This is a genomic window from Flavonifractor hominis (assembly GCF_040095835.1).
Lineage (GTDB): Bacteria > Bacillota > Clostridia > Oscillospirales > Oscillospiraceae > Flavonifractor > Flavonifractor hominis.
Map to the genome: position 1 here is coordinate 283572 of NZ_JBBMFT010000003.1, position 54801 is coordinate 338372.

At 61.6% G+C, this 54801-nt stretch carries 58 protein-coding genes and 1 tRNA gene (1 of these 59 cut by a window edge); 33 read left to right on the forward strand and 26 right to left on the reverse strand.

Going from position 1 to position 54801, the window contains the following annotated elements; all coding sequences use genetic code 11:
- A protein-coding gene (dsdA, locus tag WMO45_RS07290) for a D-serine ammonia-lyase (protein WP_349139919.1) crosses the window boundary here: on the forward strand, positions 1 to 543 show its 3' end. The gene continues 786 nt to the left of window position 1, outside the view; 543 of the gene's 1329 nt are visible here — the last part of the coding sequence; its start codon lies beyond the left edge, outside the window; the stop codon is at positions 541 to 543.
- Positions 544 to 613: 70 nt separating this feature from the next.
- Here dsdA and WMO45_RS07295 read toward each other — a convergent pair whose 3' ends face one another.
- Genes WMO45_RS07295 through WMO45_RS07305 form a run of 3 tightly spaced genes read right to left on the reverse strand, consistent with a single transcriptional unit; the run spans position 614 to position 3104 of the window.
- Positions 614 to 2467 carry a heavy metal translocating P-type ATPase gene (locus tag WMO45_RS07295; RefSeq protein ID WP_349139920.1) on the reverse strand — a complete coding sequence of 618 codons (1854 nt, stop codon included), beginning with the start codon at positions 2465 to 2467 and terminating at the stop codon, positions 614 to 616.
- Between the two features lie 31 nt (positions 2468 to 2498).
- On the reverse strand, positions 2499 to 2717 hold the full coding sequence (locus WMO45_RS07300) for a heavy-metal-associated domain-containing protein (protein ID WP_349139921.1): 219 nt from the start codon (positions 2715 to 2717) through the stop codon (positions 2499 to 2501).
- Positions 2718 to 2741: 24 nt separating this feature from the next.
- A complete protein-coding gene (locus tag WMO45_RS07305) occupies positions 2742 to 3104 on the reverse strand; it encodes an ArsR/SmtB family transcription factor (protein ID WP_349139922.1) in 363 nt (120 codons plus the stop codon).
- A gap of 165 nt (positions 3105 to 3269) precedes the next feature.
- Here WMO45_RS07305 and WMO45_RS07310 point away from each other — a divergent pair, with 165 nt between their 5' ends.
- The 4 genes from WMO45_RS07310 to WMO45_RS07325 all read left to right on the forward strand — a co-directional run bounded on the left by WMO45_RS07310 (position 3270) and on the right by WMO45_RS07325 (position 5830).
- Positions 3270 to 3578, forward strand: coding sequence for an ArsR/SmtB family transcription factor (locus tag WMO45_RS07310; protein ID WP_349139923.1), 309 nt, complete (start codon positions 3270 to 3272; stop codon positions 3576 to 3578).
- Positions 3566 to 4447, forward strand: a complete 882-nt coding sequence (locus WMO45_RS07315) for an NAD(P)/FAD-dependent oxidoreductase (RefSeq protein WP_349139924.1) — start codon at positions 3566 to 3568, stop codon at positions 4445 to 4447. Before WMO45_RS07310 ends, WMO45_RS07315 begins: the two co-directional genes overlap by 13 nt.
- 5 nt (positions 4448 to 4452) lie before the next feature.
- Positions 4453 to 4767, forward strand: coding sequence for a thioredoxin (trxA, locus tag WMO45_RS07320; RefSeq protein ID WP_349139925.1), 315 nt, complete (start codon positions 4453 to 4455; stop codon positions 4765 to 4767).
- 163 nt (positions 4768 to 4930) lie between these two features.
- Positions 4931 to 5830, forward strand: a complete 900-nt coding sequence (locus WMO45_RS07325; RefSeq protein WP_349139926.1) for an NAD(P)/FAD-dependent oxidoreductase — start codon at positions 4931 to 4933, stop codon at positions 5828 to 5830.
- A 58-nt stretch (positions 5831 to 5888) separates the two neighbouring features.
- Here WMO45_RS07325 and WMO45_RS07330 read toward each other — a convergent pair whose 3' ends face one another.
- The 5 genes from WMO45_RS07330 to WMO45_RS07350 all read right to left on the reverse strand — a co-directional run bounded on the left by WMO45_RS07330 (position 5889) and on the right by WMO45_RS07350 (position 10236).
- Positions 5889 to 6959: an ABC transporter substrate-binding protein gene (locus WMO45_RS07330; protein WP_349139927.1), complete on the reverse strand. Its 1071-nt coding sequence runs from the start codon at positions 6957 to 6959 to the stop codon at positions 5889 to 5891.
- 70 nt (positions 6960 to 7029) lie between these two features.
- Positions 7030 to 7890 (reverse strand): ABC transporter permease, encoded by an 861-nt coding sequence (locus WMO45_RS07335; protein WP_349139928.1) that lies wholly within the window; start codon positions 7888 to 7890, stop codon positions 7030 to 7032.
- Positions 7887 to 8735, reverse strand: a complete 849-nt coding sequence (locus WMO45_RS07340) for an ABC transporter permease (protein WP_349139929.1) — start codon at positions 8733 to 8735, stop codon at positions 7887 to 7889. The genes WMO45_RS07335 and WMO45_RS07340 overlap by 4 nt, the downstream gene beginning before the upstream one ends.
- Positions 8725 to 9894 carry an ABC transporter ATP-binding protein gene (locus WMO45_RS07345; RefSeq protein WP_349139930.1) on the reverse strand — a complete coding sequence of 390 codons (1170 nt, stop codon included), beginning with the start codon at positions 9892 to 9894 and terminating at the stop codon, positions 8725 to 8727. Before WMO45_RS07345 ends, WMO45_RS07340 begins: the two co-directional genes overlap by 11 nt.
- 135 nt (positions 9895 to 10029) lie before the next feature.
- The gene (locus tag WMO45_RS07350) at positions 10030 to 10236 is read right to left on the reverse strand and encodes a hypothetical protein (protein WP_349139931.1); all 207 of its coding nucleotides are present in this window, start codon (positions 10234 to 10236) and stop codon (positions 10030 to 10032) included.
- Positions 10237 to 10367: 131 nt separating this feature from the next.
- Between WMO45_RS07350 and WMO45_RS07355 the strand changes: the two genes are divergently transcribed.
- Positions 10368 to 10592 (forward strand): helix-turn-helix transcriptional regulator, encoded by a 225-nt coding sequence (locus WMO45_RS07355; protein WP_349139932.1) that lies wholly within the window; start codon positions 10368 to 10370, stop codon positions 10590 to 10592.
- Position 10593: 1 nt separating this feature from the next.
- Here WMO45_RS07355 and WMO45_RS07360 read toward each other — a convergent pair whose 3' ends face one another.
- Positions 10594 to 11553 carry an RluA family pseudouridine synthase gene (locus tag WMO45_RS07360; protein ID WP_349139934.1) on the reverse strand — a complete coding sequence of 320 codons (960 nt, stop codon included), beginning with the start codon at positions 11551 to 11553 and terminating at the stop codon, positions 10594 to 10596.
- Between the two features lie 243 nt (positions 11554 to 11796).
- Between WMO45_RS07360 and WMO45_RS07365 the strand changes: the two genes are divergently transcribed.
- The 10 genes from WMO45_RS07365 (at position 11797) to WMO45_RS07410 (ending at position 20869) form a co-directional block, all read left to right on the forward strand.
- The gene (locus WMO45_RS07365; protein ID WP_349139935.1) at positions 11797 to 12300 is read left to right on the forward strand and encodes a YceD family protein; all 504 of its coding nucleotides are present in this window, start codon (positions 11797 to 11799) and stop codon (positions 12298 to 12300) included.
- Positions 12301 to 12341: 41 nt separating this feature from the next.
- Positions 12342 to 12542, forward strand: a complete 201-nt coding sequence (gene rpmF, locus WMO45_RS07370; RefSeq protein ID WP_349139936.1) for a 50S ribosomal protein L32 — start codon at positions 12342 to 12344, stop codon at positions 12540 to 12542.
- A gap of 104 nt (positions 12543 to 12646) precedes the next feature.
- Entirely contained in the window at positions 12647 to 14017 is a 1371-nt protein-coding gene (locus WMO45_RS07375) for a DUF512 domain-containing protein (protein WP_349139937.1), read from the forward strand.
- Positions 14018 to 14044: 27 nt separating this feature from the next.
- Entirely contained in the window at positions 14045 to 15370 is a 1326-nt protein-coding gene (der, locus tag WMO45_RS07380) for a ribosome biogenesis GTPase Der (RefSeq protein ID WP_349139939.1), read from the forward strand.
- 2 nt (positions 15371 to 15372) lie between these two features.
- Positions 15373 to 16038 (forward strand): glycerol-3-phosphate acyltransferase, encoded by a 666-nt coding sequence (locus WMO45_RS07385; RefSeq protein ID WP_349139940.1) that lies wholly within the window; start codon positions 15373 to 15375, stop codon positions 16036 to 16038.
- Entirely contained in the window at positions 16035 to 17036 is a 1002-nt protein-coding gene (locus WMO45_RS07390; RefSeq protein ID WP_349139941.1) for an NAD(P)H-dependent glycerol-3-phosphate dehydrogenase, read from the forward strand. Before WMO45_RS07385 ends, WMO45_RS07390 begins: the two co-directional genes overlap by 4 nt.
- A 92-nt stretch (positions 17037 to 17128) precedes the next feature.
- Positions 17129 to 17205, forward strand: a tRNA-Pro gene (locus WMO45_RS07395).
- A 111-nt stretch (positions 17206 to 17316) separates the two neighbouring features.
- A complete protein-coding gene (locus WMO45_RS07400; protein ID WP_349139942.1) occupies positions 17317 to 18117 on the forward strand; it encodes an FAD binding domain-containing protein in 801 nt (266 codons plus the stop codon).
- Entirely contained in the window at positions 18114 to 18584 is a 471-nt protein-coding gene (locus WMO45_RS07405; RefSeq protein ID WP_349139943.1) for a (2Fe-2S)-binding protein, read from the forward strand. Before WMO45_RS07400 ends, WMO45_RS07405 begins: the two co-directional genes overlap by 4 nt.
- Complete coding sequence (locus WMO45_RS07410) at positions 18581 to 20869, forward strand: xanthine dehydrogenase family protein molybdopterin-binding subunit (protein ID WP_349139944.1); 2289 nt, start codon at positions 18581 to 18583, stop codon at positions 20867 to 20869. The genes WMO45_RS07405 and WMO45_RS07410 overlap by 4 nt, the downstream gene beginning before the upstream one ends.
- 54 nt (positions 20870 to 20923) lie before the next feature.
- Here the strand turns inward: WMO45_RS07410 and WMO45_RS07415 are convergent, their stop codons facing one another.
- The 9 genes from WMO45_RS07415 to WMO45_RS07455 form a co-directional block, all read right to left on the reverse strand.
- On the reverse strand, positions 20924 to 22219 hold the full coding sequence (locus WMO45_RS07415; protein WP_349139945.1) for an acetyl-CoA hydrolase/transferase family protein: 1296 nt from the start codon (positions 22217 to 22219) through the stop codon (positions 20924 to 20926).
- Between the two features lie 6 nt (positions 22220 to 22225).
- Positions 22226 to 22489, reverse strand: a complete 264-nt coding sequence (locus WMO45_RS07420; RefSeq protein ID WP_349139946.1) for a ferredoxin reductase domain-containing protein — start codon at positions 22487 to 22489, stop codon at positions 22226 to 22228.
- A gap of 2 nt (positions 22490 to 22491) precedes the next feature.
- Positions 22492 to 22773, reverse strand: coding sequence for a NifU family protein (locus WMO45_RS07425; RefSeq protein WP_349139947.1), 282 nt, complete (start codon positions 22771 to 22773; stop codon positions 22492 to 22494).
- A 63-nt stretch (positions 22774 to 22836) separates the two neighbouring features.
- Complete coding sequence (locus WMO45_RS07430; protein WP_349139948.1) at positions 22837 to 24288, reverse strand: 4-hydroxyphenylacetate 3-hydroxylase family protein; 1452 nt, start codon at positions 24286 to 24288, stop codon at positions 22837 to 22839.
- A gap of 75 nt (positions 24289 to 24363) precedes the next feature.
- Positions 24364 to 26463, reverse strand: coding sequence for an alpha/beta hydrolase (locus WMO45_RS07435; RefSeq protein ID WP_349139949.1), 2100 nt, complete (start codon positions 26461 to 26463; stop codon positions 24364 to 24366).
- A 42-nt stretch (positions 26464 to 26505) separates the two neighbouring features.
- Positions 26506 to 27630 carry an alpha/beta hydrolase family protein gene (locus WMO45_RS07440; protein ID WP_435387681.1) on the reverse strand — a complete coding sequence of 375 codons (1125 nt, stop codon included), beginning with the start codon at positions 27628 to 27630 and terminating at the stop codon, positions 26506 to 26508.
- A gap of 31 nt (positions 27631 to 27661) precedes the next feature.
- Entirely contained in the window at positions 27662 to 29011 is a 1350-nt protein-coding gene (locus WMO45_RS07445; RefSeq protein ID WP_349139950.1) for a GntP family permease, read from the reverse strand.
- A 307-nt stretch (positions 29012 to 29318) separates the two neighbouring features.
- Positions 29319 to 30752, reverse strand: coding sequence for a sigma-54 interaction domain-containing protein (locus WMO45_RS07450; protein WP_349139951.1), 1434 nt, complete (start codon positions 30750 to 30752; stop codon positions 29319 to 29321).
- A gap of 29 nt (positions 30753 to 30781) precedes the next feature.
- On the reverse strand, positions 30782 to 31486 hold the full coding sequence (locus WMO45_RS07455) for a GNAT family N-acetyltransferase (protein WP_349139952.1): 705 nt from the start codon (positions 31484 to 31486) through the stop codon (positions 30782 to 30784).
- A 179-nt stretch (positions 31487 to 31665) separates the two neighbouring features.
- On the opposite strand from WMO45_RS07455, the gene hisC reads away from it, so the two are divergent.
- From hisC to hisE, 10 genes are read left to right on the forward strand one after another with little or no spacing between them, the layout of a single operon-like run.
- Entirely contained in the window at positions 31666 to 32721 is a 1056-nt protein-coding gene (hisC, locus tag WMO45_RS07460; protein ID WP_349139953.1) for a histidinol-phosphate transaminase, read from the forward strand.
- Positions 32718 to 33305: an imidazoleglycerol-phosphate dehydratase HisB gene (gene hisB / locus WMO45_RS07465; RefSeq protein ID WP_349139954.1), complete on the forward strand. Its 588-nt coding sequence runs from the start codon at positions 32718 to 32720 to the stop codon at positions 33303 to 33305. The genes hisC and hisB overlap by 4 nt, the downstream gene beginning before the upstream one ends.
- A 1-nt stretch (position 33306) precedes the next feature.
- A complete protein-coding gene (locus WMO45_RS07470) occupies positions 33307 to 34383 on the forward strand; it encodes an ATP phosphoribosyltransferase regulatory subunit (protein WP_349139955.1) in 1077 nt (358 codons plus the stop codon).
- Complete coding sequence (hisG, locus tag WMO45_RS07475; RefSeq protein ID WP_349139956.1) at positions 34380 to 34997, forward strand: ATP phosphoribosyltransferase; 618 nt, start codon at positions 34380 to 34382, stop codon at positions 34995 to 34997. Before WMO45_RS07470 ends, hisG begins: the two co-directional genes overlap by 4 nt.
- A gap of 8 nt (positions 34998 to 35005) precedes the next feature.
- Positions 35006 to 36289: a histidinol dehydrogenase gene (gene hisD / locus WMO45_RS07480; RefSeq protein WP_349139957.1), complete on the forward strand. Its 1284-nt coding sequence runs from the start codon at positions 35006 to 35008 to the stop codon at positions 36287 to 36289.
- A complete protein-coding gene (gene hisH, locus WMO45_RS07485; RefSeq protein WP_349139958.1) occupies positions 36286 to 36906 on the forward strand; it encodes an imidazole glycerol phosphate synthase subunit HisH in 621 nt (206 codons plus the stop codon). Before hisD ends, hisH begins: the two co-directional genes overlap by 4 nt.
- A 6-nt stretch (positions 36907 to 36912) precedes the next feature.
- Positions 36913 to 37626 carry a 1-(5-phosphoribosyl)-5-[(5-phosphoribosylamino)methylideneamino]imidazole-4-carboxamide isomerase gene (hisA, locus tag WMO45_RS07490; RefSeq protein WP_349139959.1) on the forward strand — a complete coding sequence of 238 codons (714 nt, stop codon included), beginning with the start codon at positions 36913 to 36915 and terminating at the stop codon, positions 37624 to 37626.
- Between the two features lies 1 nt (position 37627).
- Positions 37628 to 38386 (forward strand): imidazole glycerol phosphate synthase subunit HisF, encoded by a 759-nt coding sequence (gene hisF / locus WMO45_RS07495; RefSeq protein WP_349139961.1) that lies wholly within the window; start codon positions 37628 to 37630, stop codon positions 38384 to 38386.
- Positions 38383 to 38745 (forward strand): phosphoribosyl-AMP cyclohydrolase, encoded by a 363-nt coding sequence (gene hisI / locus WMO45_RS07500; protein ID WP_349139962.1) that lies wholly within the window; start codon positions 38383 to 38385, stop codon positions 38743 to 38745. Before hisF ends, hisI begins: the two co-directional genes overlap by 4 nt.
- On the forward strand, positions 38723 to 39058 hold the full coding sequence (gene hisE, locus WMO45_RS07505; protein WP_349139963.1) for a phosphoribosyl-ATP diphosphatase: 336 nt from the start codon (positions 38723 to 38725) through the stop codon (positions 39056 to 39058). Before hisI ends, hisE begins: the two co-directional genes overlap by 23 nt.
- A gap of 45 nt (positions 39059 to 39103) precedes the next feature.
- On the opposite strand, the gene WMO45_RS07510 is transcribed toward hisE, so the two are convergent.
- The 5 genes from WMO45_RS07510 to WMO45_RS07530 all read right to left on the reverse strand — a co-directional run bounded on the left by WMO45_RS07510 (position 39104) and on the right by WMO45_RS07530 (position 44890).
- Positions 39104 to 40459, reverse strand: coding sequence for an MATE family efflux transporter (locus WMO45_RS07510; RefSeq protein WP_349139965.1), 1356 nt, complete (start codon positions 40457 to 40459; stop codon positions 39104 to 39106).
- A gap of 113 nt (positions 40460 to 40572) precedes the next feature.
- Positions 40573 to 42681, reverse strand: a complete 2109-nt coding sequence (gene vanT / locus WMO45_RS07515; protein WP_349139966.1) for a serine racemase VanT catalytic subunit — start codon at positions 42679 to 42681, stop codon at positions 40573 to 40575.
- Positions 42678 to 43409 carry a M15 family metallopeptidase gene (locus WMO45_RS07520; protein ID WP_349139967.1) on the reverse strand — a complete coding sequence of 244 codons (732 nt, stop codon included), beginning with the start codon at positions 43407 to 43409 and terminating at the stop codon, positions 42678 to 42680. Before WMO45_RS07520 ends, vanT begins: the two co-directional genes overlap by 4 nt.
- Positions 43406 to 44458, reverse strand: a complete 1053-nt coding sequence (vanG, locus tag WMO45_RS07525) for a D-alanine--D-serine ligase VanG (protein ID WP_349139969.1) — start codon at positions 44456 to 44458, stop codon at positions 43406 to 43408. Before vanG ends, WMO45_RS07520 begins: the two co-directional genes overlap by 4 nt.
- A 159-nt stretch (positions 44459 to 44617) precedes the next feature.
- Positions 44618 to 44890 (reverse strand): hypothetical protein, encoded by a 273-nt coding sequence (locus tag WMO45_RS07530; protein WP_349139970.1) that lies wholly within the window; start codon positions 44888 to 44890, stop codon positions 44618 to 44620.
- Between the two features lie 159 nt (positions 44891 to 45049).
- Here WMO45_RS07530 and WMO45_RS07535 point away from each other — a divergent pair, with 159 nt between their 5' ends.
- Genes WMO45_RS07535 through rbr form a run of 3 tightly spaced genes read left to right on the forward strand, consistent with a single transcriptional unit; the run spans position 45050 to position 46434 of the window.
- Complete coding sequence (locus WMO45_RS07535) at positions 45050 to 45433, forward strand: Fur family transcriptional regulator (protein ID WP_349139971.1); 384 nt, start codon at positions 45050 to 45052, stop codon at positions 45431 to 45433.
- Between the two features lie 41 nt (positions 45434 to 45474).
- Positions 45475 to 45864 carry a desulfoferrodoxin family protein gene (locus WMO45_RS07540; RefSeq protein WP_349139973.1) on the forward strand — a complete coding sequence of 130 codons (390 nt, stop codon included), beginning with the start codon at positions 45475 to 45477 and terminating at the stop codon, positions 45862 to 45864.
- A gap of 36 nt (positions 45865 to 45900) precedes the next feature.
- Entirely contained in the window at positions 45901 to 46434 is a 534-nt protein-coding gene (gene rbr, locus WMO45_RS07545; RefSeq protein WP_349139975.1) for a rubrerythrin, read from the forward strand.
- Between the two features lie 44 nt (positions 46435 to 46478).
- On the opposite strand, the gene WMO45_RS07550 is transcribed toward rbr, so the two are convergent.
- Entirely contained in the window at positions 46479 to 47738 is a 1260-nt protein-coding gene (locus tag WMO45_RS07550; RefSeq protein WP_349139976.1) for a sensor histidine kinase, read from the reverse strand.
- Complete coding sequence (locus WMO45_RS07555) at positions 47735 to 48412, reverse strand: response regulator transcription factor (protein ID WP_349139977.1); 678 nt, start codon at positions 48410 to 48412, stop codon at positions 47735 to 47737. The genes WMO45_RS07550 and WMO45_RS07555 overlap by 4 nt, the downstream gene beginning before the upstream one ends.
- Positions 48413 to 48598: 186 nt before the next feature.
- Here WMO45_RS07555 and WMO45_RS07560 point away from each other — a divergent pair, with 186 nt between their 5' ends.
- From WMO45_RS07560 to WMO45_RS07575, 4 genes are read left to right on the forward strand one after another with little or no spacing between them, the layout of a single operon-like run.
- On the forward strand, positions 48599 to 50434 hold the full coding sequence (locus tag WMO45_RS07560; RefSeq protein WP_349139978.1) for an efflux RND transporter periplasmic adaptor subunit: 1836 nt from the start codon (positions 48599 to 48601) through the stop codon (positions 50432 to 50434).
- A gap of 13 nt (positions 50435 to 50447) precedes the next feature.
- Positions 50448 to 51179, forward strand: a complete 732-nt coding sequence (locus WMO45_RS07565; protein ID WP_349139979.1) for an ABC transporter ATP-binding protein — start codon at positions 50448 to 50450, stop codon at positions 51177 to 51179.
- 59 nt (positions 51180 to 51238) lie between these two features.
- On the forward strand, positions 51239 to 52357 hold the full coding sequence (locus tag WMO45_RS07570) for an ABC transporter permease (RefSeq protein WP_349140008.1): 1119 nt from the start codon (positions 51239 to 51241) through the stop codon (positions 52355 to 52357).
- 16 nt (positions 52358 to 52373) lie between these two features.
- A complete protein-coding gene (locus WMO45_RS07575; protein WP_349139980.1) occupies positions 52374 to 54416 on the forward strand; it encodes an S-layer homology domain-containing protein in 2043 nt (680 codons plus the stop codon).
- Positions 54417 to 54509: 93 nt separating this feature from the next.
- Here WMO45_RS07575 and rpmB read toward each other — a convergent pair whose 3' ends face one another.
- Entirely contained in the window at positions 54510 to 54698 is a 189-nt protein-coding gene (gene rpmB / locus WMO45_RS07580; protein WP_033116638.1) for a 50S ribosomal protein L28, read from the reverse strand.
- Between the last annotated feature and the right edge of the window lie 103 nt (positions 54699 to 54801).

Below are 54801 nucleotides of genomic sequence, written 5' to 3' on the forward strand. Positions count from 1 at the left end.
GACCGGGACCACCCGCTGTTTGTGTACATCCCCTGCGGCGTGGGCGGCGCTCCGGGCGGCATTACTTTCGGACTCAAGCAGATCTACGGCGACCATGTCCATGTGTTTTTCGAAGAGCCCACCCAGGCCTGCTGTATGGCGCTGGGCATGATCACCGGACTGCACAACGACATCTGCGTTCAGGATATAGGGCTGACCGGGCGGACCGAGGCCGACGGGCTGGCGGTGGGCCGCCCCTCCCGGTTCGTGGGCAAGACCATCCGTCAGATGCTGGCAGGGGAGTTCACGGTGCGCGATGAGAAGCTCTATCACTATATGAAAGAGCTGATGGACACCGAGGACATCTTCATCGAGCCCAGCTCCTGTGCGGCGTTTGAAGGGCCCGCCCGTCTGTGCAGGGATGCGGCCAGCCGGGCCTTCCTGGATCGGATGGAGCTGACCGGACGGCTGGATGCCGGTACCCACATCGTCTGGGCGACCGGCGGGAGCCTGGTGCCGGAGGCGGTCCGGCAGGAATACCGGCAGAAAGCGCAGCAGGCGTAACCATACCGTTTGAACAAACGATCCCCCCAGCAGGGCCTTATCGGACCCTGCCGGGGGGATCGTTTTGGATTCAGCGCCGGCTGCCCAGGCGCAGCGCGCGCATGGCGTTGAGAATGGCAATCACCGATACGCCCACGTCGGCAAATACAGCCTGCCACATGCTGGCCTTCCCCACGGCGCTGAGGATCAGCACCAGCAGCTTGACCGCCAAGGCAAAGGTGATGTTCTGGCGCACGATGGTCAGGGTGCCCCGGGCGATGGCGATGGCGTCGGCCAGCTTGGAGGGCTTGTCGTCCATGAGCACCACGTCGGCGGCCTCAATGGCGGCGTCCGAGCCCAGCGCGCCCATGGCGATGCCCACGTCGGCCCGGGAGAGGACGGGGGCGTCGTTGATGCCGTCGCCCACGAAGGCCAGCGCCCCCCGGGGGGAAAGCTGCTCCAGCAGCGCCTCCACCTGGCGCACCTTGCCGTCGGGGAGCAGCTGGGCGTGGACCTCATCCACCCCCACCTCCCGGGCGATGGCCTCGCCCACTGGGGCGGCGTCGCCGGTGAGCATAACGGTGCGGCGCACGCCGCAGGCCTTCAGAGCGGCCACTGCCTGGGCAGCGTCCGGCTTGACGGCGTCAGAGATGACGATGTGCCCCAGGTAGGCCCCCTCGCAGGCCACGTGGACGGTGGTCCCCACCCGGTGGCAGGGGTGCCAGGACACGCCCAGCTCCTCCATCAGCTTGTCATTGCCCACCCAGACCGGGCGCCCGTCCACGATGGCGTGTACGCCCCGCCCGGAGCGCTCCTCCACGCCGGAGACGCGGGAGGGGTCCAGCTCCATACCCCAGGCCTCCCGCAGGGAGCGGGAGATGGGGTGGTCGGAGTAGCATTCGGCCAGGGCGGCCAGCTCCAGCAGGCGGTGCTCGTCACAGTGGTCGGGGTGGATGGCGGTGACGTTGAACACCCCCTGGGTCAGGGTGCCCGTCTTGTCAAAGACCACCAGTTCCGTCCTGGCCAGCACCTCCAGATAGTTGCCGCCCTTGACCAGAATACCGTCCCGGGAGGCCGCGCCGATGCCGCCGAAGAAGGACAGGGGCACGGAGATGACCAGGGCGCAGGGGCAGGAGACCACCAGGAAGTTGAGGGCCCGGTGGATGGAGTCCACCCACGGGATGGCGCTCACCAGCGGCGGCAGAACGGCCAGCACCACGGCGGCCAGCACCACGATGGGGGTATAGTAGCGGGCAAAGCGGGTGATGAACTGCTCCGAGCGGGCCTTTTTGGCGCTGGAGTTCTCCACCAGATCCAGGATACGGGAGACGGTGGACTGCTCGAAGGCGCGGGTCACACGCACCCGCAGAAGGCCTGAGAGGTTGACGCAGCCGGAGATCACGTCGTCCCCCGGCTGGACCGGGCGGGGGAGGGACTCCCCGGTGAGGGCGGCGGTGTCCACGCTGGAGGAGCCCTCCAGCACCACGCCGTCCAGCGGGATGCGCTCCCCGGCCTTGATGACGATGACCGCCCCCACGGCCACGTCCTCCGGGTCGGCCTGACGCAGCTGTCCGTTCTCCTCCACGTTGGCGTAGTCGGGGCGTAGGTCCATCAACGAGGCGATGGAGGCCCGGGAACGGCCCACCGCGTAGCTCTGGAAGAGCTCGCCCACCTGGTAGAACACCATGACGAACACGGCCTCGGGGTATTCCCCGGTGGCCAGAGCGCCCACCGTGGCCAGGGCCATGAGGAAGTTCTCGTCAAAGACCTGGCCGTGGGCAATGTTGCGCACGGCCCGCCAGAGCACATCCCAGCCGACCACGGCATAGGGGATCAGGAAAGCGGCCAGCCGCAGCGGACCGGAAAGGGGCAGCGCCAGAAACAGGACAAACAGGGCCGCGCTGATGAGGATGCGCGCCAGCATCCGGGTTTGCTTTTTACTCATGGGGCATCGCTCCTTTGAACGAAAGGTTCGGTTACAGGAGGATTTTGCAGTCCGGCTCCACCTTCCTGCACAGCTTGACGGCCTGGGCCAGAATGGCGTCAAAGCGCTCGTCGTCGGCGTCCAGGGTGAGCTTTTGGCTCAGAAAGCTGACGCTGACGGCGTTTACCCCATCCAGCTTGGCGATGGCGGCCTCCATCTTGGCCGCACAGTTGGCGCAGTCCAGATCCTGCAGTTTAAAGTGCTTTTTCATGCAACGGTCTCCTTTTCACAAATATTATTCCGCCACGTGCTCCATACCCTGGTCCAGGATGGTGCGCACATGTCCGTCGGCCAGGGAGTAAAACACGGTCTTGCCTTCCCGGCGGTATTTGATCAGCTTGCTCTGCTTCAGTGCCCGGAGCTGGTGGGAGATGGCCGACTGCGTCATGCCCAGCAGCTGGGCGATGTCGCACACGCACATCTCCGATTCAAACAGGACATACAAAATCTTGATGCGGGTGGAATCGCCGAACAGCTTGAACAGCTCGGCCAGATCGTACAGGATCTCTTCGTCCGGCATATTCTGGTTGACCTGCTCCACGATATCCTCGTGGACGTGGATGTAGTCGCAGTGTTCCGCCTCTTTGGGAGCGGTCATGGTGTCACGCCCTTTCTAATCTAACATATGAACAAATGCTCATATATGATTATACGCAGAAGTTAGGGCGTGTCAAGGAAAAAATAAAAAAAGCAAAAAAACAGTTGACATATTCAAATATTTGAATATAATAATATTAGAAAAAACGAATGAGAGGTGAGACGCATGCAGGACGAAGCGGCAGTCTATACCGAGAAGGCGGAGTTGCTCAAGGTGCTGGCCCATCCCGTGCGGCTGCGGATCGTCCGCGGGCTGCTGGTGTGCGGGTGCCGCAACGTGGGATGTATGGAGGCCAACACGGGTCAGTCCCAGTCCTGTATCTCCCAACATCTGATGCGCCTGAAGGCCGCGGGAGTGGTCAAGGCGGCCCGGTCGGGCAACGAGGTCTATTATGAGATCGCAGATCCCCAGGTGGCGGGCGTGATCGCCGCGGTATTTGGGGACCGGGAGGAGGATTACCAATGTACGATATAGCCGTGGTCGGCGGTGGTCCGGCGGGATTGTCCGCCGCGGTCCAGGCCCGGGCGCGCAACAAGTCGGTGCTGCTGGTCAGCGGCGACGTGCGGGACAATCCGCTCTACCGGACCGAGCGGGTGGACAATTACCTGGGGTTTTATAACCGCAGCGGCCGGGAGCTGCTGGAAGCCTTCCGCAGCCACGCCGATGCCATGGGGGTACAGCTCCGGGAAGGCCGGGTGCTGAATATCCTGCCTGTGGGCGACACATTCTACCTGAGTATCGGCAGTGAGGTGGAGCAGGCCCGCGCGGTGGTGCTGGCCACCGGAGTGGCCCGAGGGCGCAAGTTCCCCGGGGAAGCGGAGTATCTGGGCCGCGGCGTGAGCTACTGCGCCACCTGCGACGGGATGCTCTACCGCAACCGGGAGGTTGTGGTGGTGGGCCGGGCGGCCGACGCCCCTCACGAGGCCAACTACCTTCGGGAGCTGGGGTGCAAGGTGACCTACGTCAGCGCTCAGCCGCCGGAGGGGCTGCGCCCGGACATTCCCTTTGTGAAGGGGAACCGGGTGGAGATCCAGGGCGGTCGGAACGTGGAGGCCGTCCGGGTAGATCGGGCGACCATCCCCTGCGAAGGCGTATTTATCCTGCGCTCCTCCATGGCCCCGGATGATCTGATGACCGGCCTGGAGCTGGAAAACGGATATATCCGCACCGGGCGGGACGGGGCCACCGCCATCCCCGGGGTCTTTGCCGCCGGGGACTGTACCGGCGTTCCCCTGCAGGTTTCCAAGGCCGTTGGGGAAGGCCAGGTGGCCGGACATCGGGCCGCAGAATATTGCGATGCACAGCAAAGAGAAGAAAAAACAGAAGATAAAGAAAGGATGTAACGAATATGGCTACCATTCATCTGACCAATGACGCATTTGACAAGGCGGTTTCCAACGGACTGGCCATGGTGGACTTTTGGGCTTCCTGGTGCGGTCCTTGCAAGATGCTCTCCCCGGTGATCGAGCGCCTGGCGGAGCAGTATGAGGGCAAGGCCCTGGTGGGTAAGGTCAATGTGGACGATGAGCCCAACCTGGCCATGCGCTTCGGCGTGATGAGCATTCCCACGGTGGTGTTCCTCAAGGACGGCAAGGAGATCGACCGCAAGGTGGGCGTCATGCCGGAAGCCAGCTACACCGCGGTGCTGGATCAGAACCTGTAACAAGCGCGGAAAGGCGCCTCCCCTCTGCGGGGAGGCGCCTTTGTTTTGCCATAAGAGAAAGAAATGATTTTATAAGAAATCATCATTTTACTTTATGGTTCTTTCCGCGTATAATGAAGGCACAACAAACAGGACAGGCTTTGAAAAAAGGAGAGGATCCAATATGTACGATATCATCATCATCGGCGCCGGCCCTGCCGGGATCAGCGCGGGGATCTACGCGGTCAGCCGTGGCCGTCATACTCTGGTTCTGGAGCAGAATGAGGTGGGCGGCGTCATCGGAAAGGTCTCCACCGTGACCCACTATTCGGGCATCCTGCCTCAGGAGACGGGGGCGACCTTCGCCGCGCGGCTGCGGCAGCAGGCGCTGGATGCCGGGGTAGAGCTGCGGTATGAGCGGGTGACGGCGGTCTGCCTGACCGGAGAGGTCAAGCGTGTCACCACCGAGCAGGGCGAGTATGAGGCCCGCCGCATCATCCTGGCCAACGGCACCACCCCCCGGAAGCTGGGGATTCCCGGGGAGGAGACGCTTCGAGGCAAGGGCATGGCGCTCAACGCGGCCAAGGACGGCCCGGCCTACCGCGGCAAGCACGTCTATGTGGTGGGCGGCGCCGACGGCGCGGTGAAGGAGGCCCTCTATCTGGCCGGGATCGCCAGCCGGGTGACCATCGTGCATTTTGAGGATACGCTGGGCTGCATCGCTGAGTTCCGTAGGAAAGTGGAGCAGAGCTCCAATATCGAGGTGCGCACCGGTACCCGTCTGGGCGGGGTGTACGGCCAGGACCAGGTGGAGGAGTTGGATCTGGTCTCGGTGCGGGACGGCAGCGTGGAGCGGGTGTCGGACCCCGGTTGCGGCATCTTCGTCTATGCGGGCGCCGAGCCCAACACCCAGCTGTACCATGAGCTGGAGCTGAAGGACGGCTATATCCCGGTCAGCGAGACCATGGAGACCGCCATTGCCGGTGTGTATGCCGCCGGCGATATCCGGGTCAAGCAGGTCCGGCAGGCGGCCACCGCCGTGGCCGACGGCGCCATTGCCGGCATCAACGCCGCGGCGCAGTAATACAGGCAGATAGAAAAGGACCCCCGATGTGTGACATCGGGGGTCCTTTTTTCATGGCTCAGTTGGAGGCCAGCATCATGCGGGTCCACTCGGAGTCGTAAAGCGCCAGGGTCTCCTGGGGCAGGTTCTTGAAGCTCTCGCACTGGGCGAGGATGTCCGCGTCGGGGTAGGCGTAGGGGTCGCCGGAGACCTCCGGGTCCAGCTCCTCCCGGACGGAGAGCAGGGGGGAGGAGTACCAGATCTCCTCGCAGTTCTTCAGGCCCACCTCGGTGGAGCACATGAAGTTGATGAAGGCCTCGGCGTTCTCCTTGTTTTCCGCGCTCTTGGGGATGCACATGGCGTCCACGTAGAGGTTGGTGCCCTCCTTGGGCAGGCAGAAGGCCAGATCGGGGTTGACCTCGGCCATGGTCAGGTAGTCGCCGTAGTAGTAGGCGCCGATGGCGGCGGAGCCGCCCTGCATCTTCTCAAAGATCTCGTCCATGACATAGCTCTGGACCAGGGGCTTCTGCTGGATGAGAAGGTCCACGGCCTCCTTGATCTGGGCCTCGTCGGTGGTGTTGTAGGAGTAGCCCAGGTACTTCAGGGCCACGCCGATGGCGTCCCGGGAGTTGTTGAACATGAGGATCTGACCGGCATAGTCCTCGTCGAACATGATGCTCCAGCTGTCAGGCACCTCATCCACCATGGTGGTGTTGTAGATGATGCCCAGCAGACCCCACATATAGGGCACGCTGTACAGGTTCTCCGGGTCGTAGTCGGGATTCTTCAGGGCCGGATCAATGTCCTCAAAGTTCGGGATATTGGCAAAGTCAAGCGGCTCCAGCATATCCTCTTCGATCATACGGGAGATCATATAGTCGGAAGGAATGACCACGTCGTAGCTGGCGCCCTCGTTTTTGAGCACGCCGTACATGGACTCGTTGCTCTCAAAGGTGTTGTAGTTGACCTTGATGCCGGTCTGGGCGGTGAATTCGTCCAGCACCGACTCGTCGATATACACACCCCAGTTATAGACGTTGACGACGCCGTTGCTGGCGGAGCCGGAATCACTGGTGGTGGAGCCGCAGCCGGACAGTACCAGGCTGAGGGAGAGCGCGGAGGCGGTCAGGAGTGCGAGAGACTTTTTCAATTTCTTTCTTTATCCCCTTTCGAACGGATGATTATAACAGACCGGGGGGACCCGGTGTGTTACGGGAGGGTCAAATGCCCGGATTGAGCTTGGCCTTGCGGCGGGCGTTGGCGGTCTCCTGCCGGGCCTGCCGGATGTTGACGATGGACAGCAGCACAAACACGCACACGAACATCAGGGTGGACAGGGCGTTGATCTCGGGAGTCACCGGCTTTTTGACCATGGTGTAGATCTCCACGGCCAGGGTGGTGACGCCGGAGCCTTTGGTGAAGTAGCTGATGACGAAGTCGTCGATGCTCATGGTGAAGGCGATGATGAGCCCGTTGAGCACCCCGGGCATGATCTCGGGCAGGATGACCTTGCGGAAGGCCAGGAAGCCGGAGGCGCCCAGATCTTGAGCCGCCTCATAGATATTGGGGTCCAGCTGCCGCAGCTTGGGCATGACCGAGAGGATGACGTACGGGGCGTTGAAGGTGATGTGGGCAATGAGCAGCGTACCGAAGCCGGTGCGCCAGCGCACGCCCAACAGCTCGCTCAGCGCGCTGCTGTTGAACAGGCCGATGGCAAACACGAACAGAAGCATCATGGATACGCCGGTGATGATGTCGGCGTTGGTCAGCGGGATGTTGTTCACCGCCAGACAGACCGAGCGGGGGCGGCGGCGCATGCTGTAAAAGCCGATGGCGGCCGCGGTGCCCAAGATGGTGGCAATCACGGCGGCCAGCACCGAGAGGATGATGGTGGTGCGCAGGGCGCCCAGCAGGCGGCTGTCGTGGAGCAGCTCCACATACCACTGCAGGGAGAAGCCCTCCCATACCCGGTTGCTCCGCCCGGCGTTGAAGGAAAAGGCGATGAGCAGCACGATGGGGGCGTACAGGAACAGATAGACCAGGATGCTGAACACACGAGAGGGGATACGATGGTGTCTCACAGCATAGCCACCCCCTCTTCACCCTCGCCGAAGCGGTTCATGATGGCCATCATCACCAGCACGATCACCATCATCACCAGGGCGATGGCCGAGCCCAGGTGGGGGTTGTAGGCGTTGCCGAGGAACTGCATCTCAATGAGATCACCCAGCAGCAGCGTTTTGCCGCCGCCCAGCAGGCGGGAGAGGGCAAAGGTGGACACCGACGGGATGAACACCATGGTCACGCCCGAGAGGACCCCGGGCAGGGACAGGGGAAAGATCACCTTGCGGAAGACCATGGCGTTGCTGGCGCCCAGGTCCTGGGCCGCCTCGATCACCTTGGGGTCGATCTTGTCGATGACCGAAAAGATGGGCAGCACCATAAAGGGCAGGAAGTTATACACCATGCCCAGCACGATGGCGCCCTGGGTGTTGATCATGTGGAAGGAGGTCAGCCGGGTGCCGAAGAGGTTGTTGATGAGGTCAAACAGCCCGATGTTGGAGAGAAACTGATTGATCAGGCCGTTGTCGTCCAGCAGGAACATCCAGGCATAGGTCCGCAGCAGAAAGTTCATCCACATGGGCAGCATGATGAGCATCATGGCCACCTTGCGCACCATCAGCGATTCCCGGGAGAGGAAATAGGACAGGGGATAGCCGATGAGGATGCAGATCAGCGTTGCGGCGATGGCCAGCACAAAGGAGTGCTGAAAGGCGGGGATATAGGTGGCCATACCGCTGAAGTTGTCCAGCGTCAGGTTATTGGCGTTGTCCGTGAAGGCGAAGACCACCACCAGGATCAGCGGCGCCACCACAAAGATGGCCATCCATACCACGTAGGGGATGGCAAGCCACTTATTCTTCATCTCCGTCTTCCTCCTCCAGCCGGTCCTCGTTGAGTTCGTCGTACTCGGAGGAGTAGGAACTGTAGTCGCCGAAGGTGCCGGAGTACTGGCTCTTCTTCATGATATGGAAGCCGTCGGGGTCGATCTTGACGCCGATTTTGGCCCCCACGGGGGAGTAGTCGGTGGTCTGGATCAGCCACTTGAAGCCCCGGAAATCCACGATGATATCATAGTGGATGCCCTTAAAGGTGACCTCGGTGACGGTGCCGGTGAGCTGGCCCTCGGACTCGGGCACGATATCGATGTCCTCCGGGCGGATGACCACGTCCACCGGCTCGTTGGGGGCAAAGCCTCCGTCCAGGCAGGGGAACTTCTTGCCGTACATGCCCACCACTTTGTCCTCGTGCATGATGCCGTCGATGATGTTGCTCTCACCGATGAAGTCGGCCACGAAGGCGTTCTTGGGCTCGTTGTAGATGTCCTCGGGGGTGCCGATCTGCTGGATCTTGCCCTCGTTCATGACCACGATGGTGTCGCTCATGGTCAGGGCCTCTTCCTGGTCGTGGGTCACGTAAATAAAGGTGATGCCCACCTGCTGCTGAATGCGCTTGAGTTCGATCTGCATGTCCTTGCGCAGCTTCAGGTCCAGCGCGCCCAGAGGCTCGTCCAGCAGCAGGACCTGGGGACGGTTGACGATGGCCCGGGCAATGGCCACCCGCTGCTGCTGGCCGCCGGAGAGGGAGTTTACCGAGCGCTTGCCGTAGCCGGCCAGGTTCACCAGGGCCAGGGCCTCCTCCACCCGCTGCTTGATCTCGGACTCGGGGACCTTGATCATGCGCTTGGGGTCCTTGGGGTCGGGCACCTTGTTGACCCGCAGGCCGAAGGCCACGTTCTCGAAGATGTTCATATGGGTGAACAGGGCATATTTCTGAAAGACGGTGTTGACCTTCCGTTTATGAGGGGGAACGTCATTGATCCTCACGCCGTCAAAAAACACGTCGCCTGAGGTGGGCTTCTGAAAGCCGCCGATGATGCGCAGGGTCGTGGTTTTGCCGCACCCGGAAGGACCGAGCAGCGTGAGGAACTCCTTGTCGTTGATATACAGATTGAGGTGGTCCAGGATCACATCGTCATCGAATTTCATCACACAATCCGACAGGCGGATCAGCTCTTTGGCCATTTATCCTCCCCCATTTCTGAAAAGGTAGTAAAAGGCGCACCCAAACCGGCGGTTGGGTACGCCCTTATGACGAAACAAATCATATATGTTCTTGCGAAAAATGTCAATAAGAAAACCGGGAATTTTTCAGGGATTTTACGGCTGGAAATCCTGTGCAGCGGGGGAAGAACGGGACGGAAGCAGCTCGTAGATCCGCTCCGACTGAGGCGGAGCGCCGCCGGCGGCCTGCCAGCCGGCGGAAAAGGCGATGCGCACCATGGCGAACAGGGCGTTTTCCGCCTCGTCATACTCATGTCGGTCCAGGAAGTTTGAAAAGGCAAGTTCAAACTCGTTGTTGTACATATCCATCACCTCAATGGATATAATACCATAGAGAGTGACAAAATACAACATATTATGGTGTATAAGGGATAAAATGAGTTGCCTACAAAAAGGAAAGCTCTCGCTACACTTTAAAAAAAGGAGCGAGAGCCATGGATACAAAGCATTACAAGATGTTTGTCCAAATCGGGCTGAATATCATGTATTACCGAAAAGAGCGGGGCTGGACACAAATGGATCTGGCTGAAGCGGTAGATCTGAGCAGAAATCATATGCAGCGGATTGAGGCGGCTACCGCCGCACCCAGCCTGTCCACACTGCTGGACATTGCCGACGCTCTGGAGGTGCCGGTACAGAAGCTGTTTGACGCACGGTGAGTCACCCGGGGAAATATTCCCCCACGAAGTCCACGTTTTCCACGGTGAATACCCTGCCCCGCAGGTACTCCAGGATGCCGGCGTCGGTGGGGAAGGTGAACTCCAGTTTATAGGAGTACAGGGCCTGGAAGGAGCGGCCGTACTGCTTGTTGTCCCGTTCCCGGCCGTACTTGCCGTCGCCCAGCAGGGGGTGGCCGGCGGCGGCGAACTGGGCCCGGATCTGGTGGGTGCGCCCGGTGAGCAGCTCGCACTCCACCAGGGACAGCCCGCGGTTGACCTTCAGGGTCTTATATAAAGTAGCGGCGCTCTTGCCGCCGGGCACCGGCTTGTGGAACACCTTCACCTGGGCCTTGTCCTCGTCCTTGAGCAGAAATCCCTCCAGCTTGCCCTGGGGCGGGGTCATTTTCCCGTGGAGGATGGCCAGGTAGTATTTGGCGATCTCCCGGTCCCGGATCTTCTGGTTGAGGATGCGCAGGGTCTCGGCGTTTTTGGCCGCCATGACGATGCCGCCGGTGTTGCGGTCGATGCGGTTGCACAGGGCGGGGGTAAAGGAGTGCTCATCCCTGGGGTTCCACTCCTTCTTTTGGTAGAGATAGGCCTGGATGTGGGTGATGAGGGTGTTGACCTTCTCGTGCTCGTCGGCGTGGCACAAAAGCCCCGGACGCTTGTTGAGGAGCATCAGGTTCTCATCCTCATACACGATGTCCAGCTTGGGCTTGAACACCGCCAGAAAGGCGTTGTCCTCCCGGGGCGTGTCGAAGAACTCGTCGTTGATGTACAGCTGTAACACGTCTCCCACCTGGAGGCGTACATCCCGCTGGGAGCCCTTTCCGTTGACCTTGACCCGCTTGAGGCGGATGTATTTCTGAGCCAGAGGGGCGGGAAGCAGGGGGAGCGTCTTGCCCAACCAGCGGTCCAGCCGCTGCCCGGCGTCGTTTTTTCCGATGGTGAACTCTTTCATAAAACCTCCACCGTGTTTTGATCGGTTTTCCAGTATACCATAAAATAAGCCCGGAGAAAAGCACGGTTTCCACGAAAGGCTTGCATCAGACGGGGAATTTGTGTTATCCTGTACAAGAAAACCGGCCGTAAAGTAGTACAGCCTGCCGGACTTTGAAAAAATGCCGTTTTTTTGCGAAAAAGTATTTGACATTGCCCGCAGGTTTCGTTATAATGTCTGCTGTGCCATTGTGTGAGGTGTGATATGCGACTGAATCTCCGCGAAATACTCCATACGCCCGGTGCCAGTTTGCCGTTTGCGTTCCAGATGGATCTGTCCGAGCTGGATTTCTATGGGGAGCGCCCGGTGCGCGAACCGGTACAGGTGTCCGGCACGGTGCGCAACATGGCCGACGCGCTGGTGTTGGAAGGCGCGGCGGAGACCACGCTGGATCTGGTCTGCGACCGGTGTCTCAAGCCCTTCCGGCAGGCGATGCGTGTCCCGGTGGAGACCCTTCTGGCTGAGACGCTGGAAGACGAGGAGAACGACGAGATCCTCCTGCTGGACAATGGCGAAGTGGACCTGGACGAGGTGTTTACCACCGCACTGGTCCTAGCCATGGATTCCAAGCACGTGTGCTCCGAGGATTGCAAGGGGCTGTGCGCCACTTGCGGCGCGGACCTGAATGAAGGGCCCTGCGGCTGCAAGCCTGAGATTGATCCACGTTTTGCTGCCCTCGCGCAGCTGTTGGATAAAGAGAATGAGTAAGTTTTGCCCGGCCAGGGCATGAACCTAAGGAGGTGTCATAGATGGCAGTCCCTAAGAGTAAAGTGTCCAAGCAGCGCCGGAACAAGCGCCGCAGCTCCGTGTGGAAGCTGGAGACTCCCGGCGTTACCACCTGCCCCAAGTGCGGTGCGTTCCGTCTGCCCCACCGGATGTGCAAGAGCTGCATGAGCTACAAAGGCCATGAGTTCGGCAAGGTGGAGGCTACTACCGCCGAGGCGAAGTAAATAGCCCAAAAAGAACGAGGGGGGAGATACCCCTCTTTCTTTTTGCCCGAAAGTAGGATACAATAAGATTCAGACCAAGCCGATGCCGGAGAAGGAGAACGTCCATGAGCCTGACCAAGATCCGGTCCGTCGATCCCCACAGTCCGGCCCGGCGGGCCGGCGTCCGGGCAGGGGAGACGCTGACCCATGTAAACGGCCGTCCCATTGTGGATGTGCTGGATTATAAATTCTACACCTACGATCCCCGACTGGAGCTTACCCTGACGGAAGAGGGCGGAGCGGTGCGTACCGTCCGCGTGCACAAGGCGGAGGGGGAAGATCTGGGCCTCAATTTTGAGACCTATCTGATGGATAAAGCCCGCTCCTGCGCCAACCGGTGCATCTTCTGCTTTGTGGACCAGATGCCTCCGGGGATGCGGGAGACGCTGTATTTTAAGGACGATGACGCACGGCTGTCCTTCCTGATGGGCAATTATATCACCCTGACCAATCTGTCCGAGCGGGAGATCCAGCGCATCGCGGAGCTGCGCATCAGCCCCATCAATATCTCGGTCCACGCCACCGACCCGGATCTGCGGGAGGCCATGCTCAAGCACCGCCGGGCGGGCGAGTGCCTGTCCATCATGTGCCGCTTTGCTCAGGCCGGCATCACGATGAACTGCCAGGTGGTGGCCTGCCCCGGCATCAATGACGGCCCTGCCCTGGAGCGCACGCTGCGGGACCTGGGGGAGCTGTATCCCGCGGTGAACAGTGTGGCCGTGGTGCCTGTGGGGGTGACCCGCTTCCGGGAGGGACTGTGTCGGATCGAGCCCTATACGGCCGGCCAGGCCGCCGCGCTCATTGACCAGGTAGAGGCCTTTGCCGCCCGCTTTTTGGACGGGCACGGCACCAGCCTGGCCTGGTGTTCGGATGAGTTCTATCTCATTGCCGGGCGGGAGCTGCCGGAGAAGAGCTATTATGAGGATATGGCCCAGCTGGAAAACGGGGTTGGAATGCTGCGCCTGCTGACCGGGCAGGCGGCCCTGGCCCTGGAGGATGTGCCGGAGGACGCCAGCCCCACCCCCTTCTCCATTGCCACGGGTGTCTCCGCCGCGCCCTTTTTGCGGAAAATCGTTGACATGGCCCGGGAAAAATGTGGTAATATAAATGGGACCGTCTACCCGGTGCGCAACCGTTTCTTTGGGGAGACCATTACCGTCTCCGGTCTTATCACCGGCCGCGACCTGATGGAGCAGCTGGCCGGCCAGGCCCTGGGGGAGCGGCTGCTCATCCCGGCCAACATGCTGCGCACGGGGGAGCGGGTGTTTCTGGACGACGTGACGGTGGAGCAGGTGGAGCAGACCCTGGGCGTGCCGGTGACGGCGGTGGAGGCCGAGAGCGGCTTCGACCTGGTGGACGCCATACTGGGCCTGCCGGTGGAGACGCCGGCGTATGCCCTGCCGCCGGAAGATGAATACTATCGTTACAATCCGTGACAGACAGAAAGAATTGAGAGTGATAACATGAAGCCCTTAGTCGCCATCGTGGGCCGGCCCAACGTGGGCAAGTCCATGCTCTTTAATAAGCTGGTGGGCCAGCGGCTTTCCATCGTGGAGGACACCCCCGGCGTGACCCGGGACCGGCTGTATGCCGAGGCCGAGTGGCTGGGCCGGAAGTTCGACCTGGTGGATACCGGCGGCATCGAGCCCTCTGCCGACAGCGAGATCCTGGCCTTTATGCGCCAGCAGGCGGAGATTGCCATTGACAATGCCACGGTCATCATTTTCCTGTGCGACATCAAGACCGGCCTCACCGCCTCTGACCAGGAAGTGGCCAACATGCTCCTGCGTTCGGGCAAGCCGGTGGTGCTGGCAGTCAACAAGATGGACCAGGTGGGCCACACCAACCCGGATATCTATGAGTTTTACAACCTGGGCCTGGGAGATCCCATCGCGGTCTCCGCGGTCCACGGCCACGGCACCGGCGACCTGCTGGACGAGTGCATGAAATATTTCCCCCCCGAGGAAGAGGAAGAGGTAGAAGAGGACGTCATCAAGGTCGCCCTCATCGGCAAGCCCAACGTGGGCAAGTCCTCTCTGGTCAACCGCATCCTGGGGGAGCAGCGGGTCATCGTCAGCAACGTGGCGGGCACTACCCGGGACGCGGTGGACAGCTACTTTGAGAACAAAAAGGGCAAGTATCTGTTCATCGATACCGCCGGCATGCGCAAGAAGTCCAAGGTGGACGACCGCATTGAGAAGTTCTCCGTCCTGCGGGCCACCATGGCCATCGAGCGGGCCGATGTGTGCCTTATCATGATCGACGCCAACGAGGGCGTCACCGAGCAGGACACCAAGGTGGCCGGCATGGCGCATGAGGCGGGCAAGGCCTGCATCATCGTGGTCAACAAGTGGGACGCCGTGGAGAAGGACGACAAAACCATGGACAAGATGCGGGCCGATGTGCGCCGGGACCTGTCCTATATGACCTACGCCCCCATCGTGTTCATCTCCGCCCTCACCGGCCAGCGGGTGGACCGGCTCTTTGACCTCATCAACTACGTCAACGACCAGGCCTCCATGCGCATCACCACCGGTATGCTCAATACCGTCCTGGCCGACGCCACCGCCCGGGTGCAGCCCCCCACGGACAAGGGCCGGCGGCTGAAGATCTATTATATGACCCAGATCTCGGTCAAGCCCCCCCACTTCGTCTGCTTCTGCAACGATGCCAAGCTGTTCCACTTCTCCTACCAGCGGTATCTGGAGAACCAGATCCGCTCCACCTTCGGACTGGAGGGGACGCCCATACGTCTCACCATCCGGCAGAAGAGCGATAAGGAGGGGTAAGGATGCCGCTGGGCATAGATTCGATTCTGCCGCTGGCTGTCGTGGCGGTATTCGCCTATTTTTGCGGCTGCTTCAACGGCGCGGTCATCGTCTCCAAGTATATCCTGCGGGATGATGTGCGCACCCATGGCAGCGGCAATGCGGGGCTGACCAACTTTTACCGCACCTTTGGCGGGCCGCTGACCCTGGTGGTCATCCTTACCGACGTGCTCAAGGCCATCGTGGCCGTATGGGCAGGGATCCTGGCAGCCCGGTATTTTCTGGGCGGCGATGTTCTGACCATCGCCCTGGGCAAATACTGGGCCGGGGCGTTCTGCCTGCTGGGGCACATGTTCCCCTGTATGTTCGGCTTCAAAGGCGGCAAGGGGATCCTGTCGGGCGGGACCATCGCCATTATGATCGACTGGCGGGTCGCGCTTGTGGTTTGGGGCGGCTTTCTGATCCTGGCGGTGCTTACCAGATGGGTGTCTCTGGGTTCCATCTGGGCGGGGGTTTCCTTCCCGTTTGTCACCTGGTTTGTCTACCACAGCTGGGTGCTGCTGGTGCTGGCGATCTTCCTGGGCGGGATGATCGTCTGGAAGCATCGGGGCAATCTCAAGCGCATCCTCAGTGGTACTGAGTCCAAATTCAGCCTGCATCATAAAGCGGATGGAGGAGCGGTAAAATGAAGATTTCCGTCCTGGGCAGCGGCGGCTGGGGCACGGCCCTGGCCCTGGTACTGTTGGAAAATGGCCATGATGTGACCCTGTGGTCCTATACCCAGCAGGAGTCTGACGTGCTGCGTCAGCAGCGGGAGAACCCCATGCTCAAGGGAGTGGCTCTGCCCGAGGAGCTCAAGCTCACTGCCGACCCCGGTTGTGTGAAAGGCTGCGGAGCGGTGGTGCTGGCCACCCCGTCCTTTGCCGTACGCACCACTGCCCGGACCATTGCCCCGCTGCTGGACCCCGGTGCAGTGCTGGTATCGGTGTCCAAGGGCATCGAAAAGGATACCTCTCTCACCCTCACGGAGGCCATCGCCCAGGAGGTGGGGGAGGGGCACCCCATCGTGGCTCTGTCCGGCCCGTCCCACGCCGAGGAGGTAGGGCGCCGGGTACCGACCGTGGTGGTGTCCGCTTCCCGGGACAAGGCCGCTGCCGAGCTGGTGCAGGATCTGTTTATGAATAAGCGCTTTCGGGTGTACGCCTCCGACGATGTGGTTGGGGTGGAGCTGGGGGCTGCTTTGAAGAACGTCATTGCCCTGTGTGCCGGCATCTGTGACGGCATGGGCTTCGGCGACAACACCAAGGCCGCCCTGATGACCCGGGGCCTGACCGAGATCGCCCGGCTGGGTGTGGCGCTGGGCGGCCGGCGGGAGACCTTTGCAGGGCTGTCCGGAGTGGGCGATCTGATCGTCACTTGTACCTCTATGCACTCGCGCAACCGCCGCTGCGGCATCCTCATCGGCCAGGGTATGCCCACGGAGCAGGCGGTGCAGGAGATCGGAGCGGTGGTGGAGGGCTATTATGCCGCGGCGACCGCCCGGGCGCTGGCCCAGAAAGCCGGGGTGGAGATGCCCATTACCGAGGCGGCCTATCAGGTGCTCTATAATGGACGGGACCCCCGCGCTGTGATCGTGGAGCTCATGACCCGGGAGCGGAAGCATGAGCTGGAGGACAGCTGGGTCTGAAAAAAGAAAAAGAAGAAAAATGAAAAAAACACTTGCATTCTGAAAAAGAGTGTGGTAATATAATCAAGCCGTCTGAGAGCGGACGGCGATTTCCGGGTGTGGCGAAGTTTGGTATCGCGCTTGAATGGGGTTCAAGAGGCCGCTGGTTCGAATCCAGTCACTCGGACCAAAAAGTCCTGAAACTGAAAAAGTTTCAGGACTTTTTTCTGCTTTCCTTTTGAGAGAAAAAACAGTGCGGATGGTGCGCCCGGCAGGAGCGGGCGGGTCAGGAGGAATTGCCTTGTACACAATCAAAAGCTATCTCTTTCCGGAACATTTGGAGGAGGCCTATGAGCTGCTCTGCCGGGACCCGAAAAACAGCGCGGTCCTGGGCGGCTGCTGCTGGCTGAAGATGGGGCGCCGGCGGATCCGTACCGCCATCGACCTGACCCGGCTTGGGCTGGACCAGGTGGAGCTGCGGGACGGGTATGTAGACATCGGCGCCTGCGTTACCCTGCGCCAGCTGGAGACCGATCCGCTGCTGACCGGCCGCTTCGGCGGTATATTGGGGCGCAGCGTGGAACAGATCGTGGGCATCCAGTTCCGCAACTCGGCCACAGTGGGTGGCTCGGTCTACTCCCGGTTTGGATTTTCCGATCTGACGGCTGCGCTGCTGGCGCTGGATACGCGGGTGGTGCTCTATCAGGCCGGGGAACTGCCGCTGGAGGAGTTTTTGTCCCAGCCGTTGAAATTTGACGACATTCTGGTAAAGGTGCGCATTCGGGACGACGGGCGCACGGCGGCCTATGAGAGCGTGCGCCGCACCAGTACCGATTTTCCGGTGCTGGCCGTAGCGGTGAGCCGCCTGGGGGATGACTGGCGGGTCAGCGTGGGCGCCCGTCCCGCCCGTGCCGCCCGTGCCCGGGCGGCGGAGGCTTGTCTGGCCCGGGGCGAGGGAGCCCAGGCCGCGGGCGCCGCGGCTGCCGGAGAGCTGAGCTTCGGCTCCAACCTGCGCGCCGGCGGGGCGTACCGCCGGAAATTGGCCCAGACTCTGGTGAGCCGGGGCGCCAAAGCCTGTATGGAAGGAGGAGACGGGCAGTGAAGGTCAAGATCACACTCAACGGAAAACTCTATCACAAGCATATTCCCAACGACATGATGCTGCTGGATTTCGTGCGCAAGTACGGCTGCCTGAGCGTCAAGCGCGGCTGCGACACCAGCAACTGCGGGCTGTGCACCGTCTGGGTGGAGGGCAAACCCGTCCTCTCCTGCTCCTATCCGGCCGCCCGGGCCGACGGCAAGGCGGTCACCACCCTGGAAGGGGTGCAGGAGGAGGCCGCGGACTTTGCCCGCTGCATGACTGAGCAGGGAGCCGAGCAGTGCGGCTATTGCAGCCCCGGCTTTATCATGACGGTGCTGGCCATGCGCCGGGAGCTAAAGGACCCCACGGAGGAGGAGATCGCCCGCTATCTCTCCGGCAACCTCTGCCGGTGCACGGGCTATGCCAGCCAGATGCGGGCCATCCGCGCCTGGCTGGCGCAGGACGCGGGGAAGGAGGATGGGGAATGAAACTGGTCCATGAAGCCATACCCAAGCTGGACGGCGCGGCCCTGACCGGAGGCAAGGCGGTCTATACCGACGATATCGCCCCCCAGGGGTGCCTGGTCGTAAAGGTCCTGCGCAGCCCCCACGCCTTTGCCCGCATCAAATCCATCCGCAAGGACGCGGCCAGCCGGGTAGTTGGCATTGAGTGCATCCTCACCTGGGAGGACGCCCCCAGGATCCGCCATACCCTGGCCGGACAGTCCTATCCCGAGCCCAGTCCCTACGACCGCTATATCCTGGAGCAGACGGTGCGCTATGTGGGTGATCCGGTGGCCATCATCGCCGGCCGGGACGAGCAGTGCGTCAACAAGGCCATGCGCATGATTCAGGTCAAATATGAGTTGCTCCAGCCTGTCATTGACTTTGAGCAGGCGCTGGACAACCCCTCGGTCATCCATCCGGAGAGCGACTATTTCCACCACTTTGACATCGGGGGCGACCCCAAGCGCAACCTGGTGGCCAGCGGCTGTGAGTCGGACGGCGACGTGGACGCGGCCATGGCCGGGTGCGACGTGGTGGTGGACCGGACCTATTACACCAAGGCCAACGCCCAGGCCATGATGGAGACCTTCCGGACCTATACCTACCTGGATCAGAACGGGCGGCTCAACGTGGTCAGCTCCACCCAGGTGCCCTTCCACTGCCGCCGGACCATCGCCCGGGCGTTGGGGCTGTCCCCCAGCGCGGTGCGGGTCATCAAGCCCCGCATCGGCGGCGGCTTCGGCGCCAAGCAGACTCTGGTCAGCGAGCTGTTTCCCGCCCTGGTGACCATGCGCACCGGCAAGCCCGCCAAGATCGTCTATACCCGTCAGGAGTCCTTCCAGGCCTCCAACAGCCGCCATCAGATGCGGGTGCGGGTAAAGGTGGGCGCCATGCGGGACGGTACGGTACGGGCGGTGGATATGCAGGTGCTCTCCAATGCCGGTGCCTATGGCGAGCACGCCTCCACCACGGTGGGACTGGTGGGCCACAAGAGCATCCCGCTCTACGCCCGCGAGGCCGCCTTCCGTTTTTCCTATCAGGTGGTGTATACCAACACCATGGCGGCCGGTGCGTTCCGGGGCTACGGCGCTACCCAGGGCTGCTTTGCCATGGAGTCGGCCATCAACGAACTGGCCGGGCTTCTGCACATGGACCCGGCCCAGCTGCGCCTGCATAATCTACCCAGAGAAGGGGAGCGGATGCCCGCCTACTACAACGAGCCGCTGAGCAGTTCCCGTCTGCCCGAGTGCATTCGCCGGGGCATGGAGCTGATTGGCTGGGAGGAGAAGTATCCCAGCGTCCGGGTGGACGAGCATCGGGTGCGGGGCGTAGGCATGGCGATCACCATGCAGGGCTCCGGCATCTCGGCCGTGGATACCGCCTCGGTCACCATCAAGCTCAACGACGACGGCTACTATACCCTCATGATCGGCGCCACCGATATGGGCACGGGCTGTGACACCATCCTGGCCCAGATGGCCGCTGAGGTGCTGGACTGTCCGCTGGAGCAGATCACCGTGGACGGAGTGGACACCGATCACTCCCCCTTTGATACCGGCTCCTATGCCTCCAGTACCACCTATGTCACCGGTTCTGCTGTGGTGAAGGCCTGCACCGAGCTGCGCCAGAAGATCACGGACGAGGGGGCCCGCCGCCTGGGCATCCACCCCGAGCGGGCGGAGTTTGACGGCCATCAGGTCTATGACCGTACCCGGCCCGAGACCGCCATCACCCTGAGCCAGCTGGCCCAGGCCGTGGTGGTAGGTGAGGGCACCTGCTGGCTCACCGCCACGGCCAGCCACTGCAGCCCCACCTCGCCTCCGCCGCTGATGGCGGGCTTTGCCGAGGTGGAGGTGGACCTGGAGACCGGCGAGACCCGCGTGGTGGACTACGTGGGCGTAGTGGACTGCGGCACGGTTATCAACCGGAACCTGGCCCGGGTCCAGGCCGAGGGCGGCATCGCCCAGGGCATCGGCATGGCCCTTTACGAGGACGTCAACTATGACGCCCGGGGCCGGATGATCAACAACTCCTTCCTGCAGTATAAAATCCCCTGCCGCACCGATCTGCCGGAGATCCGGGTGGACTTTGAGGAGAGCTACGAGCCCAGCGGGCCCTTTGGCGCCAAGTCCATCGGTGAGGTGGTCATCAACACCCCGGCGCCCGCGGTGGCGCAGGCGGTGTACAACGCCACAGGCGTACACATCCGCAGCTTGCCCATCACACCGGAGAAGATCCTGATGGGTATGGAGCAGCCGGAGGAATAAAATACAAAAAAGGACCTGTCTCCCCCTGGGGGAGACAGGTCCCTTTTTATTTTCTCAATCGTCGCAGTGGAAGCGGGCGCGGTAGGCCTCTTCCAGCATGGGACGGAAATCCGGGTGGGCGATATCGATGAGGGCGCGGGCCCTCTGGCGGAGGGTGCGGCCCTTGAGGGCGGCCACGCCATACTCGGTGACCACATAGTCGGCGTCGTTGCGGCTGGTGGTCACCGCCGCCCCCTCGTCCAGCAGCGGGACGATCTTGGAGGTCTTGCCCTTGACGGTGGAGGGCATGGCGATGATGGAGCGGCCGTCCCGGCTGCGGGCGGCCCCGCGGATGAAGTCCACCTGGCCGCCGGTGCCGGAGATCTGGAGGTAGCCGATGCTCTCCGAGGCGATCTGACCCATAAGGTCCACCTGCACGCAGGAGTTGATGGACACCATCTGGTCGTTCTGGGCGATGACAAAGGGGTCGTTGACGTAGTCCACGGGGGCCATGTAGACGTCGGGGTTGTTATCCACAAAGTCATACAGCCGCTGGGAGCCCATCAGGAAGGTGGCCACATATTTGCCGGGATGGAGGCTCTTGCGGGCGTTGGTGATCACCCCTGCCTGGGCCAGCTCCACCACGCCGTCGGAGAACATCTCCGAGTGGATGCCCAGGTCCTTCTTGTCCTTGAGGAAGAGGAGCACCGCGTCGGGGATGGCGCCGATGCCCAGCTGCAGGGTGTCACCGTCCCGCACCAGGGAGGCCACGTTGCGCCCAATGGCCTCCTCCACGGGTCCGATCTTGGGGGGCGCCAGCTGGATGATGGGCTCTTCGTGGAGCACAAAGCTGTCGATCTCGCTCACATCCACCAGGCTGTCTCCACCGGTGCGGGGCATGCGGGCGTTGACCTGGGCGATGACGGTCCGGGCTGCCTTCAGAGCGGGGAGGGTGTAGTCCACCGACACACCCAGGGAGCACTTGCCCTGCTCATCGGGCGGCGTTACCTGGACCAGGGCCACATCCACCGGCAGGGTGGTGTGGAAAAAGGCGGGCACCTCGCTGAAGAAGCAGGGGGTGAAATCCCCGCGCCCCTCGGCCACGGCGGCCCGGGTGGTGCCCCCTACAAAGAGGGCGTTGTGACGGAAATGCGGGGCCATCTCGGGGGCGCAGTAGCCCGCCCGCCCCATGGCCACCATGTGGACGATCTCCACATTTTCATAGGCGGCGGCGTTGTCCACCATGGCCTCCAGCAGGTAGGAGGGCTCGCCGCAGGCGTGGCCCACCACCACCCGGTCGCCGGAGCGGATGCGATTCACCGCGGCGGCGGCCGTCTCTGTGTGGGCCTCATAATAACTCTTCCAATCCATTTCGATTCACTCCTTGCCAATTGAAGCGCCCAGGCGCTGGACGGCCCCGGGCAGATCCCCGGGGCCGCATACCATCACCTGCAAAGGCGCGTCCAGACCGGTGAGGTCGGCGCAGCGGGCGGTGCATCCGCACAGCACCAGCAGTGCCTGAGCCGGTTGGCCTGGTCGAGCGGGTCGGAAGCACAGACCGGGCAGGGCAGCCTGCAGCGTCTCCAGGGCGGCCCGGCGGTCGTAGCGGGGGTTGCAGCCGCCGCAGAATTTGACGGCCACCGTCATAGCGCTTTGTGGGCCAGAATGGCCTTGGCCTGGGCCACCAGGTCTTCATCCACCCGTTCCACCAGCACCACGTCCCGCACGCCGGGGACCTGCTGGGTGAGGGCGGTGCGGATCAGCTCCTCGGTGGTGATGGAGGCGGCGGGACAGCCGGAGCACTGGCCCAGCAGTTCAAAGCGCACCACGCCGTTTTCCACGCTGAGGATGCGGATGTCTCCGCCATGGAGGGTCAGCTGGGGACGGATCTCCTCCCGCAGGACCTGTTCGATCTGAGCTTGCACGTGTATCACACCTCACTGGTCGTAGTCCGCCGGGGGCGTGAGCCCCCGGCGGCAGTGGAGTTTTTACTCCTTGATATGGGCCAGAGCCTTGGCCAGCTCCTTCTTGTGCTGGAGGTTGCCCTGGCGGGCGATCATGATGCGCTGGGCCTGGGGGGAGCCGGCGCCATGCATGGACTCCGTGCGGTAGCCCACGGCGGCGGTGCCCAGGGACAGGTTCTCGATCAGGCGCAGGATGCGCAGGCGGTTCTCGGTGGATACGCCCGCCACGCCCTTGAGGTACTTGTCGATGACGGGGCCCAGCTTGGGGTCGCGGAAGTCGGCCTCGGAGGGGGCGGTGACCATCAGGCCGCCGGCGATGTCTTCGGCCAGGCGGACGATCTCGTAGGGGAAACGGGTGACGTTCTGCTTGCACACGTTGGCCAGCAGCAGGTCGATGATGTAGTTGCCGCTCTCGGTGGGGTGGCCCTCGGCGGAGCAGGCGATGCCGCAGCAGTAGAGGGTCTCGTTGAGGTGGGTCATCTCGATGAGCTTGTCCTTGATGTGGCTGGCCTTGGCGCAGCCGTTGTAGTCGGCGGCCACGGCGGCGGCGCCGATGAGCACGTCGCCCACGCCCACCTTGCACCCGCCGTAGCTCTGGCGGTGGTAACCGGCGAAGCGCTCCACCATCATGCCGGCGAACTCGGTCTCGCCGTTGAGGAAGATCCGCTCATTGGGCACGAATACGTCGTCAAAGACGGTGAGGGCCTCCACGCCGCCGAACTCGGCGTTGCCCACGTCCATCTCGCTGCCCTCCCGCTTGCGGGTGTCGCAGCTCTGCCGGCCGATGATCATGTAGATGCCCTTGGTATCCACAGGCACGGCGAAGGAGACGGCGTAGTCCTTGTCGTCGGGGCCCATGGAGATGGTGGGCATGACGATGACCTCGTGGGAGTTGAGGATGCCGGTCTGATGAGCCTTGGCGCCCCGGACCACGATGCCGTCTTCGCGGTGCTCCACCACGTGCAGGAAGAGGTCGGGGTCCTCCTGGGCGTGGGGGGCCTTGGAGCGGTCGCCCTTCACGTCGGTCATGGCGCCGTCCACCGTCAGGTCGTTCTCCTGGACGTAGGTCATGAACTTGCGGAAGTTCTCGTGGTAATGGGTGCCGCACTTCTGGTCGGTCTCATAGGTGGTGGAGAACACGGCGTTGAAGGCGTCCATACCCACGCAGCGCTGGAAGCAGGCGGCGGTCTTCTGCCCCAGCAGGCGCTGCATCTTGACCTTTTTGATCAGATCGCCGGTGGACTGGTGGATGTGGGTGAAGCGGTTGACCCGCTGGCCGGTGTAGGGGGAGATGGCGGTCATCAGGTCCTCATATTCCGGCATCTGGGCCAGATCGTAGGTCATGCGCACGCTGTTGAGGGAGGGGCGCAGGATGGGGTCGTCCACCGGGGACTCCACCTTCTTGCCGAACATATAGACCTGCATATTCAGCTTGCGGATGCTTTCGATGTACTGTTCGCCGGTCATAAGTGCCATGATTCAAAACTTCCTTTCTGATGGTTGAGATGGGGAGGGGCGGCGGGGCGGACCCGCCGCCGGAGTGGGAACGGATCAAACGTTGATGACCATTTCAGAGATGGTAAACGCCAGCACTACGAAGGCGGTCAAAAATCCGCCCAGCCAGGCCGAGCCGCTCTTTTTGAAGAGCACCCGGTTGGCCACCGCGGCCAGCGGCAGGATAAAGAGCAGGGAGAAGAGCATGATGCCCGCCAGAGCGGTGGGGAAGGTCATACCGATGGTGGACAGCCACTCTGCGGAGGTGGTGCCGGGGATGTACTCGATGCCCCGCACGCCGGTGGCAAAGAGCTTGCCGTAGTCGTAGGCGAACATCACCGCCAGCCCGCCGCAGGAGGCCACCGCGATGAGCACGTAGTTGAGCCAGGCGGGGGCGTTGTTGATGCGGGTAAAGCTGTTGAAGAGTACGCTGACCAGCAGGAAGAAGAACAGCCATACCGGCAGGTAGGTGAAGAAGGCCTTCCAGTGGGCGGCGTCCATGGGCATGAGATGGAACTTGAAGAAGGAGAACTCGGTGCCCGACAGGCCGGAGCAGGCGTACACCACGGCATAGATGAGACCGAAGGAGACCACGGCCAGCAACAGCGCCTTGAGTACCTGGACCACGGGCAGCTTCAGACCGGTGTTTTCCCAGCCACAGCCCGCCTTCCGGGCGATGAGGAGGAACACCACGGCGTACACGGCCAGCAGGATCACGCCTATTACCACATTGAACAGCAGCAGGGAGTTCATCGGCGCCATGTTGAAGACCTCGTTGGGCCAGAACTTGGTGAGGAACTTGAACCACTGGGGCTGCATGTAGTAGGGGTAGCCCACCAGCCAGTAGTAGAGCAGCGGGGCGGGCAGCAGGCAGATGAGGTAGATGACCGCGTAACGCAGACCGTGGGCGGGGGTGTCGCAGGTGGTGATGGAGCGGGGCTCCGGCCGCACCAGCGTGGCGAAGAAGGGGACCTTCAGCAGGGTGAGGGCCAGGGCCACGAAGGCCACCAATGCGGAAACGAGGCCAATAAGGCCACAGGCGGCCCGACCGTGCCACACCTGGTCGGCGGGGTCGATGGTAGCCTGTCCGCCGCGCAGGGTGATGTCAAAGAAGTCGATGCCGTAGGAGATAGCGGTTTCGTCATAGTAGGTGTCCGAGTGGGTGCCTTCAAAGCTGTAGGCTGCCCGGATGGGTACCATGGTCGACGCGGCAGAGGCCGCCGCCTCCACCGCCTCCTCCCGGCTCAGGGGCGTGGCTGAGGTATCGCCGTACAAGAAATAGGTGCCGGAGGGCACGTCGGTGGCACCGCCGGTGCCGTAGGCGAATTTGAAGCTGGTGGTGTATTCGCTGGCGTCCTTCACGCCCCAGAGCAGCTCGCAGAACTCATCATAGGTACCCTCGATGGTACACATGTTGATGGGGGCGGCATACAGGGGGAAGACGCCGTTTTCCGCGGTGACGCCGTTGTAGGTCAGGTCATTGATGTTGCGCACGTTGTAGTTGTAGCCGGTGAGCACCATGGAGGAGGGCAGCACGATGCCGGACTCCATAGCCGCCTGATAGGCGGTGCCGGCGGCGGCAGTCTCATCCTGACCGGCGGCAGTGGCCTCCTCCAGGGCGGCGTTGTAGGCAGCGGTCCACTTGGTGTAGGCCAGATAAGCGCCCTCCTGGATGGCCGCGGTGCCCATGGAATGGCCCAGCATGCCGATCCGGCTCAGGTCCACAAAGTCATACTTGGCAAATTCCTGCAAAGCGGAATAGGTGCCCAGGTCGGGAGCGTAGTCCTCCACGCCGCCCATTTCCGCCTGGCTGTAGCCGGGGGCGGGCAGCTCGCTTTCCCCGTGGCCGTACAGATCCAGACACATGACCACATACCCCCGGCGGGAGAGCTCGATGGCGTTGGGCTCCATGGCGTCCAGAGAGGCAGTGTAGCCGTGGCAGAGCAGCACGGCGGGGGCGGGGGTTTCAGCGGTGGCCGTCTCAGGGATGTAGAGCTTGGCATGGCTGACGGCGCCCACGTCGGTGGTGAAGGTGATCTCCTTGGTCCGGACCGTGCCGCTGCTGGTCTGGATGCCGTGTCCCACGGCGGCGGTAACGATCATCAGCAGCAGGGCCACTGCCAGGACCAGAGGGGCCCATTTGACCTTGCGTGTCATTATTGCACACTTCCTTTGGACCCGAAGGGCCGTGATTTTGGGTTACAGACGGGAGAGAAAATCCCGCACCTTGTGATCGAAGAGGTGCGTCTGGAGAATGCCGGCCATGTGGCCCAGATCGCTGTCGATGGGGAAGCACTCGGCCTGACCGCCCAGCCAGACGATCCGGTCGGTGACCCACTGAACGAACTGCCAGGGGTGGAGCACATCCAGCCGGGAGGGAATGGCCAGCACCTTGGCTTTGATGCGGCCCAGGGCCGCGTCCAGATCCCCGCCGTAGGGGCGGGAGGTGTCGTAATTGAGGCACATGCGGCAGGTATACAGCCAGTGGTTCAGATCCACAAAGGGCACCGACAGCTCCACTACCGCGTCCAGCTTGTCCTCAAAGGTGGCCTGTCCCAGCACGCTCTCGTAGCAGGCGCGGTCATTGGCCACATCCCGCTTGTAGGTGCGCTCGTAATACCCGGCCTGGAAGGCGGCCACGTTCATCATCTCCAGGCACAGCCGCAGGGTGTCGGTGGGCGGATCGGGCTGGTCGTAGTAGTCGCCCCCATGGAATTTGGGGTCGATCTTGGCCACCTTGATGGCGTACTGCAGGGGGTTGAAGCCGCCCCAGACCGGCAGCTTGGGTGTGCCGATGACGGGGATGATGGCGTCCATCCAGTCCGGATAGGCCACCGCCCACTGCCAGGAGGTCATGGCGCCGAAGGAGGGGCCCATGACGGCCTTCAGGTGGGTGATGCCCAGGGACTCCAGCAGGGCCTTCTGGGTGTTGACCACGTCCAGCACCTCGGGCACGGGGAAACGCAGGCCGTAGGGCTTGCCGGTCTCCGGATCGATGGTCATGGGGCCGGTGGTCACCACATTGGGGTTTTTCGCGCCACAGTTGCAGAGGTTGTCGGCACAGATGACGAAATACCGGTCGGTGTCCACCGCCTTTCCCGGACCGATGAGCCCGTCCCAGAAGCCGGGCAGCGGGTCACTCTCCTGATACTTTCCAGCGCAGTGGCTGCTGGCCGAGAAATAGTGGACCACCAGGATGACGTTGTCCTTCTCCGGGGAGAGAGTGCCGAAGGTCTCGTAACCCAGGCGCACCGGAAGGGTCCGGCCGCACTGGAAGGTAAAGGCGGGCAGTTCAAAGACTTGTTTTTGGGCCAGCAGAGACATGGCCGCGCACTTCCTTTCCGTTGCAGTGAGATCAGATGATGCCGACGCTGATCAGGCAGATGCACAGGATGGTCAGCAGGATGGGCATGACAACCGTCATGGGGAACACGTGCTTGTAGGAGCCCTTCACGGTGACGCCGCAGACTGAGCACATGGTGATGAAGGTGGCGCAGTGGGGCAGAGTGTCCAGACCGCAGCAGGCGATGGTCAGCAGGCGGTGGAAGGCCTCGGGGTTGATGCCGAGGTTGATGTAGTTGGGCAGCAGGGTGTCGGCGAAGATCTGCAGGCCGCCCAGAGCGGTACCGGTGATGCCGGCCACCACGTTGACCGCCACAGAGGCGGAGATGTAGGGGTTAAAGGTGGTGGACAGGCTGTTGGCGAAATCCACGAAGTACTGGAAACCGGGGGCCGCCTGAACCACACCGGCAAAGCCCATGACGCCGGCGGTGAGGAAGAGAGCGGTGAAAGAGGACCAGAAGCCGTTGGTGAAGGTTTTGACCACGCTGGAGACCTTCTGAGAGCCGAAGAACACCTTGGGATTGAACAGCACCACCAGGATCATGGCCACGCACAGAGAGGTGTTGATGCAGTCCACGGTGCCCATGATGCCCTTCAGGCAGAACATCATAACGATAACGACGACCAGGGGCAGAATGGAGGACCAGAAGGGGGGCAGGTTCTTATCGGCCTCCTCCAGGGAATCGGTGCCGGAGACCACGTAACCGTTGCCGCGGGCGGTCTGGCGCTTGGCCTGCCAGGTGATGTAAACACCGGCCAGCACCACGCCCACAATGCAGGCGATGATGCCCATCACAGGGGCGGAGTAGGCGTTGACCCCCAGACCGTACTGCTCACGGGTGAGCAGGGCGTTGGTGCTGGTGGGGTTGCCGGGCAGGCAGAGGCACAGGGTGACCGAGGCGCACAGGAAGATGCCAGGCATCAGTTCCTTGGTGATGTTGGCCTTGCGGAACAGGGGGGCGGCAACGGGATAGACGGCAAAGACGATGACGAAGGCGCTGATACCGCCCATGGCCATCAGCAGGGTGACCAGCAGGCAGGCCAGGGGGGCCCAGCGTACGCCGAAGAGCTTGAACAGGGTGGCAGCCACGCTCTCGGCCGAACCGGATACCTTCATAAACTCACCGTAGGCGGCGGCCAGGCCGAAGAGCAGGAAATAACTTCCTACAAAGCTCATCATGCTGCTGGCGTAACTGCCGGTGAAGGGTGCCCAGAAGCTCTCGCCGCTGGGGAGCATATTGGTCACGATAACGATGATCGAAGCGATCATCGAAGCCACAAAGGCGTTGATTCCCTTGTAGCTGAGGACGATCAGGCATGCGATGGCAAGCAGCAGCCCGATAACTCCGATTGCACTGCTCAAAATGATTCCTCCCAACTTCTTCTAACATGGATTGCGCAGAGCGCCAGGGGCGCCCGGCGGCGGGGTACAGTTGGCCGACTGCATCTGCCCAATAGAAAAGCAAGTGCCGTGCCAAATTGTATCGAGAAGCCCTGTCTGCTTACGGCTCCAAGGATTTGCCGGTTTTGGTCGAAAAAGGGCCGGGGCATCCGAGCGTTTCAAAAATAAAACAGTTGGATGCCCCGGCCAGTAAGAGATGGCCCGCGGCGCCTTTGGCTGCGTCGCTTTGGCACAGTGATTCAGTAATGAAACGTGTTTCAAAATTGAATCATGGATCGGTTTCATACTTTTTCTTCTTGCGCAGGAAGGTGGCCGGGTCCATGGACAGGCTGGCGGCAGCCTTTCGGATGCTGCCGTGGGTCTCATAGGCGGCGCGGATGAAGCGGGCCTCAAACTGTTCGGTAAGGGCCTTCAGATCCACCGTCTCTCCCGGCTCAGGCGCAAACAGCCCGGGACTCCATGCCGGGCAGAAGGGCAGATCCTCTGGGCGGATGACCTGACCGCCGCTGAGAATAACGGCACGTTCCACCACGTTTTTCAACTCCCGCACATTGCCCGGCCACTCGTAGGCCAGCATGGCCCGGACGGCGTCCCGTGCAAATTCTTTGTGGGTGTCGTATTTTTGGTTAAAGTGGGCCAGGAAGTGCTCCACAAAGGCCGGGATGTCAGCCTGACGTTCCCGCAGGGGCGGGATACGGATGGGGACCACGTTGAGCCGGTAGAACAGATCTTCCCGGAAGGTTTTTTCCCGTACCATGGCCTCCAGGTCCCGGTTGGTGGCGGCGATCACCCGTACGCTGATGGGAATGTCCCGGGTACCGCCCACCCGCTGCACGGTCTGCTCCTGGAGGACCCGCAGCAGGCGCACCTGCATCTCCAGGGGCAGCTCGCCGATCTCGTCCAGAAAGACCGTCCCCTTGTCGGCCACCTCGAACAGGCCCATTTTTCCCTCCCGATTGGCGCCGGTAAAGGCGCCGCGCTCATAGCCGAACAGCTCACTCTCAATGAGAGTGGGGGAGATGGCGCCGCAATTGATGGTGAGGAAACGCTCGTCTTTGCGGGCGCTGTTTTTATAGATGTATTTGGCAATTTTCTCCTTGCCCACACCGGTTTCGCCCAACAGCAGGACCGTGGCATCCAGTGCAGCCACCCGTTTGACCTGCTCCAGCAGAGCAAGCATCCGGGTGTCGGCGACAATGAGGTCAGCCGAGGCCAGTACCTGCTTGCGGACATACTCCGCCTCGGACTGGTATCGCTCGGTGAGGGCGGCGGTCTGGCGGTATTTCTCCTGCAGTTCCCGCAGCTCGGTCATATCCCGTACGTTGGTGACCACCAGCACAATCTCCCCCTGGTCGTTAAAGGCGGGAGTAGAGGAGATGAGGGCGTGCCGGCCGGTGCGAAAGACCTGTTCCAGTGTTACCGGTGCCCGCTGGGCCAGGGCCAGCAATGTCCCGGATTTGCTGATGATCTCATCTCGCTCCAGATCCCACATGGAGCGGCCCACCACTTCGTCCGCCCGCAGGCCGGTGATCTCCTCATAGGCGCGGTTTACCCAGAGGGTGACTGCCCGGCCATCGGTGATGTAGATGCCGTCATAGGAACTGTCCACAATGGCCCGCAGCCGATCGTAGGCCTCCTGCAAACTGCCGAACATACGCCCGGCCCAGTTGCCGTCGCCGGGTCGCTCTTGTTTTTGCGCCATGCGCGTTTCCCTCCTTTTGTCTCCTGGGGTCAGAACAGCCAGTAGAGGATCTCGTCCGAGACCGACATGCCCACCTTTTGCTGCAGAGCCAGGGAGGGGGCGTTGTCGATGAACACCTGCCCGAAGGCGTATTGTCCGCGCTCCAGGGCCAGCCGGACCACGCCCCGGAGCAGGACCTCGCCCAGGCCCCGGCGGCGGTAAGCGGGCAGCACCTCCAGCATGCCGATGGTTCCCTCGCTGTGAAAGCCCACGAAGCCCGCCAGCGTCTGCCCCACAAAAGCCCCCAGCATGCCCCGGCGGATGGCTCCCTCCATATACGCCACTCCGCCGAAGGCGTGGCTGTAGTGCTGGTAGACATAGGGGGCCCACTCCGGGGTGAGCAGTTGCAGGGAGCCGTCAAAGGGGACTGCCTGCGGCGGCTGCGGGGCGGTCCAGCCCGCCTGACGGCAGATCTGCTCGGTCTTCAGGCCGAAGCGGGCCGCCAGTTCGTCCTTGCACCACAGCTCATGACCCACCAGAATGTCGCAGACCGGCATCCGTTCCAGCATCTTCTCCAGGGCCGCATGATCCCGGGCGGTCAGCATATGGACCTCGCCCAGCCGGTCATAGAGAAGCACGCCATCGTCGGCGGCGTAGAGCAGCTGGGCGCTCCCCCGGCGCAAAGGCTCCAGCATGTCCATGTAAAACAGTTCCTTCCGCCTGAGATAGGTCAGCGCCAGTTCTTCGGATGCCATCCTTCCGGTCCTCCTGTCGGTAAGATACATGAATGGACATTATTATACCAGCATTCAGGTAAAATGTCACTGTGGATGTCAGACGGCCCTTTTTCTGGAAAAGACTTGACAACGACGCAAAAAGCGTGTACTATTACGCTAATACTTTAGCGAATTAGCGAACGAATGGAGATGCCGTTATGTCGGACTACCTGAGCGGGAGCCTGCGGAGGCTGCGACCCTATACGCCGGGGGAGCAGCCCCAGGACCGGACTTATATTAAACTCAACACCAACGAGTCCCCCTATCCGCCCTCTCCCGGCGTGCTGGACGCATTGAACCGGCAGGAGGCGGCCGACCTGCGGCTGTATTCCGACCCGGAGGCGGGAGAACTTAAGGCGGCTCTGGCGGCCCGGTACGGGGTGGGGCTGGAGAACGTATTTGTCTCCAACGGTTCGGACGAGGCACTGAATTTTGCATTCCTGGCCTATGCCACCGACGGCCGGGGGGTGGCCTTTGCCGATATCACCTATGGCTTTTACCCGGTCTTTGCCGGACTGTACGATATTCCGGTACATACGGTGCCTCTGCGGGAGGACTTCCGCCTGGCGGTGGAGGACTACCTGGGGCTGCACCAGACGGTGGTCATTGCCAACCCCAACGCCCCCACGGGCCTGGCGCTCACCCGTGCGGAGGTGGAGCAGGTGGTGCAAGGCAATCCGGACGCCGTGGTGGTCATTGACGAGGCCTATGTGGACTTTGGCGGGGAGAGTGCGGTGGAGCTGACGGGGCGCTACCCCAATCTGCTGGTGGTGCAGACCTTTTCCAAGTCCCGCTCCCTGGCGGGGGCCCGGCTGGGGTACGCCATCGGCCCGGCGGAGCTCATCGCCGATCTGGAGCGGATCAAGTATGCCACCAATCCATACAACGTCAACCGTCTGACCCTGCGGGCGGGGACCCAGGCCCTGGCAGACCGGGCGTATTTTGAAGAAAACTGCCGCCAAATCATGCAGACCCGGGCCTACACCGCTCGGCGGCTGGAGGAGCTGGGCTTCTCCTGCACCGACTCCAGGGCCAACTTCCTTTTTGCCCGCCATCCGCACCTGAGCGGGCAGGCCGTCTATCAGGGCCTGAAGGAGCGGGGCGTGCTGGTACGGCACTTTGACGGGGCGCGCATCGTGGACTACAACCGCATCACGGTGGGCACCCGGGACCAGATGGAGATACTTCTGCAACGACTGGAGGAACTGCTATGAGAACGGCGCAGGTGGCGCGCAGGACCAATGAGACCGATATTAACCTCACCCTCAACCTGGACGGGCGGGGGGAGAGCTCCATAGACAGCGGCGTGGGCTTTCTGGACCACATGCTGACCCTGCTGGCCCGCCACGGGCGGATGGACCTGCAGCTGGTCTGCCGCGGGGATACCAATGTGGACGACCACCACAGTGTGGAGGACATCGGCATCGCCCTGGGCACGGCGGTGGCGCAGGCCCTTGGGGAGAAGCGGGGAGTACGCCGCTACGCCTCCCTCTGCCTGCCCATGGACGAGGCGCTGATCCTGTGCGCGGTGGACCTGTCCGGGCGGGGAGGCTGTTACGGGGAGTTGGAGATCCCCACCCAGAAGATCGGCAGCTTTGACACCGAGCTGGTGTGGGAATTCATGACGGCCTTTGCCGTCCACGCGGGGGTGACCCTCCACCTGCGCAGGCTCAGCGGACGCAATTCCCACCACATCGTGGAGGGTGCCTTTAAGGCTCTGGGCCGCGTTCTGCGGGAGGCGGCCGGGATAGAGCCGCAGTTCCGGGATGAGATCCCGTCCACCAAGGGGGTGCTTTGAGATGCTGGAGGCAAGACTCAACCAGCTGTATGAACAGTACGGATACCGGAAATTCCGCATGTCCAAGTTTGAGGAATACGACCTGTATGCCCAGAACAAGGATTTCCTGAAGCGGGGGCATATCATCACCTTCACCGACGCCGACGGTTCCCTCAAGGCTCTGCGGCCGGACGTCACCCTGTCCATCATCAAGAACAACAGCGGAGACGGGGAGAAGGTCTACTACAACGAGAACGTCTACCGTGAGGTGGGCGGCACCTTCCGGGAGATCCTCCAGGTAGGGGTGGAGTCGGTGGGGCAGATCGATCCCTATGCCCAGGCGGAGGTCATTGCCCTGGCGGCCCGGTCGCTGGCCTGCTTTTCTCCCACCTATGTGCTGGCCCTGTCGGATGTAAGCTTTGTGGCCTGCCTGCTGGACCAGCTGGAGCTGTCCGGTGCCGTGCGGGAGCAGGTGTTGGCCCTCATCGCCCAGAAGAATGCCCCCGGCATCCAGGCCATGGCCCAGGCGGGGGTGCTCTCCCAGCGGGCGGCGGAGGAGCTTTTGGAGCTGATGGACCTCTATGCCCCCCTGAAGGAGGGCATTGCCCGGGCCGGGCGGCTGGCGGGAGCCAGCGCCGGCTGGGACACCCTGCGGCAGCTCTCTCTGACCGCTGCCATCTTGGACCGCTTCGGGCTGGCCGGACAGGTGCGGCTGGATTTCTCCCTGGTCAACAGCATGGATTACTACAACGGCGTGATTTTCCAGGGCTTTCTGCCTGATGTCCCCGCGTCGGTGCTCTCCGGCGGGCGGTATGACAACCTGCCCCGGAAGATGGGCCGGCAGGTCGGGGCCATCGGGTTTGCCCTGTCCATGGGCCTGCTGGAGCAGCACATGGGGGGCGAGCGGCGGTATGACGCGGACCTGCTGCTTACCTACGGGCCGGACGCCGACCTGGCCGAGCTGGCCGCCTTTGCCGAGGCCATCCGGGCGGGCGGGCGCACCGTCCGCTGTGAGCGGGAGGGAAGCGGCTCTCAGCTCCGCTGCCGGACCCAAGCCCGGTATGGAAACGGAATGACGCTGGAGGAGGTGCCGGTATGATCAACGTAGCGCTGCCCAAAGGGCGGCTGGGAGAGAAGGCCTATGAGACGCTGGCCGCCGCCGGTTACGATTGTCCCGCCATTTTGGAAAAGAACCGGAAGCTGACCTTTGAAAACGCCGCCAATGGGGTGCGCTATTTCTGGGTAAAGCCCTCGGATGTGAGCATCTATGTGGAGCGGGGGGCGGCCGACGTGGGCATCGCGGGCAAGGACATCCTGCTGGAGTACAGCCCCGATGTGTATGAGCTGCTGGACCTGAAGATCGGCGCCTGCCGCATGTGCGTGGCCGGGCCGGAGGATTTTTATGACGAGACAGACCGTACGCTGCGGGTGGCCACCAAGTTCCCGCATATCGCTGCGGGGTACTATGAGTCCAAATCCCGGGACATCGATATCATCCACCTCAACGGTTCCATTGAGCTGGCCCCCATTCTGGGGCTGTCGGACGTCATCGTGGACATCGTGGAGACGGGCAAAACCCTGGCGGAGAACCATCTGGCTCCGCTGGAGACCATCGTGGACATCAGTGCCCGGCTGATCAGCAATAAGGTAAGTTATCAATTCAAGTACCAGGAGATCCTGCGTATGCGCCAGGCCCTGGAGCGGAATCTGTGAGGCGTTTTATGATCAAGATCTATGAGATGAGTCAGATCCAGGACCAGGAGATCTTCCTGCGCAGCGACGCGGTGCAGGATGTGTCCCGGCCGGTGTCTGAGATCCTTCAGGCGGTCCGGGCGGAGGGAGACCGGGCCCTGCTGGAGTATACCAAGCGCTTTGACAAGGCGGAGCTCACCTCCCTGGCCGTGAGCGGGGCGGAGCTGGAGCGGGCCATGGAGCAGGTGGAGCCGGCCTTCCTGGCCGTGCTGCGGGAGGCGGCGGAGAACATCCGGGCCTACCACGCCAAGCAGAAGCGAGAGAGCTTCTGGATGGAGGAGAAACAGGGGGTCATCCTGGGCCAGAAGGTCCTGCCCCTGGCCCGGGTGGGCATTTATGTCCCCGGCGGCACGGCCGCCTACCCCTCCACAGTGCTGATGAACGCCATTCCCGCCCAGATCGCTGGGGTGGAGGAGATCATTATGGTGACCCCGCCCTCCGCCAACGGGGAAGTGAACCCCCACATCCTGGCCGCGGCGGGGATCGCCGGAGTGACCCGGATTTTCAAGGTGGGGGGCGCCCAGGCCATCGGCGCGCTTGCCTACGGCACTGAGAGCATCCCCCGGGTGGATAAGATCGTGGGACCGGGCAACGCCTACGTAGCGGAGGCCAAGCGTCAGGTCTTCGGCCAGGTGAACATCGACATGATCGCCGGGCCGTCCGAGGTGCTGGTGCTGGCCGACGGCAAGTCCAACCCGGCCTGGGTGGCGGCCGATCTGCTCAGCCAGGCGGAGCACGACCGGATGGCCTCCGCCGTGCTGGTCACCGACTCGAGGGAGCTGGCCGGTCAGGTGGCCGAGGAGCTGGAGCGGCAGCTGGCCACCCTCAGCCGGGCGGAGATTGCCCGCGCGTCCATTGAGCACAACGGCAAGATCATCGTGGCCCGGGATCTGGAGGAGGGCATCGCGGTGGCCAACCGCATCGCCCCGGAGCACCTGGAGCTGTGTGTGGACAATCCCTTTGACTACCTGGGCCAGATCCACAACGCCGGCTCCATCTTCCTGGGGCGGTACAATCCGGAGCCCATGGGGGACTACTTTGCCGGGCCCAACCACACCCTGCCCACGTCGGGCACCGCGCGGTTCTACAGCCCCCTGTCGGTGGACGACTTTATCAAGAAGTCCCAGTTCAGCTACTATACCCGCCCGGCGCTGGAGCGGGATTACCGGAAGGTGAGCCTGTTTGCCCGCAAGGAGGGGCTCACCGCCCACGCCCGGGCGGTGGACATCCGGTTTGAGGAGGGGCAGGCATGATCGCCATCATTGACTACGGCGTGGGCAACCTCTTTTCCCTGAAAAGCTCCCTGAAGGCCCTGGGGGAGACGGCGGAGGTCACCCGGGACCGGGCGGTCATCGCCGGGGCCAGCCACATTATATTACCCGGCGTGGGCGCCTTCGGCGACGCGGCGGCCCGCCTGCGGGACACCGGCATGGCGGAGGTAATGCTGGAGCAGGCCGCCGCGGGGAAGCCCATTCTGGGCATCTGTCTGGGGATGCAGCTTTTGTTCCAGTGCTCCTTCGAGTATGGGGAGCACGCCGGGCTGGGCCTCATCCAGGGGGAGGTGCGGGCCATCCGTCCGGTGATCCCGGAGGGATTGGATGTTCCCCATATGGGGTGGAACGCCCTGCATTTTCCCGCCGGACAGCCCCGCAGCCCCATTTTCTCCGGCATCGACGAAGGGGCCCACGTCTACTTTGTCCACTCCTACGCGGGCTTTGACTGCGCCGGGCAGCGCACCGCCTGGGCGGAGTACGGCGCGGAGCTGACGGCGGCGGTACAGAACGAAAACGTATATGGCACCCAGTTCCACCCGGAGAAAAGCGGGGAAACGGGCCTGGCCATTTTGAAGGCATTTTGCGCATTGGAGTGAGAGAAGATGATTTTATTACCGGCCATTGACCTGTACGGTGGAAAGGTGGTCCGCCTGACCCGGGGCGACTATGAACAGATGACGGTTTACCGGGACGACCCGGTGGCCCAGGCCCGAGCGTTTGAGGACGCCGGCGCCCGGTGGCTGCACACCGTGGATCTGGAAGGAGCCCGGGACGGAACTACCCCGAACTTCGGCGCGGTGGCCGCCTTCTGCCGGGACACGGGCCTGCAGGTGGAGGTAGGCGGCGGCATCCGCAGTCTGGATACCATTGGCCGCTATCTGGACGCGGGGGTGGCCCGGGTCATCCTGGGCACCCGGGCGGTGACCGATCTGGAGTTTCTCCGGGCGGCGCTGGAGCGCTATGGCCGGCAGGTGGCGGTGGGGGTGGACCTGAAGGACGGAGCCATCGCCATCCACGGCTGGCAGGAGACCACCGGACAGAGCGTACAGGCGTTTTTCCAGAGCCTGTGCGAGTTGGGTGTAAAGACGGTCATCTGTACCGATGTCTCCCGGGACGGGATGCTGGGCGGGACCAACGTGGAGCTCTACCGCGCGCTGAGCGACCAGTTCCCGCTGGAACTCATCGCCTCGGGCGGCGTGTCCGGCCTGGAGGATCTGCGCCAGCTGAAGGCGCTGGGGTTGTACGGCGCTATACTAGGTAAAGCCCTCTATACCGGCGCGCTGGATCTGTCGGCCGCGCTGGAGGAGGTGGGCTGATATGGTGACAAAGCGTATCATCCCCTGCCTGGACATCAAGGATGGCCGGGTGGTGAAGGGGGTCAATTTCCTGGATCTGCAGGACGTGTCCGACCCAGTGAGACTGGCTGAATATTACTCTCGTTCCGGCGCGGACGAGCTGGTCTTTTACGATATCACCGCCTCGTTTGAAGGGCGCCGGCTTTTTACCGATATCCTGACGGCGGTGGCCGCCACCATTTTTATTCCCCTGACCGTGGGGGGCGGTATCCGGGGCCTGGAGGACTTTGAGCGGGTGCTCGCCTGCGGAGCGGATAAGGTCTCGGTTAACTCCGGGGCCATCCGGCGTCCGGAGCTCATCGGCGAGGCGGCCAAGCGCTACGGCGATCAGTGTGTGGTCCTGTCGGTGGACGCCAAGCGGGTAGACGGGCGCTATCACGTCTTTTTGGACGGCGGCCGTGTGGACACGGGGCTGGACGCGTTGGAGTGGATCCGCCGGGGAGTGGACCAGGGTGCCGGCGAGGTGGTGGTCAACTCCATCGACACCGACGGGGTGAAAAACGGCTTTGATCTGGAGATGCTGCAGGCCGTGAGCCAGGTGGTCCGGGTGCCGGTGGTGGCCTCGGGCGGCGCGGGAGGCATCCAGGACTTTGTGGATCTGTTCCAAGCGCTGCCGGAGTTGTCCGCCGGACTGGCGGCCAGCATCTTCCACTTCGGGACGGTGACCATCCCGGAACTGAAGCAAGAACTGGCACGGAATGGAGTGTGTGTGCGGCTGTGATCGATCTGGAGAGCTTGAAATTTGACGAGCGGGGGCTTATCCCTGCCATTGTACAGGATGCCCGGACGGGGAAGGTGCTCACCCTGGCCTATATGAACCGGCAGTCTCTGGCCATCTCCCTGGAGCGGAAGCTGACCTGCTTCTGGTCCCGCTCCCGGCAGGAGCTGTGGCTGAAGGGGGACACCAGCGGCAATTATCAGCACATTGTGGAGCTGCGGGCCGACTGTGACCGGGATGCTCTGTTGGTGCGGGTGCTCAAGGACGGGCCCGCCTGTCACCTGGGTAGCGATTCCTGTTTTGACGGAAATCCGATCTATGAAAGGGAGGAGAACGGAGATGGAAGCACAATTCAGCTATGAGGGGCTCTATCAGCTGCTGGAGGAGCGCAACCGCCAGCGGCCGGCGGGCTCGTACACCACCTACCTCTTTGAGAAGGGACTGGACAAGATCCTCAAAAAGGTAGGCGAGGAGTCCACCGAGGTCATCATCGCGGCCAAGGACCAGGACCGGAAGGAGACCATTTATGAGATCGCGGATCTGGCCTACCACGTGTTGGTGCTCATGGTGGATATGGGCATCACGCTGGAGGATGTGAAGGCCGAGCTGGCCAGCCGCCATGTCATCGACCACAAGGTCAAGCAGGAGAAGATGGCCTCCGACCACGACCAGTAATGAAAAATCCCCGTACAGGCATTGCCCGTACGGGGATTTTTAGATTCAGAGGGTGTGTTCTTCCTCCATGGCTGGGAAATGGAGCCTGCGCAGGCACAGCAGGAACAGCAGGGAGCTGATGCTCCACGTGATGGGGTAGGCCCAGTAAACCACGTGGATATCGGGAATGAGGCGGACGGTGATGGTGATGTAGGTGATGCGCAGCACACACCAGACCGAGAGCATAATGGTCATGGGGACGATAGGCCGCCCCATGCCCCGCAGGATGCCGGCGCAGCAGTGGGAGAAGGCCAGCAGGCAGTAAAACAGCGCCACGGTCCGGGCGTCGGCTACGCCGAAGGCGAGCACCTCCGGCTCACTGTTGAAGGCGGAGATCAGCACCGGGGCCAGGGCAAAGATGATGAGCCCGATGCCCTCGGCCAGAAGGGGACTGCACAGAAGGCCGAACCGCATGCCCTCCCGTACCCGGTCATAGCGCTTGGCACCGATGTTCTGGCTGACAAAGGTGGACAGAGCCAGGGCAAAGCAGGTGACAGGGAGAAAGGCAAAGCCCTCCACCTTGCTGTAGGCCCCGCACCCGGCCATGGCCGAGGAGCCGAAGGCGTTGATGTTGGCCTGCACAATGACGTTGGCCAGGGAGATCACCGAACTCTGAACCCCGGAGGGAACGCCCAGGGTGATCACCTGGCGGAACATATCCCCATCAAAGCGTACCCGCCGCCAGCAGACCCGATAGCTGTGCCGGGTCAAAGTGAGCTTGCGGAAGGCCAGGAAGGCACTGACGGCCTGGCTGATGATGGTGGCCAGGGCTGCACTGGCGATTCCCCAGTGGAAAACCGCCACGAACAGCAGGTCCAGCACCACGTTGACCACGGAGGAGAAGATCAGGTACTTCATGGGGCTGCGGCTGTCTCCCACGGACTGGAGGATGCTGGCTCCCATGTTGTAGAGCACCACCGCACTGGAGCCCAGGAAATAGACCCGGAAGTAGAGGATGGAGTTTTCGATCACGTCGGCGGGGGTGCCGATCCAGCGCAGGATCTGAGGGGTGAGCAGCACGCCCACCACCGTCAGTACCACGCCGGAGACCAGACCCAGGGCCACGGTGGTGTGGACCGCCCGTTCCAGATTTTTCTCGTCCCCCGCGCCGAAGAACCGGGCAATGAGTACTCCAGCGCCCAGAGAGACGCCGTTGATAAAGCCGATGAGCAGTAGGATCAGGCTGCCCGAGGAGCCTACGGCGGCCAGGGCGGAGCTGCCGATAAAATTGCCGACGATCAGGGAGTCTACGGCGTTATAGAGCTGTTGGAACAGGTTGCTCAGAAAGATGGGCAGGGCGAAGAGGAGCATTTTCCGCGGGACGCTGCCCTCCGTCAGGCGGTTTTGGTCGGACCGGTCCATGGGAGATCACTACACTTTCTGAATAGGTATCCGGGACCGTTTCCGGCCCCGGATACCTCTTTTTTCCTTATGATAGCACGAAATGCCCCGGGGCACAAGCCCGGGGCATTTTTTCAGGGCAGGAGGATTCGCTCCAGGCGGGGGCCCAGTCTTGAGAGCAGTTCGTTGGCGATGGTGCCGGCGTCCCGGGCAGCTTGGGCTGCGGTGAGCTCCGCATCGCCGTCCCGTCCGATGAGGGTGGCGATGTCCCCTGGGCGGACGTCGGGCACCTCGGTCACGTCGACCAGCATCTGATCCATACAGATGAGCCCGGCCACGGGAAACGGTTTTCCGTGCAGCAGGACCTGGCCCACACCATGGGACAGGCAGCGGGGCCAGCCGTCGGCGTAGCCGATGGCCAGTACGGCCACACGGCAGGGGCGGACAGCAGTAAAATCCCCGTCATAGCCCGCTGTCTCTCCGGGACACAGCGCACGTACCTGTACCACCCGGGCCCGCAGAGCGAGCACCGGGTGCAGGGGAAGAGACAGACGGGGGTGGTCACCGGGAGCGCTGAGGCAGCCATACAGGGCGATGCCCAGGCGCACATAGGCACAGGTCACCTCCGGGTAGTTGAGCAGCCCATAGCTGCTCTGTACGTGAAGCGCACCCGGGTCGAATCCGGCGCAGCGCAGCCGTTCGGTGGCCGTCCGGAAACAGGCAAGCTGTTTTTCGGTGGCATGTTCTCCCTCCAGGGTCCGCTGCCCGGCCCGGGCCAGGTGGGTGAAGGTTCCGGTCACCTTCAGATTTTGACAGGCATAAATACTTGCCAGTGATGCTGCGTCGTCCCAGGGAATGCCCAGCCGGTGCATACCGGTGTCCAGCTTGAGGTGGACCTGCAGGCGGCGGCCGCAGCCGTCCAGCAGCCGGGCATGTTCGGCGCTGACCACGGTCTGGGTCAGGCGGCAGCGGGCCAGCAGAGGGACCAGCTCCGGGCCGGAATAGCCCAGTACCAGAATGGTGCCGCGGATGCCGGCCCGCCGCAGCTGTGCGCCCTCCTGGGCAGTGGCCACGGCAAAGGCATCCACACCCTCCGCCGCGCACAGCCGGGCGATCTCCACTGCGCCGTGGCCATAGGCATTGGCCTTCACCACAGCCATCAGGGTGCAGCCAGCAGGCAGCCGGTCCCGCAGGACGGCCAGATTGTGCTGCAAGGCTCCGGCGTCCAACTCGATCCAGGCCCGGCTGCGGGCTGAGGTAGAAGGCCTTCGTCGCAGCAGGACAAAGGGGAGCGCCAGCAGGGCGGACAGCCCCACTACAGCCGCGTAGTGAACCAGACTCTGGTCCACCAACAGCGCGGTTTGTCCGGACATTTTGGCAAAGCCACGCACCAGCAGGATGCACATGGGGTGGAGGATGTATATCGCGCCGCTCCAGGCGCGCAGACCGGGTCGGGGCGGCAGCTCCAGCGTACGCAGGCCCTGAAGCAGGGCGTACAGACAGGGGGGCAGTGCCAGATAAAAAGCGTCAAAACGCGCAAGGTTAAAATACTTTACAGTAAGTCCCTCCACGATCAGTGCGGTCAGTCCAAGCCCAAAGCCGATCCAGCAGCGCTGCCGACCGTGCCTTGGCGGGTTTTGTCCGGCCCGGTCCCCCAGTAGGAGGAAGAGCGGTGCGAAGAAGAGCCCGTTGCGGGTGTAGTCAAAGCACTGGAACAGGGCTTCATACAGCCGGTGCAGGGGCGGTATGGCCTGGGTGAGGCCGTAATAGCTGTCCCCCAGCAGGCCGAAGAGATAGAGAGCGGCGCACAGAACGGCGGTGCCCCGCCGTCCCAGATACCGGAGCGACAGGCAGACCAGAAGCGTGCCCAGCAGCAGAGCGGGGAAGTACCACAGGTGGTAGAAGGGGCCGTCAAAGATCAGCTCCCGGGGCAGACTGGTCCAGGAGAAGGTGTGGTTATAAATTTTTACCGGATAGTACAGACAAGCGGAAATACTGTACAGGATCAGGATTTTTTTCAGGAAGGGCAGCAGCGCGGCCATACCCTGCTGTTGAACTCTGGGCAGAAGGAACCAGCCGCTGACGGCAAAGAAGAAGGGCACGGCCAGTCGGGCCAGAATGTCGGTGAGCAGATAGTTGGCCGCGGGACTGATGCTGAGCAGAGGCCCGGTGTGGATGGCGATGACCAGCAGCGCTGCCGGTACCCGGAAATCGTCCAGGCCGCCCAGACGGGTAGAAGTCATCCTGCATCCCTCCACAGAGTAAGCACCCTTCCGCCGTCATTGGTGTCGGAACACTGGCAGAGAGACATACCGGGATGAGGCTGCTCGGTCTGCGGAGTGACGCTGGGAGGGAGGTAGCAGACCTCGAAGGCGCGTCCCAGACCGCGGTAGTGCAGATGGGGGCCGTCCAACGGAAATGTGCGCAGCCACTGCAGGTATTCCTCCAGGACCATCCCGTGTTCCTCCATAATGCGGGCGTGGGGCCAGCCCACATAGCGGAAGTGCCATGGCTCGTAGCCGATGCCGGTGATGGTCTCCTTGCCCTTTGGATAACGAAGTATAAAGCCAAAATCTGCGGCACGCCGCCGGAACGCGCCGCAGGGTCCGTCCGTCGGGAAGGAGGGGCAGATGGGGTCCAGCTCAGGTATGTTTTCCCCCAGGTCGATGGCCAGACCTGTCTGGTGCTCGCTGCACCCGGGCCGGGCCACATAGGTCCGGGTAAAAACTGCGCCGTGCTCAGCCATGGATTGCTCCCAGAGCTGCTGCTGCTCGGCACGGGGGCGATAGCCGCTGACCGGACGGATGACGGAGGTGGCGCCGACATGGTGCAGCAGCTGTTCCAGCATGACTTTGGCTCGGACGTGCAGACGGATCTCCGGCCAGCGGGAGTCGGCGGGGACCAGAAGGTCCTCAGCCGGTTCCCAGTCTAGCGGGTGGTGCTCGTTGACCAGAAACAGCGTGCCGTTCATACGTCCACCACCGATCCGATGAGCTTGTCCAACAAGGGGGTAAAATCCAGACCGATGCCCTTCATCATGTTGGGATAGCGGCTGTGGCCGGTGAAGCCGGGGATAGTGTTGACCTCGTTGAACACCACCCGGCCATCCGGGGTCAGAAACAGATCGACCCGGGCAAAACCGGAACATTCCAGCGCCCGATAGACCTTGACGGCGGTCTGCTGGATGCGCCGGGCCGTTTCCGGGGAAATGCGGGCCGGCATGTGGATGCGGGAGGTGATGAGATTGTACTTTTCCGTATAGTCGAAAAAGCCCTGGGTCAGTTCGATCTCATCTACCTGACCTACGGTGACTTCACGCTCTCCCAGAACGGCACAGCCTACCTCAAAGCCGGGGATCGCCTGTTCCACGATCACCTTGCTGTCGTGTTCCAGCGCGGCAGCCACTGCGGCCGGTACAGCCTCGGCGGATTCTACCCGGCTGACGCCAAAGGAGGAGCCGGCACGGGCGGGTTTTACAAAGCAGGGAAAGGTCAGTTTGCGGATCCGTTCGGGCAGCAGGCCCAGGTCCTCGCCCGCCCGGAAGAGGACAGAGGGGGGGACCTCCACTCCCGCTTCCGCAGCCAGGCGGTGGGCCACGTCTTTATCCATGCAGACGGCGGAGGCCAGCACGCCGCAGCCCACCACCGGGATGCCCGCCAGTTCCAGCAGCCCCTGAAGGGTGCCGTCCTCCCCGTTTTTACCATGGAGCACGGGAAAGGCGGCGTCCAGCCGCAGGGTGGAGGGACCAGCCGGAGCGATGAGGAGCAGCCCGTGGACGCCGCGATCCGGCGAGATAAGAGCCGGTACCGTGTGCTTGGCATCCTGGTGCCAGGTATCATCCAGCAGAGCATCCACCGGGCCGGTGTAAAGAAGCCAGCGCCCCTGTTGTGTGATGCCAAGCAGAACAATATCGTATTTGTCCCGGTCCAGGTGCGTAATGACCGCATAGGCAGACTGAAGTGATACAGAATATTCGCTGGAGCAGCCGCCGAAAAGGACAGCCAGAGTGGGTTTATTCATGTACATATGCCTCCCGTTTTTTCTTTGATGTTATTATAACGAGAGGATAGCATACGTTTTTGACATCCAACGGTCCAAACCCTTACGATATTCTAAATCACTTCTTACAAAAAGAGGATAAAAATGCGGCGCGGGACTATTCCGCGCCGCATTTTTCCGTTATTGGACCGCCTGTTTGACACCGTTGCCGATGTCCCGGGCGGCGTCTTTGGCTCCGTCCACTGCATCCCGGGCCGCATCACCGACGCCGTCGGCGATGTCCCGAGCCGCGTCACCCGCGTCCTGCATCGCATTGCCTGCCGATCCGGTCATGGATGAAGTAGAGGTAGGCGTGGGGGTGTGGGTGGCGTCGGGTCCCACATTAGGGGTACATCCAGCCAGCGCAATGGTAAGCGCAGCAGCAGAGAGAGCAAGTAAAAGGGTCCGTTTCATGTCTGATCCTCCCTAAAATCTCAAGTAGTTCCCCGTGAGTAGTATGCACGCTCAAGAAAAATTTACGACAGGAAAAAAAGGGTTGCATAAAGGAAAAAGAGATGCTATAATAACGATAACAGTAATGGTTACTGATTTTATTTAGAAAAGAGGTGCCCTATGAATGGCAAACGCTACTCCCGGCAGCGGGAACTGATCTATGAAGCGCTGAAAGGGAGTCGGGAGCATCCCACTGCGGAGATGATCTATCAATGGCTCAAACCTTCCAATCCGAATTTGAGTTTGGGCACCGTATATCGGAATTTAAAGCTGCTGGCGGATGAGGGAGTGATTGTCCGCATGGCATTTCCGGTGGAACGGTATGATGCCAATACGATGCCGCACTCCCATTTCCGGTGCGAGGAGTGCGGTGCGGTCTACGATCTGGAGATACCTTATGATATGACCGTGGATGAGGCGGCCGCTCAAGTCAGCGGGCACAAGATCGCTGGGCATGAGACCATTTTTCACGGCAGTTGCAGGAAATGCCGGGCGGCGGGCTGAGCCCTGCCCGGGAAAATGAAATTAGAAAGGAAGTCATCGGAATGGAATTCAAGTTGTATCGTTGTGCCCATTGTGGAAACATTGTATTCAAAGTGGTGGACAAGGGAGTCCCGGTGATGTGCTGTGGCCAGAAGATGGAAGAGCTGACGGCCAACACCACCGACGGTGCGCTGGAGAAGCACGTTCCCGTGGTGGAGCGTACCCCCCACGGAAGCGGCGCGTCTATCACCGTAAAGGTAGGCAGCGTGGAACATCCCATGCTTCCTGAGCACTATATTCCCCTGATCGCCGCGGTACACGGCGACACCGTTGTGATGAAATTCCCCAAGCCCGGCGATAAGCCGGAGCTCAAGACTTTCTGCTATGGCGATGAGCCGGTAGAGGCCTATGAGCTGTGCAATCTGCATGGCTTTTGGAAGGGAAACGAATAAGACAGTATTTTAATTTAGAAAGGAAGGAAATGACGCATGGAACTGAAAGGCAGCAAGACGGAGGCCAATCTTTGGAAGGCATTTGCAGGCGAGAGCATGGCTCGCAACAAGTATACCTATTTTGCCAGCAAGGCCAAGAAGGAAGGCTATGAGCAGATCGCGGCCATTTTTGAGGAGACGGCCGGCAACGAGAAGGAGCACGCCAAGCTGTGGTTCAAGGAGCTGGGCGGCATCGGCGATACCATGGCCAATTTGAAGTCTGCCGCGGCCGGTGAAAACGAAGAGTGGACCCAGATGTACAAGGAGATGGCCGAGACCGCCCGTGAAGAGGGTTTTGAGAAACTGGCCTTCCTTTTTGAAGGCGTGGGCAAGATTGAGAAAGAGCATGAGGAGCGTTACCTGACCCTTCTGAAGAACCTGGAGGAGGGCGTGGTGTTCAAGCGCGGAGACGAGTACATGTGGAAGTGCCGCAACTGTGGCCACATCCACTTTGGCAAGGAAGCGCCCCAGGTGTGCCCTGTGTGCGCCCATCCGCAGGCCTATTTTGAGCTGCGCAGCATCAATTATTGAGTTTATGAAAACAAGGGGACCGGCATATGCCGGTCCCCTTGTTTTTATTTTATAGGTAGCAGGACAGTGAAGGTGGTTCCCGTCTCCGCTGTGCTGGTCACAGAGATTTTTCCACGGTGGCCGTCTACGATGCTCTTGGCGATGGCAAGTCCCAGCCCATATCCACCGCGGGTACGATCCCGGGCGGCGTCCGCCCGATAGAACCGTTCAAACAGATGGGGCAGATGCTCTGGAGGAATGGGGTCACCGGTGTTGTGTACGCTCAGGCGCAGGCGTTCCTGATGGTTCTCCAGTTCCAGACGGACAGCACCGCCCGGGCCGGCATATTTGACCGCGTTGTCCAGCAAAATCATCACCAGGCGGCGCAGCTGACCCTCATCCCCACGCAGGGTAAGGTCGGGGGCGATTTCACTTTCCAGTGTGATGCCGGACTCGAAGGCGACTGATTCAAAGAGAAGCAGACAACCCAGTACCAGCTCGCTCATGGAGAGTGGACAAGGGACGATGGTGCGGTTGGTGTGGTCGGATTTGGCCAGAAATAGCAGATCGTCCACCAGCCCCTTCATCTGTACGGCCTCCTCATGGGTATATTCCAGCCATTTGAGTTGAGAGGCCACGGTATCCTCCTTGTGGGAGAGGACGATGCCGGTGTTGGCCAGGATCACCGTGAGAGGGGTCTTGAGCTCGTGGGAAGCGTCGGCCACGAACTGCCGCTGCTGCTGCCATGCGCGCTCTGTTGGACGCAGAGCCAGTGAAGAGAGAAACAGGCTGAGGAAGAAGAACAATACCATGGCAAGGCTCCATACGCCCAGAGAGGTGATCGCCAGTGTGCGCAGCGAATTGGTCTCCCAACTGCGATCGGCAAAGGCGATGCGTACCGTGCCGTCGGGCAGCAGCTGTTTGAGAAAACGCAGGCTGGGACTTGAGAGGGTCCCGCTGTCCGTTCCCAGGTCGAGCACGTCCTGGGCGGCCTGCGCGGCGGTCTCATCGGATACATCCACCTGGCCGCCGTCGTTGATGTGGGTGACCACCCCGTCTTCCACGGTAACCACGAAAACCGGGACCATGGAGAAGAACTGCTCTCGGTGGCCCGGGTTCCGCCGCTCCGGCGGCGGATCATCAATGGCAAAGCGGGGGGGATCCTCGTTGTCCGGCCGGGCCAGCGCCATGCGCATGGAGGCGTCGCTCTCACCCGCCAGACGTCTGGCATTGGCCGCCAGCAGCAGCCCGAACACGATCAGCAGGACCAGTCCCACCAGCAGCAGATTGATGAGGATGAATTTGCGCCGCAGCGTCCGAATCATGAGTTGGGTACCTCCAGATGGTAGCCAACCTTTCGGACGGTCTGAATGGTGACAGAGGAGTCCAGAAACACCAGTTTTTTGCGCAGGAAGGAGATGTATACCTCTACATTATTGTCCTCTGCATCGGACTCCAGTCCCCAGACCCGGGCGATAATGTCTTCTTTTGGGATCACGGCGCGGGGAGAAGCCATGAGCAGGCGCAGGACATCGAACTCCTTAAATCCCAGACGTACCGAGCGCCCCTGACAGCGCAGGGTGTGAGAGGAAAGTTCCAGCGTCAGGTCTCCGGCGGTAAGTTCTTCGCTGATGACCTCTCCCTGACGGCGGGTCAGGGCCCGTACCCGGGCCAGCAGCTCGCCCATGTCGAAAGGTTTTGTCATATAGTCGTCGGCACCGTGGTCCAGACCGGCGATTTTGTCCGGGACCTCATCCCGGGCGGTGAGCATCAGGATCGGAGTGGAGACGTGAGCGCAGCGCAGCCTCCGGGCTACTTCAAAACCGTCTACCTTAGGCAGCATTACATCCAGCAGAATCACATCATATTGGCCGGTCAGGCCATAATCCAAACCGTCAGCCCCGTCAAAAACCAGGTCGGCCTGATAACGCTGTTCCTTCATGATCTGCCCCAGCGCTTCGGCCAGACGGCACTCGTCCTCCACGATCAGTACGCGCATGGAGTCATCACCTCTTTTTGGTTAGGATACAAAATGATCCTGAAATCAGTCTGAAAAAAGTATAGAGGAATGCCGTAGGTGTGTCAATGCACGGCTGTTTACAATTCGTTTGAAACCTTTTCAGATTGATTTCAGGTTAAAGCGCTATACTGTCCCCCGATATGGAAATGGAACGGGAGGATGCGTATGCAGCTCACACTGGGAAAAAGAAAGCAGGCTCAGCCTCAGCCGGAGAAGGAACCGGCGCAATTTCGCCCCAAGAAAAAGTTCCCCGTCCGGCGGGTAGTGGCCATAGTGGTGGTGGCAGCGCTGGCAGTGGGGGCCGGTTTTGGCGTGCGGGTGCTGTTTTTCAGCGAGGAGGAGCAGGTAGCCCTGACCGAACAGACGACATATGGGACCCTGTCTACCACCATTGAGGGCACCGGCACCACCATGCCCGCCGACAGTGTGACATACACCACGGCCTCCGACGCGGAGATCACCGAGGTATATGTCTCTGCCGGTGACACGGTGGAAGTGGGAGATCTGCTCTATACACAGGATGACTCGGAACTGGATGAGCAGATCGAGACTTATCAGGATGAGATCACGGAGCTGACCAATCAGCTCTCCGACTACCAGGACCAGCTCTCCGAGCTGAATGAAAGCCTGGCCCAGTTGAGTGTAACAGCGCCGTTTTCCGGACGCATCACCGAGATTGCGGTGGATGTGGGGGACAACGTGGCGGCGGGCAGTAAGCTGGCTCGCCTGGTGGATGACAGCAAGATGACCTTGACGGAATATTTCAGCTATGCCTATGAAGATCAGGTTTATGTGGGTATGCAGGCCGGTGTGTCCATTGCCAGCCTGATGAAGACGTTTGAGGGCACGGTCGTTGACATCCAGAAAGTGGACCGGGTCACCACGGAGGGGACCCGCTGTTTTGCCGTGACCATGGAACTGGAGAATCCGGGCGCCCTGTCTGAGGGAATGAGCGGCGCCGGATATCTGGTGGCCGACTCGGGCGAGAAGATTTATCCGGCGGTGGAGGGTACCCTGGAGTGCTACGCCAGCCAGGACCTGACGGCGGAAGTGAGCGGTGAACTCACCGCTGTACACGCGGTGGATTATGAGCAGGTGAGTGCGGGAGCGGTCCTGTTTACCGTGGATGGGTCGGACTATCAAAAGCAGGTGGAAACGGTGAACCGCCAGATCACCCAAACCCAGGAAAAAATTACCCAAACCCAGGAGAAGATCACAGAGACGGAGGAAAAACGCTCGGACTACACGGTCACGGCTGAGATCTCCGGCAAGATCATCATGGTAGGGGTGAAGGCGGGGGAGACGCCCCGGGATGCCGGACAGACGGCGGTGACGCTGTATAACCTGGATTCCATGACCATTACAGCCAACATCGACGAGTTGGATATCGACAGCATTCAGATGGGGATGGAAGTGGACATCATTCAGTCGGGGGCGGAAGAGGACACCCACTACACCGGAACCGTCACCGAGATCAGCTATGAAGCGACCAACTCCAACGGCGTAGCCTATTTCCCCATCACCATCACCATTCCCAGCGGCGGAGCGCTGTCCGCCGGTGTCAATGTGTCTTACGCCATTACGGTGGGCGATGCTTCGGAGGGGGTGCTGGCCCCTATCAGCGCGCTGAAGAGTACCAGCGAGGGCACCTGCCTGTTTGTGAAGTCGGATACCCGGCCGGAGAACGCTGTAGATCTGGAGGACGGGACCGTGCCGGAGGGCTTCTACGCCGTGCCGGTAGAGGTGGGCGAATCCAATAGCCGGTATGTACGCATTCTCTCCGGCGTGGACGAGGGGGCAGAGGTCTTTACCCGTTATCAGCAGGCCGCGCCAAGCGGCGGGGACACGACCAGCCAGGGAGAAGAGGGTGATACCTCCGGTTTCCCGGGCGGCGGTATGCCGGACTTTGGCAGCGGTGAGCGGCCCAGCTTCGGCGGCGGAAGCGGCGGCGGTATGCCGGGTGGCGGCATGGGCGGCATGGGCGGCGGCCCCATGGGCTAAAGGAGGAACACGCATGAGCTTGATCCAATTAAAAGATGTCTACAAGATTTACGCTGAGGGGCAGGAGAATCAGGTCAATGCCCTGGACGGTGTGTCTCTGGAGATTAACAAAGGGGAGTTCGTGGCGATCATCGGCACCTCCGGCTCGGGTAAATCCACCATGATGAACATCCTGGGCTGTCTGGACGTACCGACTCGGGGAGACTATTTTCTGGATGGAATCTCCATCCGGGAGCGCACCCAGCGGGAGTTGTCTGAAATCCGTTCCCGCCAGATTGCCTTTATCTTTCAGGGGTATAACCTGATTCCGTCGCTGAATGTCTGGCAGAACGTGGCCCTGCCCATGCTCTATCAGAAGGTACCTCTGGCCCAGCGGAAGGCACGGGCCATGGAGGCACTGGAGAAGGTGGATATTGCATCCAAAGCGGAAAATCGCCCCACACAGCTCTCCGGTGGCCAGCAGCAGCGGGTGGCCATAGCCCGGGCCATGGCCGCACGTTCCCCCATCCTGATGGCGGATGAACCCACCGGAGCGTTGGACTCCAAGACCGGCGCCCAAGTGCTGGAACTGATGCGCCAACTCAATGCGGAAGGAACCACCGTCATCCTCATTACTCACGATAACGGCATTGCAGCCCAGGCGGACCGCCGGGTACAGGTCAAGGATGGCCACATCGTCCACGATACCCTGTGGGACGGTGTGTGTGTGGACTGGAGCGCCCGGACGGCGCGGGTGGCGCAATGAATGCGCTTATCATGGCACTGGATTCCATTTGGGAGAAAAAAGGACGTTCCTTTTTGACGATGCTGGGTATCATCATCGGCGTAACGGCGGTTCTGGTGTTGGTGGCGCTGGTCTCAGGCTATAACGCGGACATAACGGCCTATTATGAAAAGCTGGGCGTCAATAAGGTCAATGTCACGGTAAGCTGGTATGATACCAGCCGGGCCGTAGACGTGATGGAGGAACTCTACACCTATGGCAATGAGGAGCTGGGGGAGCAGGTGGAGGGGGTCAGTCCGGACCTGTCCACCAGCCTGCCTGTGAAATACCGTACCACGACTCTGGACAGCAGCACGCTTTATCTGGGCAGCGACCAGTTTGCCGTGTGCAACAATTATACACTGGAGGACGGAAGAGATATCACGGCCTTTGATATTGAGCAGCGCAACCGTGTATGTGTGCTGGGCTCCTATGTGGCCGACAGCCTTTTTCAGTACTCTGACCCCATTGGTGAGACCGTGTATTTCGGCGGCGAACCGTTTACCGTGGTGGGGACCTATTACCAGAAGGACGGCGGTGAGGAGGGTTCCATGGACGACATGGCGGTGGTGCCCTACAGCATGGACCGGACCCTTCTTACGACCAATTATCTGACCTCCTTTACCGTCAAAGTTGGAACATCCAACGATATGGACGCTGTAATGACGCAGCTGGACGCGTTTCTTGCAGAGCTTATTGATTCCAGTGTGGGAGACTATGAACTGGAAAACGGCAATGCATCCATGACGGAGAGTACGGAAGAAATGACCTCCATGAGCGTGGTGCTGGGTGGTATCGCGGGCATCGCCCTGCTGGTAGGCGGCATCGGCATCATGAATATCATGCTGGTCACAGTGACCGAGCGTACCCGGGAGATCGGCATCAAAAAGTCCATCGGTGCCCCGCGGCGGGAGATCGTGGGACAATTCCTGGTGGAGGCGGCCATCCTCAGCGCACTGGGGGGCGTGATCGGCATTCTGCTGGGCTTCCTGCTCTCCCTGATCCTGGGAAAGGCCATGTACGACCTGATCCTGTTCCCCAATGCGATCGTTACGGTAGGGGCGTTTGCCTTCTCTGTTTTGATCGGCATCATATTTGGAATTTATCCGGCTGCCAAGGCATCCGGCCTGCAGCCGGTGGACGCCCTGAGAGCGGACTGAGCAAGGAGGAAGTGAAATGAAGCATCGCATTTTGATGTCAGCCCTGGCGGTCGGATTATGCCTGGGGCTGACGGGGCTGTCCACCCCCGGGGCGCTGGCCTTTTCCGACGTGGCAGACAGCACGGTGTCCGAGGCCGTGGAGGTACTGGCCGGGCTGGATGTGGTATCGGGCTATTCCGACGGTGGTTATCACCCCAATGACGCGCTGACCCGGGCGCAGTTCTGCAAGCTGGCCATTTTGATGGAGGGGCACGGCAGTCAAGTGACGAACAGTGCCTACCGTACCCTGTTCTCCGACGTGCCCGGTTCCAACTGGGCCGCGCCTTACATCAACCTGGCCTATGAAGAGGGACTGGTGGCCGGCTACGGAGACGGCACCTTCGGTCCGGACGACGCCGTCACCACCGGCCAGGCGGTCACCATCGCTTTGCATCTGTTGGGTTATACCAATGAGGAGATCGGCCCCTTCTGGCCGGAGGACTATATGGAAAAAGGTGCGGCGCTTGGCCTTCTGGACGGCATCTCCAAGACTGCTGACCAGACGCTGAACCGGGGAGAAGCGGCGCTGTTGCTCTATCACATGCTGGACCAGACCACCAGCACGGGGCAGGAGTATCTGGACCAGCTGTGCGCTTCCAAGCTGGAGGGCGTGGTGGTGCTGGACAATGCCGCCGAGGCGGAGGACGGGACTCTCAACACCCTGGAGGTCTATACGGCCCAAGGCTTGAGCTATTATGAACAAAGCAATGTGGTCCCGGAAGCGCTGGTGGGACGGAAGGGTACGGTTCTGCTGGATCAGGCGGGCAAAGTGACCGGCTTTGTCCCCGACGAGACCGTCTCCCGACAGATCCAGCTCTCTGAGGTGGAGGCGGATGGCATTACGGATGCATCTGGGTACACCTATAGCGTTTCCAGTGGGAGCGCGGTGCTGCTGGACGGAAATGTGAGCACCTACGGCACATGCTGGTATGAGCTGGAGGGCCGCACCAGCGTGACGCTGTACTACAGCGCTTCCGGCAGTGTGGAACTGATAGTGGCAACGGATGCGGTGGCGTATGAAGGCGTGACGCTGACGGGATACTATGAGAATGCTTCGCCCAACACGACCTCTCCCCAGAGCATTACATTGCTGGGCATCGATCTGGATGTGGCCGAAGATACCCAGACAGGACTGAGCTCCCTTGCCGTAGGGGATCGGATCACCGTGACACTCAACGGCGCGGGAGAGGTGATCTCTGCCTGCCCTGCCTCTCAGAAACAGGTGGAGCAGTACGGCGTACTGGAGAACGGCAGTGTCCGGCTGACCTGTGGACTGACCGCACAAGGAGAGATATCCAGCGGCAGCGCCAAGGTGGGAGATCTGGTCAAGGTCTCCTCCAGCGGGATCGGAGAACTGTCGGTCTCCGCCGTGTCGGGGGGCAGCAGCTATCAGCTCAAAGTGCCGCAGAGGACGTTGGGTACCATCCCGCTGTCGGACGATTTGGTCCTCTATGAGCGGGTGGGAGCCAGCCCGGTAACTGAGATCGAATGGGACGATCTGCTGGTGGATACTGTTCCGGCAGCCTCCATTGATTTCTATGCCACCAATGACAGCGGAGAGGTCTGTCTGCTGCTGCTGGACGATGTAACGGGGAATGCCTATACGTATGGGGTTCTGACATCGGGTGAAGTAAACAGCGGCGAAAGCGGCATGAGCTATAGCAATCTGACCGTCTCTGTGGAGAACGGGGACGGCACCAGCCAGGCTTATATTACCGGTACCTCCGTCAAAGACGATACGGTGGGCGGCGTAGCGGCCACATCGGAAGGCAAGACGGCTGGAATCGTTGTTCTGGAGTCGGCGGAGGGGATCGCCCGCTCGGCATTTGACGGGACCGAGGCGGTGGTGGTGGATGGCATCCGGGTACCGGTCAGCGATGAAGTGCAGGTCTATAATGCCAATACCCAGCGCTGGACGACGCTCTCGGAAGCCAAAGCCTATGCAGATACCTTCACGGTCTACTACAGCGGAACTCTGGGGGAGGACGCGGTGGTACGCGTGGTTGTTACGCAGTCCTGAACGGGAAAAAGCCCGCATGCTTTGCATGCGGGCTTTTTGATCGATCTGAGGACAGGGAAAAAGCCAGTCCCAAAGGACTGGCTTTTCATGTTATTACACAGCGCGGGTGACCTTACCCGAACGGAGGCATCTGGTGCACACATAAACGTGCTTGGGCGTGCCGTTGACAATCGCCTTGACGCGCTTCACATTGGGCTTCCAAGGACGATTGGAGCGGCGGTGAGAGTGGGAAACCTGGATGCCGAACACAACGCCCTTGTCGCAAAATTCACATTTGGCCATTCGCTTATACCTCCTCGCTCGTCAGGATACGCTTCGTAAAGCATCGAATGATATGATAGCAGATTCTCGCAGAAAATGCAAGTATTTTTTTAAAAATATGGTT

What these genes read in the sequence shown, in the direction of transcription:
- hisA (WP_349139959.1), top strand. Translation starts at nt 36,913, where the DNA reads ATGATTTTATTACCGGCCATTGACCTGTACGGTGGAAAGGTGGTCCGC.
- WMO45_RS07470 (WP_349139955.1), top strand. Translation starts at nt 33,307, where the DNA reads ATGCTGGAGGCAAGACTCAACCAGCTGTATGAACAGTACGGATACCGG.
- hisH (WP_349139958.1), top strand. Translation starts at nt 36,286, where the DNA reads ATGATCGCCATCATTGACTACGGCGTGGGCAACCTCTTTTCCCTGAAA.
- WMO45_RS07350 (WP_349139931.1), bottom strand. Translation starts at nt 10,236, where the DNA reads ATGTACAACAACGAGTTTGAACTTGCCTTTTCAAACTTCCTGGACCGA.
- WMO45_RS07295 (WP_349139920.1), bottom strand. Translation starts at nt 2,467, where the DNA reads ATGAGTAAAAAGCAAACCCGGATGCTGGCGCGCATCCTCATCAGCGCG.
- hisD (WP_349139957.1), top strand. Translation starts at nt 35,006, where the DNA reads ATGATCAAGATCTATGAGATGAGTCAGATCCAGGACCAGGAGATCTTC.
- WMO45_RS07440 (WP_435387681.1), bottom strand. Translation starts at nt 27,630, where the DNA reads ATGTCTCTGCTGGCCCAAAAACAAGTCTTTGAACTGCCCGCCTTTACC.
- WMO45_RS07560 (WP_349139978.1), top strand. Translation starts at nt 48,599, where the DNA reads ATGCAGCTCACACTGGGAAAAAGAAAGCAGGCTCAGCCTCAGCCGGAG.
- WMO45_RS07315 (WP_349139924.1), top strand. Translation starts at nt 3,566, where the DNA reads ATGTACGATATAGCCGTGGTCGGCGGTGGTCCGGCGGGATTGTCCGCC.
- WMO45_RS07520 (WP_349139967.1), bottom strand. Translation starts at nt 43,409, where the DNA reads ATGAACGGCACGCTGTTTCTGGTCAACGAGCACCACCCGCTAGACTGG.
- WMO45_RS07390 (WP_349139941.1), top strand. Translation starts at nt 16,035, where the DNA reads ATGAAGATTTCCGTCCTGGGCAGCGGCGGCTGGGGCACGGCCCTGGCC.
- WMO45_RS07365 (WP_349139935.1), top strand. Translation starts at nt 11,797, where the DNA reads ATGCGACTGAATCTCCGCGAAATACTCCATACGCCCGGTGCCAGTTTG.
- WMO45_RS07410 (WP_349139944.1), top strand. Translation starts at nt 18,581, where the DNA reads ATGAAACTGGTCCATGAAGCCATACCCAAGCTGGACGGCGCGGCCCTG.
- WMO45_RS07565 (WP_349139979.1), top strand. Translation starts at nt 50,448, where the DNA reads ATGAGCTTGATCCAATTAAAAGATGTCTACAAGATTTACGCTGAGGGG.
- WMO45_RS07455 (WP_349139952.1), bottom strand. Translation starts at nt 31,486, where the DNA reads ATGGCATCCGAAGAACTGGCGCTGACCTATCTCAGGCGGAAGGAACTG.
- WMO45_RS07345 (WP_349139930.1), bottom strand. Translation starts at nt 9,894, where the DNA reads ATGGCCAAAGAGCTGATCCGCCTGTCGGATTGTGTGATGAAATTCGAT.
- hisE (WP_349139963.1), top strand. Translation starts at nt 38,723, where the DNA reads ATGGAAGCACAATTCAGCTATGAGGGGCTCTATCAGCTGCTGGAGGAG.
- WMO45_RS07340 (WP_349139929.1), bottom strand. Translation starts at nt 8,735, where the DNA reads ATGAAGAATAAGTGGCTTGCCATCCCCTACGTGGTATGGATGGCCATC.
- WMO45_RS07355 (WP_349139932.1), top strand. Translation starts at nt 10,368, where the DNA reads ATGGATACAAAGCATTACAAGATGTTTGTCCAAATCGGGCTGAATATC.
- hisC (WP_349139953.1), top strand. Translation starts at nt 31,666, where the DNA reads ATGTCGGACTACCTGAGCGGGAGCCTGCGGAGGCTGCGACCCTATACG.
- WMO45_RS07450 (WP_349139951.1), bottom strand. Translation starts at nt 30,752, where the DNA reads ATGGCGCAAAAACAAGAGCGACCCGGCGACGGCAACTGGGCCGGGCGT.
- WMO45_RS07535 (WP_349139971.1), top strand. Translation starts at nt 45,050, where the DNA reads ATGAATGGCAAACGCTACTCCCGGCAGCGGGAACTGATCTATGAAGCG.
- WMO45_RS07360 (WP_349139934.1), bottom strand. Translation starts at nt 11,553, where the DNA reads ATGAAAGAGTTCACCATCGGAAAAAACGACGCCGGGCAGCGGCTGGAC.
- WMO45_RS07325 (WP_349139926.1), top strand. Translation starts at nt 4,931, where the DNA reads ATGTACGATATCATCATCATCGGCGCCGGCCCTGCCGGGATCAGCGCG.
- rpmB (WP_033116638.1), bottom strand. Translation starts at nt 54,698, where the DNA reads ATGGCCAAATGTGAATTTTGCGACAAGGGCGTTGTGTTCGGCATCCAG.
- rbr (WP_349139975.1), top strand. Translation starts at nt 45,901, where the DNA reads ATGGAACTGAAAGGCAGCAAGACGGAGGCCAATCTTTGGAAGGCATTT.
- WMO45_RS07540 (WP_349139973.1), top strand. Translation starts at nt 45,475, where the DNA reads ATGGAATTCAAGTTGTATCGTTGTGCCCATTGTGGAAACATTGTATTC.
- WMO45_RS07415 (WP_349139945.1), bottom strand. Translation starts at nt 22,219, where the DNA reads ATGGATTGGAAGAGTTATTATGAGGCCCACACAGAGACGGCCGCCGCC.
- WMO45_RS07375 (WP_349139937.1), top strand. Translation starts at nt 12,647, where the DNA reads ATGAGCCTGACCAAGATCCGGTCCGTCGATCCCCACAGTCCGGCCCGG.
- WMO45_RS07435 (WP_349139949.1), bottom strand. Translation starts at nt 26,463, where the DNA reads ATGACACGCAAGGTCAAATGGGCCCCTCTGGTCCTGGCAGTGGCCCTG.
- WMO45_RS07530 (WP_349139970.1), bottom strand. Translation starts at nt 44,890, where the DNA reads ATGAAACGGACCCTTTTACTTGCTCTCTCTGCTGCTGCGCTTACCATT.
- hisF (WP_349139961.1), top strand. Translation starts at nt 37,628, where the DNA reads ATGGTGACAAAGCGTATCATCCCCTGCCTGGACATCAAGGATGGCCGG.
- vanT (WP_349139966.1), bottom strand. Translation starts at nt 42,681, where the DNA reads ATGACTTCTACCCGTCTGGGCGGCCTGGACGATTTCCGGGTACCGGCA.
- WMO45_RS07575 (WP_349139980.1), top strand. Translation starts at nt 52,374, where the DNA reads ATGAAGCATCGCATTTTGATGTCAGCCCTGGCGGTCGGATTATGCCTG.
- WMO45_RS07555 (WP_349139977.1), bottom strand. Translation starts at nt 48,412, where the DNA reads ATGCGCGTACTGATCGTGGAGGACGAGTGCCGTCTGGCCGAAGCGCTG.
- WMO45_RS07510 (WP_349139965.1), bottom strand. Translation starts at nt 40,459, where the DNA reads ATGGACCGGTCCGACCAAAACCGCCTGACGGAGGGCAGCGTCCCGCGG.
- vanG (WP_349139969.1), bottom strand. Translation starts at nt 44,458, where the DNA reads ATGAATAAACCCACTCTGGCTGTCCTTTTCGGCGGCTGCTCCAGCGAA.
- trxA (WP_349139925.1), top strand. Translation starts at nt 4,453, where the DNA reads ATGGCTACCATTCATCTGACCAATGACGCATTTGACAAGGCGGTTTCC.
- WMO45_RS07550 (WP_349139976.1), bottom strand. Translation starts at nt 47,738, where the DNA reads ATGATTCGGACGCTGCGGCGCAAATTCATCCTCATCAATCTGCTGCTG.
- WMO45_RS07385 (WP_349139940.1), top strand. Translation starts at nt 15,373, where the DNA reads ATGCCGCTGGGCATAGATTCGATTCTGCCGCTGGCTGTCGTGGCGGTA.
- WMO45_RS07570 (WP_349140008.1), top strand. Translation starts at nt 51,239, where the DNA reads ATGCTGGGTATCATCATCGGCGTAACGGCGGTTCTGGTGTTGGTGGCG.
- WMO45_RS07430 (WP_349139948.1), bottom strand. Translation starts at nt 24,288, where the DNA reads ATGGCACTTATGACCGGCGAACAGTACATCGAAAGCATCCGCAAGCTG.
- rpmF (WP_349139936.1), top strand. Translation starts at nt 12,342, where the DNA reads ATGGCAGTCCCTAAGAGTAAAGTGTCCAAGCAGCGCCGGAACAAGCGC.
- hisG (WP_349139956.1), top strand. Translation starts at nt 34,380, where the DNA reads ATGATCAACGTAGCGCTGCCCAAAGGGCGGCTGGGAGAGAAGGCCTAT.
- WMO45_RS07300 (WP_349139921.1), bottom strand. Translation starts at nt 2,717, where the DNA reads ATGAAAAAGCACTTTAAACTGCAGGATCTGGACTGCGCCAACTGTGCG.
- WMO45_RS07305 (WP_349139922.1), bottom strand. Translation starts at nt 3,104, where the DNA reads ATGACCGCTCCCAAAGAGGCGGAACACTGCGACTACATCCACGTCCAC.
- der (WP_349139939.1), top strand. Translation starts at nt 14,045, where the DNA reads ATGAAGCCCTTAGTCGCCATCGTGGGCCGGCCCAACGTGGGCAAGTCC.
- WMO45_RS07310 (WP_349139923.1), top strand. Translation starts at nt 3,270, where the DNA reads ATGCAGGACGAAGCGGCAGTCTATACCGAGAAGGCGGAGTTGCTCAAG.
- hisB (WP_349139954.1), top strand. Translation starts at nt 32,718, where the DNA reads ATGAGAACGGCGCAGGTGGCGCGCAGGACCAATGAGACCGATATTAAC.